This window comes from Aeromonas sp. A04 (genome assembly GCF_047780465.1).
Classification (GTDB): Bacteria; Pseudomonadota; Gammaproteobacteria; order Enterobacterales; family Aeromonadaceae; genus Aeromonas; species Aeromonas bestiarum.
The window spans coordinates 160,605-215,553 of the sequence record NZ_JBLNHP010000007.1 but is presented as its reverse complement, the minus strand read 5'-3'; the positions used below and the strand labels follow the sequence as shown (position 1 = coordinate 215,553).

At 61.6% G+C, this 54,949-nt stretch carries 48 protein-coding genes and 1 tRNA gene (1 of these 49 running past the window's edge); 31 read left to right on the top strand and 18 right to left on the bottom strand.

The genetic code is table 11. The features are described 5' to 3' along the window. Positions 1-4 precede the first annotated feature (4 nt). Together ACM3N8_RS18790 and tcdA are read left to right on the top strand one after the other, a co-directional pair. Positions 5-81: transfer RNA gene (locus ACM3N8_RS18790), tRNA-Asp, on the top strand. Positions 82-250: 169 nt separating this feature from the next. Beyond that, on the top strand, positions 251-1,108 hold the full coding sequence (tcdA, locus tag ACM3N8_RS18785) for a tRNA cyclic N6-threonylcarbamoyladenosine(37) synthase TcdA (protein WP_290018797.1): 858 nt from the start codon (positions 251-253) through the stop codon (positions 1,106-1,108). Here the strand turns inward: tcdA and ACM3N8_RS18780 are convergent. Both ACM3N8_RS18780 and ACM3N8_RS18775 read right to left on the bottom strand, forming a co-directional pair. Further along, on the bottom strand, positions 1,093-1,530 hold the full coding sequence (locus ACM3N8_RS18780; protein WP_290018796.1) for a SufE family protein: 438 nt from the start codon (positions 1,528-1,530) through the stop codon (positions 1,093-1,095). The genes tcdA and ACM3N8_RS18780 overlap by 16 nt on opposite strands. Before the next feature lie 12 nt (positions 1,531-1,542). Further along, positions 1,543-2,763: an aminotransferase class V-fold PLP-dependent enzyme gene (locus ACM3N8_RS18775; RefSeq protein ID WP_416016491.1), complete on the bottom strand. Its 1,221-nt coding sequence runs from the start codon at positions 2,761-2,763 to the stop codon at positions 1,543-1,545. 166 nt (positions 2,764-2,929) lie between these two features. On the opposite strand from ACM3N8_RS18775, the gene rep reads away from it, so the two are divergent. After that, positions 2,930-4,942, top strand: a complete 2,013-nt coding sequence (gene rep / locus ACM3N8_RS18770) for a DNA helicase Rep (RefSeq protein WP_098981367.1) — start codon at positions 2,930-2,932, stop codon at positions 4,940-4,942. A gap of 8 nt (positions 4,943-4,950) precedes the next feature. On the opposite strand, the gene ACM3N8_RS18765 is transcribed toward rep, so the two are convergent. The 5 genes from ACM3N8_RS18765 to ACM3N8_RS18745 form a co-directional block, all read right to left on the bottom strand. Further along, the gene (locus tag ACM3N8_RS18765; protein ID WP_098981370.1) at positions 4,951-7,236 is read right to left on the bottom strand and encodes a putative bifunctional diguanylate cyclase/phosphodiesterase; all 2,286 of its coding nucleotides are present in this window, start codon (positions 7,234-7,236) and stop codon (positions 4,951-4,953) included. An 84-nt stretch (positions 7,237-7,320) separates the two neighbouring features. Then, positions 7,321-7,776, bottom strand: coding sequence for a c-type cytochrome (locus ACM3N8_RS18760; RefSeq protein WP_042870432.1), 456 nt, complete (start codon positions 7,774-7,776; stop codon positions 7,321-7,323). Positions 7,777-7,976: 200 nt separating this feature from the next. Then, the gene (tdh, locus tag ACM3N8_RS18755) at positions 7,977-9,005 is read right to left on the bottom strand and encodes an L-threonine 3-dehydrogenase (RefSeq protein ID WP_043554274.1); all 1,029 of its coding nucleotides are present in this window, start codon (positions 9,003-9,005) and stop codon (positions 7,977-7,979) included. A 56-nt stretch (positions 9,006-9,061) separates the two neighbouring features. After that, positions 9,062-10,252 (bottom strand): glycine C-acetyltransferase, encoded by a 1,191-nt coding sequence (locus ACM3N8_RS18750; RefSeq protein WP_290018793.1) that lies wholly within the window; start codon positions 10,250-10,252, stop codon positions 9,062-9,064. Between the two features lie 115 nt (positions 10,253-10,367). Beyond that, the gene (locus ACM3N8_RS18745) at positions 10,368-11,012 is read right to left on the bottom strand and encodes a TetR/AcrR family transcriptional regulator (RefSeq protein WP_042870427.1); all 645 of its coding nucleotides are present in this window, start codon (positions 11,010-11,012) and stop codon (positions 10,368-10,370) included. 146 nt (positions 11,013-11,158) lie between these two features. On the opposite strand from ACM3N8_RS18745, the gene rfaD reads away from it, so the two are divergent. The 6 genes from rfaD (at position 11,159) to ACM3N8_RS18715 (ending at position 18,156) form a co-directional block, all read left to right on the top strand. Continuing rightward, positions 11,159-12,115, top strand: coding sequence for an ADP-glyceromanno-heptose 6-epimerase (gene rfaD / locus ACM3N8_RS18740; RefSeq protein WP_043142960.1), 957 nt, complete (start codon positions 11,159-11,161; stop codon positions 12,113-12,115). Positions 12,116-12,234: 119 nt separating this feature from the next. Further along, complete coding sequence (locus ACM3N8_RS18735; RefSeq protein ID WP_416016490.1) at positions 12,235-13,998, top strand: polysaccharide deacetylase family protein; 1,764 nt, start codon at positions 12,235-12,237, stop codon at positions 13,996-13,998. Continuing rightward, a complete protein-coding gene (locus tag ACM3N8_RS18730; protein WP_098981382.1) occupies positions 13,999-15,213 on the top strand; it encodes an O-antigen ligase family protein in 1,215 nt (404 codons plus the stop codon). Beyond that, positions 15,210-15,875 (top strand): glycosyltransferase family 25 protein, encoded by a 666-nt coding sequence (locus ACM3N8_RS18725; RefSeq protein WP_098981384.1) that lies wholly within the window; start codon positions 15,210-15,212, stop codon positions 15,873-15,875. The genes ACM3N8_RS18730 and ACM3N8_RS18725 overlap by 4 nt, the downstream gene beginning before the upstream one ends. An 85-nt stretch (positions 15,876-15,960) precedes the next feature. Beyond that, positions 15,961-16,989 (top strand): glycosyltransferase family 9 protein, encoded by a 1,029-nt coding sequence (locus ACM3N8_RS18720; protein WP_172955243.1) that lies wholly within the window; start codon positions 15,961-15,963, stop codon positions 16,987-16,989. Between the two features lie 54 nt (positions 16,990-17,043). Beyond that, positions 17,044-18,156, top strand: a complete 1,113-nt coding sequence (locus tag ACM3N8_RS18715) for a glycosyltransferase family 9 protein (RefSeq protein WP_290018791.1) — start codon at positions 17,044-17,046, stop codon at positions 18,154-18,156. Here ACM3N8_RS18715 and ACM3N8_RS18710 read toward each other — a convergent pair. Together ACM3N8_RS18710 and ACM3N8_RS18705 are read right to left on the bottom strand one after the other, a co-directional pair. After that, positions 18,107-19,159, bottom strand: coding sequence for a glycosyltransferase family 9 protein (locus ACM3N8_RS18710; RefSeq protein WP_290018790.1), 1,053 nt, complete (start codon positions 19,157-19,159; stop codon positions 18,107-18,109). The genes ACM3N8_RS18715 and ACM3N8_RS18710 overlap by 50 nt on opposite strands. Positions 19,160-19,326: 167 nt before the next feature. Next, positions 19,327-20,190, bottom strand: a complete 864-nt coding sequence (locus tag ACM3N8_RS18705; protein ID WP_042870412.1) for a YicC/YloC family endoribonuclease — start codon at positions 20,188-20,190, stop codon at positions 19,327-19,329. A 290-nt stretch (positions 20,191-20,480) separates the two neighbouring features. Here ACM3N8_RS18705 and rph point away from each other — a divergent pair, with 290 nt between their 5' ends. The 9 genes from rph to ACM3N8_RS18660 all read left to right on the top strand — a co-directional run bounded on the left by rph (position 20,481) and on the right by ACM3N8_RS18660 (position 30,517). Next, positions 20,481-21,197 carry a ribonuclease PH gene (gene rph / locus ACM3N8_RS18700; protein ID WP_043142571.1) on the top strand — a complete coding sequence of 239 codons (717 nt, stop codon included), beginning with the start codon at positions 20,481-20,483 and terminating at the stop codon, positions 21,195-21,197. 75 nt (positions 21,198-21,272) lie between these two features. Beyond that, positions 21,273-21,926: an orotate phosphoribosyltransferase gene (pyrE, locus tag ACM3N8_RS18695; protein WP_241326151.1), complete on the top strand. Its 654-nt coding sequence runs from the start codon at positions 21,273-21,275 to the stop codon at positions 21,924-21,926. A 196-nt stretch (positions 21,927-22,122) separates the two neighbouring features. Then, a complete protein-coding gene (locus tag ACM3N8_RS18690) occupies positions 22,123-24,543 on the top strand; it encodes a heavy metal translocating P-type ATPase (RefSeq protein ID WP_290018789.1) in 2,421 nt (806 codons plus the stop codon). A gap of 10 nt (positions 24,544-24,553) precedes the next feature. Then, positions 24,554-24,943: a Cu(I)-responsive transcriptional regulator gene (cueR, locus tag ACM3N8_RS18685; RefSeq protein ID WP_042035872.1), complete on the top strand. Its 390-nt coding sequence runs from the start codon at positions 24,554-24,556 to the stop codon at positions 24,941-24,943. 84 nt (positions 24,944-25,027) lie between these two features. After that, complete coding sequence (locus ACM3N8_RS18680) at positions 25,028-26,182, top strand: diguanylate cyclase (protein ID WP_043142562.1); 1,155 nt, start codon at positions 25,028-25,030, stop codon at positions 26,180-26,182. Positions 26,183-26,213: 31 nt separating this feature from the next. After that, the gene (locus ACM3N8_RS18675; protein WP_042870400.1) at positions 26,214-26,477 is read left to right on the top strand and encodes a YihD family protein; all 264 of its coding nucleotides are present in this window, start codon (positions 26,214-26,216) and stop codon (positions 26,475-26,477) included. Positions 26,478-26,672: 195 nt separating this feature from the next. Further along, the gene (gene ccoG, locus ACM3N8_RS18670; RefSeq protein ID WP_290018788.1) at positions 26,673-28,121 is read left to right on the top strand and encodes a cytochrome c oxidase accessory protein CcoG; all 1,449 of its coding nucleotides are present in this window, start codon (positions 26,673-26,675) and stop codon (positions 28,119-28,121) included. Positions 28,122-28,261: 140 nt separating this feature from the next. Next, positions 28,262-29,251: a serine/threonine protein kinase gene (locus ACM3N8_RS18665; RefSeq protein ID WP_290018786.1), complete on the top strand. Its 990-nt coding sequence runs from the start codon at positions 28,262-28,264 to the stop codon at positions 29,249-29,251. 657 nt (positions 29,252-29,908) lie between these two features. Continuing rightward, positions 29,909-30,517 (top strand): thiol:disulfide interchange protein DsbA/DsbL, encoded by a 609-nt coding sequence (locus ACM3N8_RS18660; RefSeq protein WP_042870394.1) that lies wholly within the window; start codon positions 29,909-29,911, stop codon positions 30,515-30,517. Between the two features lie 76 nt (positions 30,518-30,593). Here the strand turns inward: ACM3N8_RS18660 and pncB are convergent, their stop codons facing one another. Together pncB and ACM3N8_RS18650 are read right to left on the bottom strand one after the other, a co-directional pair. Next, positions 30,594-31,772 (bottom strand): nicotinate phosphoribosyltransferase, encoded by a 1,179-nt coding sequence (gene pncB / locus ACM3N8_RS18655; RefSeq protein WP_290018785.1) that lies wholly within the window; start codon positions 31,770-31,772, stop codon positions 30,594-30,596. Positions 31,773-31,873: 101 nt separating this feature from the next. Continuing rightward, positions 31,874-32,509, bottom strand: a complete 636-nt coding sequence (locus tag ACM3N8_RS18650; protein ID WP_416016489.1) for a nicotinamidase — start codon at positions 32,507-32,509, stop codon at positions 31,874-31,876. 75 nt (positions 32,510-32,584) lie between these two features. On the opposite strand from ACM3N8_RS18650, the gene ACM3N8_RS18645 reads away from it, so the two are divergent. Together ACM3N8_RS18645 and ACM3N8_RS18640 are read left to right on the top strand one after the other, a co-directional pair. After that, positions 32,585-33,235 carry an NUDIX hydrolase gene (locus tag ACM3N8_RS18645; protein ID WP_043142945.1) on the top strand — a complete coding sequence of 217 codons (651 nt, stop codon included), beginning with the start codon at positions 32,585-32,587 and terminating at the stop codon, positions 33,233-33,235. After that, positions 33,232-33,729, top strand: coding sequence for a DUF523 domain-containing protein (locus ACM3N8_RS18640; RefSeq protein WP_416016488.1), 498 nt, complete (start codon positions 33,232-33,234; stop codon positions 33,727-33,729). Before ACM3N8_RS18645 ends, ACM3N8_RS18640 begins: the two co-directional genes overlap by 4 nt. On the opposite strand, the gene ACM3N8_RS18635 is transcribed toward ACM3N8_RS18640, so the two are convergent. The 3 genes from ACM3N8_RS18635 to ACM3N8_RS18625 all read right to left on the bottom strand — a co-directional run bounded on the left by ACM3N8_RS18635 (position 33,660) and on the right by ACM3N8_RS18625 (position 37,178). After that, complete coding sequence (locus ACM3N8_RS18635; RefSeq protein WP_416016487.1) at positions 33,660-34,619, bottom strand: acyltransferase; 960 nt, start codon at positions 34,617-34,619, stop codon at positions 33,660-33,662. The two genes, ACM3N8_RS18640 and ACM3N8_RS18635, sit on opposite strands and share 70 nt — an antisense overlap. 9 nt (positions 34,620-34,628) lie before the next feature. After that, positions 34,629-35,528: an acyltransferase gene (locus tag ACM3N8_RS18630; RefSeq protein WP_098981446.1), complete on the bottom strand. Its 900-nt coding sequence runs from the start codon at positions 35,526-35,528 to the stop codon at positions 34,629-34,631. Between the two features lie 135 nt (positions 35,529-35,663). Further along, on the bottom strand, positions 35,664-37,178 hold the full coding sequence (locus tag ACM3N8_RS18625; RefSeq protein ID WP_416016486.1) for a YifB family Mg chelatase-like AAA ATPase: 1,515 nt from the start codon (positions 37,176-37,178) through the stop codon (positions 35,664-35,666). A 384-nt stretch (positions 37,179-37,562) separates the two neighbouring features. Between ACM3N8_RS18625 and ilvG the strand changes: the two genes are divergently transcribed. From ilvG to ompA, 6 genes are all read left to right on the top strand, one after another. Then, positions 37,563-39,209 carry an acetolactate synthase 2 catalytic subunit gene (gene ilvG, locus ACM3N8_RS18620; RefSeq protein ID WP_241279407.1) on the top strand — a complete coding sequence of 549 codons (1,647 nt, stop codon included), beginning with the start codon at positions 37,563-37,565 and terminating at the stop codon, positions 39,207-39,209. Continuing rightward, positions 39,206-39,496, top strand: a complete 291-nt coding sequence (ilvM, locus tag ACM3N8_RS18615; RefSeq protein ID WP_043142928.1) for an acetolactate synthase 2 small subunit — start codon at positions 39,206-39,208, stop codon at positions 39,494-39,496. Before ilvG ends, ilvM begins: the two co-directional genes overlap by 4 nt. 12 nt (positions 39,497-39,508) lie before the next feature. After that, positions 39,509-40,453 carry a branched-chain amino acid transaminase gene (locus ACM3N8_RS18610; RefSeq protein ID WP_103472324.1) on the top strand — a complete coding sequence of 315 codons (945 nt, stop codon included), beginning with the start codon at positions 39,509-39,511 and terminating at the stop codon, positions 40,451-40,453. Between the two features lie 142 nt (positions 40,454-40,595). Beyond that, positions 40,596-42,437, top strand: coding sequence for a dihydroxy-acid dehydratase (ilvD, locus tag ACM3N8_RS18605; RefSeq protein ID WP_042654432.1), 1,842 nt, complete (start codon positions 40,596-40,598; stop codon positions 42,435-42,437). 88 nt (positions 42,438-42,525) lie between these two features. Then, positions 42,526-44,046: a threonine ammonia-lyase, biosynthetic gene (gene ilvA / locus ACM3N8_RS18600; RefSeq protein WP_241326161.1), complete on the top strand. Its 1,521-nt coding sequence runs from the start codon at positions 42,526-42,528 to the stop codon at positions 44,044-44,046. Positions 44,047-44,338: 292 nt separating this feature from the next. Further along, positions 44,339-45,445: a porin OmpA gene (ompA, locus tag ACM3N8_RS18595; protein WP_098981456.1), complete on the top strand. Its 1,107-nt coding sequence runs from the start codon at positions 44,339-44,341 to the stop codon at positions 45,443-45,445. Between the two features lie 47 nt (positions 45,446-45,492). Here the strand turns inward: ompA and ACM3N8_RS18590 are convergent, their stop codons facing one another. Further along, positions 45,493-45,888 carry an HPP family protein gene (locus ACM3N8_RS18590; RefSeq protein WP_172955423.1) on the bottom strand — a complete coding sequence of 132 codons (396 nt, stop codon included), beginning with the start codon at positions 45,886-45,888 and terminating at the stop codon, positions 45,493-45,495. A 135-nt stretch (positions 45,889-46,023) separates the two neighbouring features. On the opposite strand from ACM3N8_RS18590, the gene ACM3N8_RS18585 reads away from it, so the two are divergent. Both ACM3N8_RS18585 and ACM3N8_RS18580 read left to right on the top strand, forming a co-directional pair. Continuing rightward, positions 46,024-46,578, top strand: a complete 555-nt coding sequence (locus ACM3N8_RS18585) for a TetR/AcrR family transcriptional regulator (RefSeq protein WP_098981460.1) — start codon at positions 46,024-46,026, stop codon at positions 46,576-46,578. A 52-nt stretch (positions 46,579-46,630) separates the two neighbouring features. Continuing rightward, positions 46,631-47,728: a hypothetical protein gene (locus tag ACM3N8_RS18580; protein ID WP_290018776.1), complete on the top strand. Its 1,098-nt coding sequence runs from the start codon at positions 46,631-46,633 to the stop codon at positions 47,726-47,728. Between the two features lie 87 nt (positions 47,729-47,815). On the opposite strand, the gene priA is transcribed toward ACM3N8_RS18580, so the two are convergent. After that, positions 47,816-50,023, bottom strand: coding sequence for a primosomal protein N' (gene priA / locus ACM3N8_RS18575; RefSeq protein WP_098981462.1), 2,208 nt, complete (start codon positions 50,021-50,023; stop codon positions 47,816-47,818). 146 nt (positions 50,024-50,169) lie between these two features. On the opposite strand from priA, the gene rpmE reads away from it, so the two are divergent. The 3 genes from rpmE to ACM3N8_RS18560 all read left to right on the top strand — a co-directional run bounded on the left by rpmE (position 50,170) and on the right by ACM3N8_RS18560 (position 53,373). Then, complete coding sequence (rpmE, locus tag ACM3N8_RS18570; protein ID WP_033129027.1) at positions 50,170-50,385, top strand: 50S ribosomal protein L31; 216 nt, start codon at positions 50,170-50,172, stop codon at positions 50,383-50,385. A gap of 116 nt (positions 50,386-50,501) precedes the next feature. Then, complete coding sequence (locus ACM3N8_RS18565; protein ID WP_098985002.1) at positions 50,502-51,935, top strand: DUF2867 domain-containing protein; 1,434 nt, start codon at positions 50,502-50,504, stop codon at positions 51,933-51,935. Positions 51,936-52,116: 181 nt separating this feature from the next. After that, complete coding sequence (locus ACM3N8_RS18560; protein ID WP_416016485.1) at positions 52,117-53,373, top strand: malic enzyme-like NAD(P)-binding protein; 1,257 nt, start codon at positions 52,117-52,119, stop codon at positions 53,371-53,373. Between the two features lie 76 nt (positions 53,374-53,449). Here ACM3N8_RS18560 and ACM3N8_RS18555 read toward each other — a convergent pair whose 3' ends face one another. Further along, positions 53,450-53,632 carry a hypothetical protein gene (locus ACM3N8_RS18555; RefSeq protein ID WP_021138483.1) on the bottom strand — a complete coding sequence of 61 codons (183 nt, stop codon included), beginning with the start codon at positions 53,630-53,632 and terminating at the stop codon, positions 53,450-53,452. 54 nt (positions 53,633-53,686) lie between these two features. Beyond that, on the bottom strand, positions 53,687-54,949 hold the 3' portion of the coding sequence (gene rstB / locus ACM3N8_RS18550; RefSeq protein WP_416016484.1) for a two-component system sensor histidine kinase RstB. It continues 63 nt past the right edge of the window; only the last 1,263 of its 1,326 coding nucleotides appear in the window; its start codon lies beyond the right edge, outside the window; its stop codon occupies positions 53,687-53,689.

Sequence of the window (54,949 nt, the reverse complement as noted above, 5' to 3'; positions counted from 1 at the left end):
CAGCGGAGCGGTAGTTCAGTCGGTTAGAATACCGGCCTGTCACGCCGGGGGTCGCGGGTTCGAGTCCCGTCCGCTCCGCCACTATTTGAAAAGCCCTGAACGCAAGTTCAGGGCTTTTTTCATTTTAGATATCCAAAAATTCAGCATTCGCTGCCAGTCCTTCCCCTCTTCCAGTATCCATACCACCTCATCCGATGATGTCGCGGGTCCTTGTTGTCGCTATAATGGCCGCCTCAAGCAAGGTGGTGGTATGAAAGCAGAATATCTACAGCGATTCGGGGGCATTGCCCGTCTTTATGGTCAAAGCGCACTTGGCTCCTTCAGTCAGGCCAGGGTCTGCGTGGTGGGCATTGGCGGGGTCGGCTCCTGGGCGGCCGAGGCGTTGGCCCGCGCCGGCATCAATCAGATCACCCTGATCGACATGGATGATATCTGCATCACCAACACCAATCGCCAGATCCACGCCATGCAGGGTACGGTCGGCCGCCTCAAGACCGAAGTGATGGCCGAGCGCATTCGTGCCATCAATCCGGATTGCGAAGTGATCGAGGTGGATGATTTCGTCACTCCTGACAACCTGGCCGAACATATCAAGCGGGAGTTTGACTATGTGGTGGACGCCATCGATTCGGTCAAGGCCAAGGTGGCGCTGATAGCCTTCTGCAAGCGCAACAAGATCCCTGTGATAGTGGCTGGCGGTGCCGGCGGGCAGATGGACCCCACCCAGATCACAGTGGCCGATCTGGCCAAGACCATTCAGGATCCACTGGCGGCAAAGGTGCGATCCGATCTGCGCCGGCTGCACAACTTCAGCAAAAACCCTGCTCGCAAGTTCGGGGTGGAGTGTGTCTTCTCAACCGAGCAGTTGAGTTATCCCGACGGCAATGGCGGCACCTGCCAGGCCAAGGCGGCAAGCGACGGCAACATGAAGATGGATTGTGCCTCCGGCTTCGGGGCCGTGACGCCGGTGACGGCGACCTTTGGGCTGGTCGCCGCTTCCCGGGTGCTGAAGAAGATTGCCGAGCGGGGGGCTAAAGTGGAGTGCCTTGAGGCAGCCGCGAAGGCAGAAGAGATATCGCGGGTGGCCGGAGATCAGACCGACGCCTGATCCCGGATCGCCAGTACTATTGCCCTGAGCCCGTTACCCCGTGACGGGCTCAGGTGTTTTTCCAGCCCCAGTTCGGTGAAGTAGGCCTCCATATCGAAGGCCTGAATCGCCTTTGCGGATTGGTGGTTGAGCGCCGCCAGCACGATAACGATAAGGCCGCGTACTATGCGGGCATCGGAGTCGCAGGCAAAGTGCCAGCATCCATCTTCGCTCTTCTCACCTTTCAGCCAGGCCTGGCTCTCGCAGCCTTTCAGGCGGTTCTCTTCGGTCTGCCACTCGGCGGGCAGCGCGGGCAGCAACTTGCCTAGCTGAATGATCAGTCGGTACTGGTTCTCCCAGCCCTTGGCGGCGACGAACTGCTGGCGAATTGCTTCGGCGTCGGGTTCCAGGCCTATGGCGGTGTAGTGCTCGAGGGTATTCATCTCAGTCATGCCTTAAAAGAAATCTTCCAGTCTGTGCAGGGCTGCCAGCAAGGCATCCACGTCGTCTTGATTGTTGTAACAGGCCAGCGAGGCCCGCATGGTACCGCCGATACCCAGGCTCTCCATCAGCGGCATGGCGCAGTGGTGGCCGACCCGCAGCGCTATGCCCTGCATGTCGAGCAGGGTGGCAGCATCCTGCGAGTGGATATCCTGCAGCAGAAAGGAGACGGCGCCGGCGCGCTGGCCGGGTTCACCGATAAGACGCAGGCCCGGCACCTGCCGCAGCCCTGCCACCAGATAGTCGGTGAGTCTCTGTTCATGCTGTGCCAGCGCGCCTCTGTCTTGTTTCATGACAAAGTCGATGGCGGCAGCCAGGCCTATGGCACCGGCGATGTGCGGGGTGCCTGCCTCGAACTTGAACGGCAGGGCGTTGAAGGTGGTGCCGCTGAAACTGACCCTGTCGATCATCTCGCCGCCCGCCTGCCAGGGGGGCATCCTTTCCATCAGTTCTCCCTTGCCCCACAAGGCGCCGATCCCGGTCGGGCCATAGAGCTTGTGGCCGGAGAAGGCATAGAAGTCGCAGCCTATGGCCTGCACATCCACTTCCAGGTGAGCCACCGCCTGGGCACCATCGATCAGGGTCAGGGCGCCGACCGCCTTGGCCGCTGCCACTATCTGCGCGACCGGATTGACGGTACCGAGGGCGTTGGAGACATGTGCCACGCTCACCAACCGGGTGCTCGGTCCCAGCATGGCTAGATAGGCGGCCATATCGAGATCGCCCCGCTCATCGAGGGGGATGACCCGAATAATGGCACCGGTGCGCTGGGCGACCAGTTGCCACGGGACGATATTGGCGTGGTGCTCCAGGGTGCTGAGTACGATTTCGTCCCCCGCCTTGAGCTCGCTCAGGCCCCAGCTCTGAGCCACCAGGTTGATCGCTTCCGTGGTACCGCGAGTCCAAATGATCTCATGGGAATGAGGTGCGTTGATAAAGCAGGCGACCGTCTCGCGGGCGGTCTCGAAGGCCCGGGTGGCGCGGCTGCTCAGAGCATGGGCTGCGCGGTGCACGTTGGCATTGTCGGCACTGTAGTAGTGATTGATCGAATCCAGCACCGCCTGGGGTTTCTGGGTGGTGGCGGCATTGTCCAGATAGACCAGAGGATGGCCGTTGACCTGCTGCGCCAAGGCTGGAAACTGGCCGCGTAGTCGGGCGTGCTGTTGCTGATTCATGCTCCCCTCGTCATCATCTGGAAAAGTCGGCCATGATCCTGAAAATGGCGCTCGAACACAAGGCGCACGATGCTTGCCGACTGATGGTGTGTGGCGCAGCGATGCGGCTCGCCCGCTGATTTCTGTTACAATGCCGCCCCTCATCATAAGCCAAGAGATCCGGCCCATGAAGCTCAACCCCAATCAGAACGAAGCGGTCAAGTTTGTCTCCGGCCCTTGCCTGGTGCTGGCGGGAGCCGGATCGGGCAAGACGCGCGTCATCACCAACAAGATCGCCTATCTGGTGCAGCAGTGTGGCTATAACGCCCGCAACATAGCGGCCGTCACCTTCACCAACAAGGCGGCGCGGGAGATGAAGGAGCGGGTTGGTCAGACCCTGGGTCGCAAGGAGGCGCGGGGACTCATGGTCTCCACCTTCCACACCCTGGGCCTCGACATCATACGCCGTGAGCACAAGAGTCTGAATCTCAAGGCTAACTTCTCCCTGTTCGACGACACCGACCAGCTGGCGCTGCTCAAGGAGCTGACCGAGGCTGAGCTGGATAACGACAAGGACAAGCTGTCGGCCCTGATCAGCCAGATCTCCAACTGGAAGAACGACCTCATACTGCCAGCGCGGGCCATGCGTATCGCCCAAGGGCCGGAAGAGGTGCTGATGGCCCAGCTCTACGAGCGCTATCACCGCCAGATGGTGGCCTACAACGCGCTCGACTTCGATGACCTTATCGTGATGCCGACCCTGCTGCTCAAGAGCAATGATGAGGTACGCACCCGCTGGCAGAACAAGATCCGCTACCTGCTGGTCGATGAGTATCAGGACACCAATACCAGCCAGTACGAGCTGGTGAAACAGATCGTCGGCGAGCGGGCCCGCTTTACCGTGGTAGGGGACGATGACCAGTCAATCTACTCCTGGCGTGGCGCCAAGCCGCAGAATCTGGTGCTGCTCAACGAAGACTTTCCGAGCCTCAAGCTCATCAAGCTGGAGCAGAACTACCGCTCCAAGGGGCGCATCCTGAAATGCGCCAACATACTGATCGCCAACAACCCTCACGTGTTCGACAAGGCGCTCTTCTCCGAGCTCGATTACGGGGTGCCGGTCAAGGTGTTGTTTGCCAAGAACGAGGAGCACGAGGCGGAGCGGATCGCCGCCGAGCTGATGGGGCACAAGTTCATGAACCGCACCCGGTTCAAGGATTACGCCATCCTCTACCGGGGCAACCATCAGTCGCGCATCTTCGAGAAGGCGCTGATGACCAACCGCATCCCTTATCGCATCTCGGGTGGCACCTCGTTTTTCTCCCGTACCGAGATCAAGGACATCATGGCTTACCTCAAGCTGCTGGTGAATCCGGACGAGGACACCGCCTTCCTGCGGGTGGTCAACCTGCCGCGGCGGGAGATAGGTCCCACCACCCTCGAGAAACTTGGCCAGTATGCCAACCAGCGCGGCAAGAGCCTGTTTGCCGCCAGCTTCGAGCTGGGGCTGGAGCAATCGCTCTCCGGCCGTGGTCTGGTGGCCCTGCAGGCCTTCACCAACTGGCTGGTGCGACTCGGCGATCAGGCCCTGCGCGGCAACCCGGTGGAGGCGGTGCGGGACATGATCAAGGAGATCCACTATGAGGAGTGGCTCTACGAGACGTCCCCCAGCCCGAAGGCGGCCGAGATGCGGATGCAGAACGTCTCCACCCTCTATCGCTGGATCACCGAGATGCTGGAAGGGGATGAGCTGGAGGAGTCGATGACGCTCGCCCAGGTGGTCACCCGCCTTACCCTGCGTGACATGATGGAGCGCAACGAGGGGGAGGATGATGCGGATCAGGTGCAGCTGATGACGCTGCACGCCTCCAAGGGGCTGGAGTTCCCCTACGTCTTCATGGTGGGGATGGAAGAGGGCCTGTTGCCCCACCAGACCAGCATAGATGAAGACAATGTGGAGGAGGAGCGACGTCTCGCCTACGTGGGTATCACCCGCGCCCAGACCGAGCTGACCTTCACCCTCTGCAAGGAGCGGCGCCAGTATGGCGAGTCGGTGCGGCCCGAGCCGAGCCGCTTCCTGCTGGAACTGCCTCAGGACGATCTGGAGTGGGAGAACCAGAAGAAGGTGACGGCCGAGGAGCGCCAGCAGAAGGGGCAAGTCGGGGTTGCCAACCTGAGGGCGCTGTTCAAGAAGGATTGAGTCGGCGGCTAGCCGCGCTCACTCTTGGTCTGGGTGAGAAGGGGTGTGATATCGGCTCCCGGCATGGGGGGGGAGATGTAGCGCCCTTGCCCCATCAGGCAACCCATGTCGATCAGCTTCTGCAACTGCTGCTGGTTCTCGATTCCTTCGACTACCAGGGTGAAGTCCAGATCCTGGCAGATGTCCCGCATGGCGCGGATCAGCGCCAAATCCTTGGGGGATTGCAGCATGCGATGGGTGAAGCTGTCATCCACCTTGATGTAATCCACCGGGAAGTGGAACAGGGCATTGAGGGAGGAGAAGCCGGTGCCAAAATCATCCAGACTGATCTGAATGCCCTTGGCCCTCAGCTCGTGCAGGGAGGTGAGGGCGTCGGAATCCTGCCGCGACAGCTCCCGCTCGTTGAATTCAAAGATCAGATAGCCAGGCGCTATCCCCTCGGTTTCTATGATGTCCATCAGCCGCATGATCTGCTCGTGATTGACCAGATGCTTGCCGGAGAGGTTGATGGCGACCTTGAACTTGCTCTGGCCCGAGATGGGCAACCACTCTTTCAACTGTTGGCAGGTGTGGCGTAGGATCTGGTAATCCAGCTCCTGAATGAGGCCGCACTGCTCCGCCAACGGGATGAAGTCGAAAGCATCCTTGAGCACCCCCTCTTCGGTGATCCAGCGCGCCATCACCTCCAGTCCGGTCAGGCGGCTGTCCTTGAGCCGGATCACCGGCTGGAAATAGGGCAGTATGCGACCCTCGCGCAGGGCCCTGGCCAGCATCTCTTCCGGTGAGGCCCAGGTCTGGGCAGAACACTCTTCCGAATAGCTGACGATGCGGCTGCGCCCATTGCGCTTGGCCTGATACATGGCCAGATCGGCCTGATGGAGCAGCTGGCTGATGTCGGTGGTCTGCTCCGATACGCTGGCCACCCCCAGGCTGACCGTGATGCTCAGCTCGTTGCCTTGCAGCCGGAAGGGATAGGAGAGGCGGCTGATGATGCGATTGAGCACAGGGCTGATATCGTCCTCGTTCTTGCTGTTGTCCAGATAGATGACGAACTCGTCCCCGCCCAGCCTGGCCACCATGTCGTTCTGCCGGATGCAGGTTTGCAGACGGCGGCTCATCTCCTTCAGTAGTTGATCGCCGGCGCCATGACCCAGGGTGTCATTGACCTGCTTGAAATGATCCACATCGATGAAGATCAGCGAGAACCCGGGGGACTTGTAACGGTGGAAGTGGGTCATGGCATGGTTGAGGTGGTTCATCAGCAGGGCCCGGTTCGGCAACTGGGTCAGCGGATCGTGCAGGGCATCGAACTGCAGCCTGCGCTCCAGCTCCTGATGCTGCTTGAGCTGCTTCTGCAATCTCAGATTGGTCTGCCGCAGCTGTTGCAGGCGTTGATTGATGGAGTCTTCCGAATTGATATCGTGCAGCTGTTGCCGGATCCGTCTCAGCTCCAGCAGCAGGGTTAGCTGGCTGCGCAGGAAGTCGAGGAACAGCCGATCGTCCGTCTCAAGCGGCTGCGGGGTGCTGATGATGAAATGGGCGAAATATTGCTGCTGCAGCCGAAGAGGCTGGCTGTACCAGAACAGCTGCTCCCTGTGCTGCTCCATGTTGTTGGTGCTGTGACACATGCCTGCGATGAACTCATCGCCATGTAGCGGCAGTTCGGGATAGATCTTTTCCAACTGGTGGCTGTCGATGCGCACCAGCAGCATGTCCTGGATGCTCAGCATCTGGCGCAGCACGGCTTCCAGCTGGGAGAACAGGGCCTGGCTGGGCAGGGTATTGGCCAGGCGAATGATGCGATTGATGCTCTCGATTTTTTTCTGCCAGTCCGGATCCTTGCGGATGAGCGGAGAAGCCAGTTCCGAGAGTTGCGAGCCGGCCTGGGTTTCATTCAATCGCTTGGCGAGGCACTCCAGCAGCAGGCGCAGGGTGGGCAACTCCTTGGGCTGGCTGCAGGCCAGCAACCACTGCACCTGGCCATGCTCGATGGGAAATACGCACCAGCCCTGGGCTTCATCAAGCTGGGTCAACTGCTCGGTGAGTCGTGATTCCTCCAGCCCCAGCTGCAGTTTGAAACTGTCGGAAATCTGATGTTCGCATACCCAGTGCAGCCCAGCCTCTGACAAGCCCAGCATGCCGAAATGCTGCAGCGGGCAGAGCTGGTCCAATTGCTGGATCAGGGTGTCGTAATCTTTGGGCGTGGCAGAGGAGGGGGCAGGGAAATCCATAATAGCGGACACCAACGCCAGCAAGGGAGTCGAATACTGTGGTGCTATGGGTTGCGCTGACATAGAAACTCCCGGTTTGCCTACCCTACAAAGAGTAGCCGGAAGTGAACAGATTGAAAGGGCCGCAATTGCGGCCCTTTCAATCACTTAGAGCTTGTCGATCATATAGTGAATGGCGTTTTCGATCTCTTCATCGCTACAGGTGGCGCAAGTCCCCCGTGGCGGCATGACGCCGGTCTTGCCAGCGAAGCCTTCGATGGCATGTTTCTTCAATGTATCAATGCCTTGGGCAATACGTGGCTCCCACGCTGCCTTGTCACCGCGTTTCGGTGCACCGGCAATCCCCATGTCATGGCAGGCGAAGCAAGCGCCCTTGAACACGGCCTCGCCATCGCGTGGGCCTGAGGGGGCCGCCGTTGCAGGAGCTGCGCCTGCGGTCGCAATTCCTTCCAGATCCTTGGCGGTATAGACTTGACCGACAGGCTTGATCCGTTCGGCAATCGCTTCCGGTGACATATCATCGGCAGCAAGCACCACGCCGGACAGACTGGCAGCCGTCATCCCGACAACCAGCAAATAGCTCAGTTTTTTCAACACGCTCATGTACTCCCAGCAGGCTTTTATTATCCCTAGAAAACGACTGGATTATAACCGAATAGTTACAGCCATTTAAACGCTTGTGTGTGAAGTGTTAAGCACTCTGCGTGCAAAGTTTCTTCGTCAGATCACAAACTGGCGAGGAGAGGCGCAGAAAAAGAAACCCGGTCTTCACCGGGTTTCATGGGATTGAGCCGCCGGGAGGCTTATTTATCCCAGCTGAGGATCACCTTGCCGGACTGGCCGGAGCGCATGGCATCGAAGCCCTGCTGGAAGTCATCTATATCAAAACGGTGGGTGATGATGGGGGAGAGGTCCAGTCCTGACTGGATCAGGCTGGCCATCTTGTACCAGGTCTCGAACATCTCGCGACCGTAGATCCCTTTGATAAACAGACCCTTGAAGATCACCTTACCCCAGTCGATGGCCATGGTGGCGGGCGGGATGCCGAGCATGGCGATCTTGCCGCCGTGGTTCATCTTGTCGATCATGTCCTGGAAGGCGCTGGGCACACCGGACATCTCCAGCCCCACATCGAACCCTTCGGTCATGCCCAGCTCGCTCATCACGTCGGAGAGTTTCTCCTTGGCCACGTTGACGGCGCGGGTGGCGCCCATCTTGCGGGCCAGCTCCAGCCGGTATTCGTTGACGTCGGTGATCACCACATGGCGGGCGCCCACGTGGCGGCAGACGGCGGCAGCCATGATGCCGATGGGGCCTGCGCCCGTGATCAGCACGTCTTCACCCACCAGGTCGAAGGAGAGGGCTGTGTGCACCGCGTTGCCGAACGGATCGAAGATGGCGGCCAGCTCATCGGGTATGTTGTCCGGCAGCTTGAAGGCGTTGAAGGCCGGGATCACCAGATACTCGGCGAAGGCGCCCGGGCGGTTGACCCCGACGCCTATGGTGTTGCGGCACAGATGGGTGCGGCCGGCGCGGCAGTTGCGGCAATGACCGCAGGTGATATGCCCTTCACCAGAGACGCGATCCCCCACGGCGAAGCCGCGTACTTCCTGGCCGATGGCGACCACTTCCCCGACGTATTCATGGCCGACCACCATGGGCACCGGAATGGTTTTCTGGGACCAGTCGTCCCAGTTGTAGATGTGGATGTCGGTGCCACAGATGGCGGTCTTGCGGATCTTGATCAGCAGGTCGTTGTGGCCGAGCTCGGGGGCCGGTACGTCCGTCATCCAGATGCCGACTTCTTTGTGCAGTTTGGAGAGTGCTTTCATGGTTGTTCCTTCACAATGAATGCAGAAAAAAGGGGCGTTCGGCCCCTTGATTCAAATCAGATAACGCCGAGTTCACGGCCGATGCGGATGAAGGCATCGATGGCTTTGTCCAGCTGCTCGCGGGTGTGGGCGGCAGACATCTGGGTGCGAATGCGCGCCTGGCCCTTGGGCACGACCGGGAAGGAGAAGCCCACCACATAGATGCCGGCAGCCAGCATGCGGCTCGCCATCTCGGAGGCCAGCTTGGCATCCCCCAGCATCACAGGGATGATGGCGTGATCGGCACCCGCCAGGGTGAAGCCGGCGGCGTTCATCCGCTCGCGGAAATACTGGCTGTTCTCTTTGAGGCGAGCGCGCAGCGCGTGGCCGTCGGCCAGCATGTCGATCACCTTGATGGTGGCCGAGACGATGGAGGGGGCCAGGGAGTTGGAGAAGAGATAGGGGCGGGAGCGCTGACGCAGCCAGTCGATCGCCTCTTTCTTGCCGGAGGTGTAGCCGCCGGAGGCGCCGCCGAGCGCCTTGCCCAGGGTGCCAGTGATGATGTCGACCCTGTCCAGCACGCCGCAGTATTCGTGGGTGCCGCGGCCGTTCTCGCCGATGAAGCCGACGGCGTGGGAGTCGTCTACCATCACCAGGGCATCGTATTTGTCGGCCAGATCGCAGATGGATGTGAGGTCGGCGATGACCCCGTCCATGGAGAAGACCCCGTCGGTGGCGATCAGCTTGAAGCGGGCGCCGTCGGCGTCAGCCTGCTTGAGCTGGGCTTCCAGCTCGGCCATGTCGTTGTTGGCGTAGCGATAGCGTTTGGCCTTGCACAGCCGCACGCCGTCTATGATGGAGGCGTGGTTGAGGGCATCGGAGATGATGGCGTCTTCGGCGCCGAACAGGGTCTCGAACAGGCCGCCGTTGGCATCGAAGCAGGAGGAGTAGAGGATGGTGTCCTCGGTGCCGAGGAAGGTGGACAGCTTCTGTTCCAGCACCTTGTGATTGTCCTGGGTGCCGCAGATGAAGCGCACCGAGGCCATGCCGAAGCCGTGGCTATCCAGCCCCTGATGGGCCGCTTCGATAAGGTCCGGGTGGTTGGCCAGCCCCAGATAGTTGTTGGCACAGAAGTTCAGTACCTGCTCGCCACCCACCGCAATCTGGGCCTGCTGGGCCGAGGTGATGATGCGCTCCTGCTTGTACAATCCTTCCGCCTGCACCTGGCTAAGTTGCTCGGTCAGGTGACGATAGAATCCGTTAGACATCCTCGATCCTCATTGGCTATTTCAGCTGATTATCAACAATGGGCAGTATTTTACTGCAATCTGTTGCGGTGAATTCAAATGATTGTGCTGATATTCAACAATTGTGAAACAGATCTCACCCTGCTGGTTGGGCCAGTTGGCGGTAATGCTGCTCCAGCTGGCGGATCTGCCCGGCCACCTGGGGCTGTACATAGGGGCGCAGCAGGAACAGCACCCGCAATACCCCCTGATAGAGCAGCGGCTTGGTGATGCGGGTATTGGGCGCCTGGGCAATCTGGAACGGGATCCAGCAGGTCACCACCATTTTGATGGTCTGGCCAAGGTCGGGCAGGTCTTCGTCGTTGACGTCAATGATGCCCCCCTCACGCAGGCTCCTGAGCAGGGCAACCACGGAGGAGCGCAACTGCTCCTGGGCCTTGAGGTATTTCTGCTGCAGTGGCTCATCGCGACTCAGGATGTCCGGTAGATTTGCGTAGAAGAAACGGAACTGCCACATCAGATAGAAGATGGCATCCAGGTAGCCCATCAGGTTTTCCAGCTTGATCTCGTTGCTGCGCGCCGGGGTGAAGCTCTCGCTCAGGTGACGGGCGTATTGATCAAAAATCGAGTGGATGATGTCTTCTTTATTCCTGAAGTGGTAATAAAGGTTGCCAGGGCTGATGCCAAGATGGGCGGCAATGTGGTTGGTGGTGATGTTGCGCTCACCCTGATCGTTGAACAGCTCTGTGGCGCTGTGAATGATCCTGTCTCTGGTTTTCATCACTGTTCCCTCTGGCGGGCCCGTTGCATCAAGGTCGAATCCCCTTGCGGCCCGTGATAAACTTTTCGGCAATTTCAAATTGGCTCACTATACACAGCTTTAACAAGCAGTCACACGTGACCATCAACGTACGCGAGGCAAACTCCATGATCGTAGTAACTGGCGGTGCTGGCTTTATCGGCAGCAATCTGGTCAAGCAGCTGAACGCTCAAGGACGTACCGATATCGTGGTCATCGATGACCTGACCGACGGCACCAAGTTCGTCAACCTGGTCGATCTGACCATTGCCGATTACATGGATAAGGACGAGTTCCAGGCGCGGATCGTCTCCGGTGACGAGTTTGAAGAGTGGGACGACGGCATCGAGGTGATCTTCCACGAAGGTGCCTGCTCCGCGACCACCGAGTGGAACGGCAAGTTCATTATGGAGGTCAACTACGAGTACTCCAAGGATCTGTTCCACTACTGCATCGAGCGGGAAATTCCGTTCATCTACGCCTCTTCCGCTGCGACCTACGGTGGCCGCAACGACAACTTCATTGAAGATCCCAAGTTCGAGCAGCCACTCAATGTCTATGGTTACTCCAAGCAGCTGTTCGACCAGTACGTGCGCCGCTGGATGCCGGAGATAAACTCCCAGGTCGTGGGTCTGAAGTACTTCAACGTCTACGGTCCACGCGAGCAGCACAAGGGCTCCATGGCTTCCGTCGCCTTCCACCTCAATACCCAGGTGAAGAAGGGTGAGAATCCCAAGCTGTTCGAAGGCTGTGACGGTTTCCCGAACGGTGGCCAGATGCGTGACTTCATCTATGTGGATGACGTCTGCAAGGTGAACCTCTGGTTCTGGCAGAACCCGCAGCACTCCGGCATCTTCAACTGCGGTACCGGTCGTGCCGAGCCGTTCCAGAACGTGGCCGAAGCCGTTATCCAGCATCATCAGAAAGGGGCAATCGAGTACATTCCCTTCCCGGATCACCTCAAGGGTCGCTATCAGAGCTTCACCCAGGCAGACATGACCAGGCTGCGCGGTGTCGGTTATGACGCCGAGTTCAAGACAGTGGCCGAGGGCGTGGCCGACTACATGGCCTGGCTCAACCGCTAACGGGTGAGCACAAGGCGGCAGTGTTGCGCACAAAACCGGAAGCAGGCACTCGCCAGCTTCCGGTTTCTGGCGTCTGTTACGGCTTGCCGTTCCTCTCTTCTCTACCGGGTAACCGCGCGATGAACATATTGATGGCACTCTCCCAGCTCGAAGTGACGGGAGCTGAGGTCTATGCCACCACGGTCGGTAACGAATTGACCCGGCGTGGTCACAACGTTTTTTACGTTTCAGACACGCTGACCAAGCCCACTCTGGGTGCGGTGTTCAAGCTGCGTTTCAACAAGCGCAGCATACTGCGCCGCTTCTGGCATGTGTTTTATCTCATCTACCTCATCAAGAAGCATCACATCCAGTTAGTGCATGCACACTCCCGAGCCTCCGGCTGGAGCAGCTATGTGGCCTGCAAGCTGACCGGTACGCCGATGATCACCACGGTTCATGGCCGTCAGCCGGTGCACGCCTCCCGCAAGGCTTTCCATGCCCTCGGGTTCAGGGCCGTGGCGGTGTGCGAGGATATTGCCCACCAGATCATCGACAATCTGGGGGTGGATCCGGCCATAGTGCAGGTGCTGCGCAACGGCATCGAGACTGACAAGTTTCAGCCAGTGCCGGCCCCGCACAACGCCAGGCCGGTGATCGCCATCATTGGCCGGTTGAGCGGGCCCAAGGGTGAGCTCTGCTATCGCCTGCTGGACGAGGTGCTGGATCTGGATGCCTGTCAGGTTCGGGTGGTGAGCGGCAGCCAGCTGCCCGAGCGTTTCCACCGCTTCCAGAAGCAGGTCGATTTCGTCGGTTATGTGGATGATGTGCCTGCGCTGATGGCGCAATGCGATCTGGTGATCGGTGCAGGCCGGGTGGCGATGGAGGCGTTGCTGTGCGGGCGTCCCGCGTTTGCCATCGGCGAGGCCAAGGCCATCGGACTGGTGGATGAATCCAACTTGGCCGAGGCGCTGGCCAGCAACTTCGGCGACATAGGCCCCCAGGATCTGGCGATCGATTTCACTGCCTTGAAGGCACAGATAGCACCCGCATTGGCCAGCAAGAGTGTGCCTGAGGCCATTCGCCTGCGCATTCAGGCCGAGTATGGCTTGCAAGGGGTGGTCTCCGGGCTGGAATCCATCTATCAGGATGCGGTGGTCGAGACGTTGCGCCGCGAGATGCCTGTCATCATGTACCACCGCTTCATCGAGCATGACAGCGAGAAGGGGGTGCACGGCACCTGGATGCCGATTGCCATGTTCGAGAAGCATCTTCGTTTAATGAAATGGCTGGGTTATGAAACTCTGACCTTCCGCGATCTGGCGGACAAGGGCTTTATTCATCGCCTTGAATACGGCAAGAAGTACCTGATGATCACCGCCGATGACGGCTATCAGGACAACCTGACCCGCATGCTGCCACTGCTGGAAAAATATGGTTACAAAGCAGTGGTATACGTGGTCACGGGAGAAGGTTATAACCGCTGGGACGTGGAGCAGGCGAGCAACCCGGACACCCGGGTTGACCTGATGAATGGCGAGCAGCTCAAGGCGCTGACGGCCTCCGGCCATGTGGAGATCGGCGGTCATACTCTGACCCATCCCAGGCTGAGCAAACTTGCACCCGAGCAGCAAGCTCATGAAATAAGAGAAAATAAACGGCAACTTGAGGCCTTGCTTGGTCACTCTCTGCTGTCGTTCGCCTACCCTTATGGGGATATGGATGAGAGCGCCAAGGAGCAGGCGCAGGCCGCAGGCTACCGTTTTGCCGTGGCGACCAACAGTGGTCCCAGAGCCATGCACCAGGACCCTTTCCGGATCCGCCGTATCGCCATTTTCCCTCGTACCGATGTTTTTGGCCTATGGCGCAAAATCCGGGGTAACTATGTCTTCAGGAAATCTTGATTGATGCTCAGCAGAAGCCTTGCATTGCTCGATAGAACAACCGCAGCCCTGTTTGCGCTGACCATCCTGTTTTCCTTTTGCGGCTTGTTTCTGGCTCCTGCCGGCCAGAGCATTCAATCCAATCTGCTGGCCGTGACCGGCATATTCGGTTTGTTGAATTACTTTGTCGGCAAACAACGGGATGTCGGGCTCAAAGACCGTCGCATTCTCTGGGGACTGCTGGTCTATGCCACCATGATCTTCGCAAACCGGTTGATCCACGGTGATCAATACGGGGTCATGCGCGGGCTGTTTTATGTCGTCGTCTTTGCGCTGATGATGCCGCGCAAGCCGATCCTGTTGATGCTGGGTTATCTGGCCATCGTGCTGGGCGGGATGGGATTAGGCATCCTCAGCATCTGGCAATACCAGCACGGCATTGCCAGGGTGGAAGGCTTTACCAACGCGATTCTCTTCTCGCAGGCGGCGCTGACGCTGGCAATTCTCAACTGGTTTGTCTTTCAGCAGAGACGGCTATCTGGATGGTTTAGGAGGGGGGCTCTGGTTGGTCTGATTGCGGCCCTGTTTGCGCTTTATCTCTCCCAGAGCCGGGGGGTCTGGCTCGCATTCGGAGTGATCCTCGCCTACGTCATCTGTTACAAGGCCTATTTCAAGCCGTGGAAATACGTTGCGGTAGCCATATTGTGTACGGCCACGACGGGTGCCATTTATCATACCAATCAGCTGGTTCAGGTTCGGGTCGCGGAGGCGGTCTCGGATATCAATTCGGCAGAAAAGGGCTCGTACGATTCATCGTGGGGTCTGCGTGTCATTGCCTGGCAGAGTGCCTGGCTGGGTTTTTTGGATTCGCCTGTGGCAGGCGTGGGCACGGATGGCTTCGACGCATTGAAACAAACCCAGGTCAATAATCATCAGATATCTCCCCTGATATTTCATCCGGCGTTGGTCCACTCGCATAATCAATATATGCAGAACCTGGTAGTTCGAGGCAGCATCGGATTTGTTGCACTGGTGATATTTCTTGGCCTGCCGCTCTATTTTGCCGCGAAAAATATAAACAGGATTTCTGCAGGGGTACTGGTGCCTCTGGCGTTTGCGATTAATTCGCTAAGCGATGTTCCGTTTGAACATCAAGGGGTGCTCTATTTGTATACGCTCAGCCTGGTTTTCATCTGGTTTGCCCATGAGTTTGAAAAGGATACCTGTACGTCATGATTCCGGTTTTTGTCATCAGTTTGGCTCGCAGCGTTGAGCGGCGGGCGATGGTTGTACAGCAGATGGCGCATCTTGGCATCAATTTCGAGTTCGTAGATGCGACCGATGGGAAAGCATTGAGCAGCGCGGAACTTGCCAAGGTTGACTTGGAGCTGGCCAAAGAAGTGTGTGGCCATGAGCTGAGTTTTGGTGAGATTGGCTGTGCCATGAGCCATATCCGTGTTTATGAGCGCATAGTCGCCGAGGGAATTGATCGCTGCGTGGTGTTGGAAGATGACATTTACCTGCACATGCACAGCAAGGCGATCATCGAGACGATAGTGCACTCCTGCCATTCGGAGATCGTCTTCCTGCATCATGGCAAAGCCAAGCGCTGGCCAATTCTTTCCTCCTTGCCGGGCGGTTATCGGCTTGCCAGATATCTGACACCGAGTCGCACCTCCAGGAGAGGGATCCTGTCGACCGCAGGGTATGTTCTGACCCTGGCAGGGGCGAAGAAATTATTGCAGTGTGCTTATCCGCTGCGCATGCCTGCCGATTATCTGACTGGTCGCCTGCAGCTTAATGGCCTGGCTGCCTCCGGTGTTGAGCCCTGTTGCCTGGATGTGGATCTCTTTACCACCACGATTGATGATCGGGCTTACGGCCACTATCTGGAATAGGCGGGTTGTCCTGGCCGGGATTGGGGTCAGTAAACACCCCTGCTGTCCTGGTCGGCGAAGTGGGGCCATACATGCTGGATAATCTATGAATTTCAAAAAGTTGCTTACCCATTCCATCGCCAAGTGGGTCATTGGCAGCCAGCCTGCTGCCATCCCGAGCCCCGTCGGAACAGAAGTGGCAAGCGTGCTGCTGGTCGGTTATGACGCCATCGGCGACTTCATTCTGTCATTGCCCGCCATTGCGCAGCTCAGGCGCCTGTATCCAGCCGCCCGATTTGACCTCGTGTGCAGCCAGCGCAACGCGCTGCTGGCGGCATCTGTGCCCGGTATTGATCAATGCCATGTGATCACCCTGAACGACACCCTGTGGCCAGCGGGCATGTGGTGCAAACTGCGCGAGCTCAGGCAACGCCACTATGACGTGGTCATCAACCTGTTCGATGAGCCCGACGATATCGCCATGGCCAAGCTGCTGTTGCTGGCCAATGGTCGATTGCAGTCATTGCCCCTGCGCTTCAAGAGCGAACAGCAGCAGAAGTTGCTGCCGTTGTTCAACGAAAAGGCCACCATAGTGCCGTCACGCCCTATCCGGGATCACTTCGTTTATCGCATGCTCAGCGTGGCGGGGGATCAAACGGACGTGCCGGTCACCATACCATCGCCCTGCAATGAACAGCTGGATACCAGTGGCTATGGGCGTTATCTGCTGGTCAATCTGACCGGCAGTCAGGTGGGCAATTCGATGGCGGATGAGCAAATCAACGGCATTCTGGCTCAATTGCCTGTGTATGCTGGGGTTTCCTATCTGGTCTTCTCCAGGCGCCCTTTGGCATGCCAACGGCAGGACATGACAGCCCTGTTTCCCGACACCATTCTCGATGCGGCAAAGATTATCAAGGATGCGCAGGGTGTCATCTCGACCGACACCTCCATCATCCATATCTCGTCTTCGTTCGGGGTGCCCACCCTGGTGTTGATGAACAACGAGTCCTGGCGCGATGCCTTTATTCCACTCTCTGGCCGCAATATCATCCTGAGATCGACCACGGACAACCTTTCAGCACTTTCGCCTGTCGAGATCAGCCGTCAGGTCGATGCCTTGATGGCGCTCTAGTCGCGTCAGACTGTTATCATACCTTCCCAATTTAACGGCCATCCTGGTGGATTCATGTCATTAATCAACGACCTGCAACTCAAGCGTGACATTCTTCGCCGCAAGATGGGACGGCTCCTGTTTGATCGCAAACGGCCGGACCCCACCAGGGAGAGCGAGGGAAAAGTCGTCCTGCTGCGCTGGGATGCCAAACTGGGCGATGCGATCGTCTCGTCCTGGGTAGCCCGCGAACTAAAGCGGGTCAACCCGGCACGCGAGGTATGGATAGTTACAACGGCAGCCATGGCTCCCCTGTTTCGCGATCATTTCGGCATGGATAGGGTCATCGAGGTGCCTAAGCGCCCCGGTTATTGTCAACTCAGGCGGCTGGCACAGTCACTGGGGGAGGTCGGTTGCCTGGTTCACTTTGGCAAGATGTTGAAGATGAAGGATATCTTTTTCATCAGCCAGGTCAGGGCAGATTGGGTCGCCGGCATGGACGATGCCCTGCAGGCCATCAATCTCAAACTGGGAGCCGCTTCCAGCGGCATGCACTTCTCCGACAAGTTTGCCCTGCTGTTGAATCGACTCGGGGTGGCAGACCCGGATCGGCGCTACATCATCCCCGCTTTGGGTCAGGAAGCGTCGGTTGCGAGCTGGTGGCCAGATGATGTCGTGCTCTGTTTCAACCCTTATGGCAGCGGCAGCTCCCGCCGCCTGAAGCCTGAGCTGATCCGGCAGATGCTGGAGAGGATGCTGGACGCCTGCCCATTTGCCATCTGCCTGCTATATCCACCGGGCATGGAGGCGGAAGTCGCGGGGATCCGGGCCGGACTCTCCCGACCGGAGCGCATGGTATTGTCACCCGATGCGCCCTCGCTGGCGGGCCTGTTTGCCCAGTTGCGTCAGAGTCAGGGCCTCATCTCGGTGGACACGGCGACCATACATATCGCGGCCGGGCTGGAGCAACCCATTCTGGGTCTCTACAACCCGGATATAGGGGGTGGCAACGAGAATTTCCTGGAGTGGCATCCCAACTCCCCGTCAGCGACCGTCCTGTTCTCGGAGAATCTCCGCGAACAGGACATCAACTCTCTCAACCTGACCGAGTTCGACCGGCTATTCAGGCAGTGGCTGCTTACCAATCAGGCAGCGTTGTCAGTCGGGCAATCACCAGCTCGGGTGTGATGGCACGCAACAGGGTCTCATCGATGAAGTCCTTTTCCGCATTTTGCGGCAGCTGGAAGGCCGGTCCCTTGGCATCGAAGATATCGATGGCCTGATAGCGGGGGTGGTTGACCGGATTGGCGATGATCTTGTCGCCGCCGGGGGCCACTATGGTCAGCAGGGGCAGGTCTATGGCCTGGGCCATGTGGCGGGGGCCGGTATCGTTGCCGACAAACAGTTGGCAATGGGCGAACAGCCCCACCAGTTCCCGTACCGAGCGGGTCTTGATCTGATCAAACACGCTGGCCTGCAAGGCGGCAGGCAGCAGCGGCTTGAGACCGCGGTTGTACTCCTCTTCCCCCGGCCCGCAGTAGATCAGGATCTGGGCGTTGTGTTGTTCGATGAGCCATTGGGCAACCTGGGCGAAGCAGTCGATGGGCCAGCGCTTGTAGTGCCCCAGCGAGTTGACGCCCATGGCGATCAAGGGCCGAGCGAGATCGACGCCGGCCGCCTGCAAGGTTTCCCGTCCCTGCTGCTTCTCCTCTTCGCTCAGCCAGAGATGATAATTGCGATCTTCTTTGGCCAGTTTGAGCGGCTTGAGCAGCGAGAAGCGGTCGTCGATCAGGGTACTGTTGCCCTGGAATTCGGTGTCTTTGCGAAAGCGCACTATGCGGTTGTGGCCGAGGCGCCAGGGGAAGGAGTCAAATCCTATCCGCAACCTGGCGCCGGAGAAGAGGCAGGTCAGCAGGCCTATCATCTGGCCCTGGCTGTTGACCACCACGTCATAGTGTTCGCGGCGGATAGCCAGCAGCAGGTCTTTCATGTAGCGCCAGTCGTTGCGCCTGGCTTTCTCTATGATGAGGAGTCGATCGATATTGGGATTGCCCTGCGCCATACCCGCGCAATAATCCATGACCAGATAGTGAACTTCCCCGGTTGGATCGTTCTGCTTGAGGTTGTTGCACAGCGCGGTGGAGATCAGCACATCCCCTATCTGTTTGGTTTGTACTACAAGGTATTTCATAAGGCAGGCCTCAATAGAGGTCGTTGTTGAGCATCAGCGTGACAGCATACCGCACAAGCGAGTCAGATGCTGTCGGTCAGGAATGAAAATCCGATCTGGCTCAAGCCAAGGGTAGTGTGGTGCAGGCCTGGAGTAGAAGCCCGTCGTTGACGGGCTTCTTGCATCCATTACTCGATGTTCTGGATCTGCTCGCGCATCTGCTCGATCAGCACCTTCAGCTCGACCGCGGACTGGGTCACCTCGGCGTTGATGGATTTCGAACCGAGCGTGTTCGACTCGCGGTTGAACTCCTGCATCATGAAGTCGAGGCGACGGCCACAGGCGCCGCCCTTCTTCATGATCTTGATGGTCTCGCTGATGTGCATCTCCAGCCGATCCAGCTCCTCGGCCACGTCGATCTTCTGGGCCAGCAGCACGATTTCCTGCTCGATGCGGGCCGGATCCAGCTCGACCTTGGCCTCGGTCAGGCGGTCGGTGAGCTTCTGGCGCTGCCACTCGATGATCTGCGGCAGGTGTATGCGCACCTTCTTCACTTCTACCTGGATGCCGTCCAGACGCTGCTGGATCAAGTTCTTGAGGTTGGCTCCTTCGCTGGCGCGGGAGGCGATGAAGTCTTCCATGGTCTGGTCGAACCCGCCGAGCAGCTCGGTGGCAACCGCGTCCATGTCCTGCTCGGCGGCAGCCATGACGCCGGGCCAGCGCAGCACATCGACCGGGTTGAGCTGGCCCTGGCCGGCTTCTTTCATCACCCAGTTGGCGCTGTCGATGATGAGCTTGGCCAACTCCTCATTGATGTGCAGCTGGCTGGCGGCAGCCTGGGCCGCCTCGAAACGCAGGTTGCACTCCACCTTGCCGCGTTGCAGCTTGGCACGGAAACGCTCACGCAGCACCGGCTCCAGGCTGCGCAGTTGCTCCGGCAGACGGATATAGGTTTCCAGATAGCGCTGGTTGACCGAACGAATTTCCCAAACGGCTGTGCCCCAGTCGCCCTTGAATTCCTTGCGGGCGTAGGCGGTCATGCTGTGAATCATTGATTGTTCCGGGCTTGATGAAGTGTGCGGCCAGTATACTCAGCCAGACTTGTCCCGTCAGCCATAGCCGTGGCTTTAGAACCCGTTCCAGCTTTTGTGGGACAGTATTGAGCCGGGCCCGGTACTGCCCCGGCTCATAAACGAGGGTGATGGACGCCGGTTTCTGTGCGCTCCCTCGCCCTTGCGATGACTGCTCACGACCGATGATGAACGGCTTCTTAGCGGCTGATATTTGGGGCTGGATCACTTATACTCCTTCGCCAATTTGAGCCAGCCCAGAGGTCCGTTCCATGTCACGTCCAAGCGATCGCAGTGCCGCGCAACTTCGCCCGGTTACCATTACCCGCAATTTCACCAAACATGCAGAAGGCTCAGTGCTGGTGGAGTTCGGTAACACTCGCGTGCTCTGCACCGCCAGCGTCGACACCAGCGTTCCGCGCTTCCTGAAAGGGAAGGGTCAGGGTTGGGTCACCGCCGAATACGGCATGCTGCCGCGCTCCACCCATTCGCGCATGAACCGTGAAGCCGCCGCCGGCAAGCAGAGTGGCCGCACCCTGGAGATCTCCCGTCTGATCGCCCGCTCCCTGCGTGCTGCCGTCGATCTGACCGCGCTGGGCGAGCACTCCATCACGGTGGACTGCGACGTGCTGCAAGCCGATGGTGGCACCCGCACCGCCGCCATTACCGGTGCCTGTGTGGCCCTGGTGGACGCGCTGAACTGGATGGTAGGCAAGGGCATGCTCAAGCAGAGCCCGCTCAAGCAGATGATCGCCGCCGTCTCCGTCGGCATGTATCAGGGCGAAGCCATCTGTGATCTGGAGTACATCGAAGACTCCGCCGCCGAGACCGACATGAACGTGGTGATGACCGAAGATGGTCGCATCATAGAGGTGCAGGGCACCGCGGAGGCGGAACCCTTCACCCATGAGGAGCTGCTGGCGATGCTGGGGCTCGCCAAGGGCGGCATTGAAGAGATCATTGGGCTGCAGAAGCAGTCGCTTTCATAATTTTAAAAACGCGGCATTGACCGCGTTTTTTTATACCCCCACACAAGTAAACGACAAGCCAAGCAAGGAGCCAGAATGAAAGCCTACCAGCGTCAATTTATCGAGTTCGCCCTGGAGAAACAGGTCCTCAAATTCGGTGAATTTACCCTGAAATCCGGTCGTAAAAGCCCCTACTTCTTCAACGCCGGTCTGTTCAACAGCGGTCGCGATCTGGCCCGCCTCGGCCGCTTCTATGCCGCCGCCCTGATGGATGCCGGCATCGAGTTCGATGTGCTGTTTGGCCCGGCCTACAAGGGGATCCCCATCGCCTCCGCCACCGCAGTGCAGCTGGTGGAGCAACACGACGTGGATGTGCCCTGGTGCTTCAACCGCAAGGAGGCCAAGGATCACGGTGAAGGCGGCAATCTGGTGGGCAGCCCGCTCAAGGGGCGCATCATGCTGGTGGATGACGTCATCACCGCCGGCACCGCCATCCGCGAATCCATGGATCTGATCCAGGCCAACGGCGCCTCGCTGGCCGGGGTACTGATCGCGCTGGATCGCCAAGAGAAGGGCAAGGGGGAGCTCTCCGCTATCCAGGAGGTGGAGCGCGACTACGGCGCCCACATCATCGCTATCATCCAGATGGCGGATCTCATCGCTTATCTGGAAGAGCAGCAGGCGGAGCGGCCGGAACTGGCCGAGCAGCTGGTTGCCATGCAGGCTTATCGCGCCCAGTACGGTATCTGATCACCGGCTGCTCTTATAAGGCGTGACGTCAATACGGTGGCGCCCGTCGCCTGTCCGGGGGATCCGGCAGGGGGCGGGCGCCGTTTTTTTCATGTTTAAAAAAGTGCGTGTCGTGGCTTGAGCTTGCCCTTACAGTAAAGGTTAGGGTTTAGCGGTCGGCAGCCAGTTTGGCCGATTGGTTCCGAGGAGGAACAGCATGAGCACCCAACTTCAACCCCCCATTCATCTGCAACTGCCGCTCAGCGGCATGAGCTGCGCAAACTGCGCCAGCCGCATCAGCACAGCCCTCAACCAGCTCGATGGCGTGACGGCCACCGTCAACTTCGCGCTGGAGCAGGCGGCCATCGAGCTAGGTGACCCGGCCCGCTTGCCCGAGGTACTCGACAGCATCACAGGGCAGGGTTACGGCTACGGCCACGAGACCCTCTCCTTCCAGATCAGCGGCATGACCTGTGCCGGTTGCTCCGCACGTCTCAACAAGATGCTGGCGGCGCTGCCGGGCGTGCTCTCGGCCGAGGTCAATTTCTCCATCGAACAGGCCCGCATCGAGCTGGTGCCCGGCATGCAGACCCCGGCCTCGTTGCGCGAGCAGATAGAGGCGCTTGGCTTTGGTGCCCAGCTGGCACAGGGCTCGGCCAGTGCGCGCCGCCAACAGTTGCAGGCGCGTGAAGAGCAGGAGGCCGCCACCGCGCACAAGGCGCTGATCCAGGTTGTTATTTCGGCCCTGCTGACCCTGCCGCTGCTGGTAGGCATGATCGCCATGGCGGGGCTGCTGCCCTGGCATATGCCCGCCTGGCTGGAGCTGGTGCTGGCCACCCCGGTGCAGTTCTGGATTGGGGCCCGTTTCTATCGCGGCGCCTGGCTCGCCCTCAAGAACCGCGCGGCCAATATGGATGTGCTGGTGGCGACCGGCACCAGTGCCGCCTACTTCTACAGCCTCTACCTGCTGCTGACGCTGGGGATGGCCGCCAGCGGCAAGCTCTATTTCGAGGCGAGCGCCATCATCATCACGCTCATTTCGTTGGGCAAACTGCTGGAGGCCCGCGCCCGCCGCAGCACCCAGTCCGCCATTCGCGAACTGATGGCGCTACGGCCGGAAACCGCCACCGTCTGGCGTGGCGAGAGCTGGCAGAGCCTGGCCATCGACGAGGTGCTGCGCGGCGATCGGCTGCGGGTGCTGGTGGGCGAGCGGGTGCCGGTGGATGGCAAGATAGTGAGCGGAGAGAGTGAGCTGGATGAATCCATTCTCACCGGCGAGAGTCTGCCGGTGCCGCGGGGTATCGGGGAGAGCGTGCTGGGCGGCGCCATCAACCGCTCCGGCGTGCTGGAGATCGAAGCCACTACTGTGGGGGAGGATTCCAGCCTCAGCAAGATCATCGCCCTGGTGGAGAGCGCCCAGATGGGCAAGGCGCCGCTGCAACAGCTGGTGGACAAGGTGTCCGCCGTGTTCGTGCCTGTGGTGATGGCCATAGCCCTGTTCACCCTGCTGGTGTGGTACGCCATCGGCAACGACTTCGGTCAGGCGCTGCTGGCCGCCGTGGCCGTGCTGGTGATCGCCTGTCCCTGCGCGCTGGGGCTGGCGACGCCGGCGGCCATCGTCACCGGTACCGGAGTGGCGGCTCGCCACGGCATCCTGATCAAGGATGTGGATACCCTGCAGAAGGCCCACGCCATCAAGGCGCTCATCTTCGACAAGACAGGCACGCTCACTCAGGGGCGGCCCGTGCTGGCGAGCTGGAGCGGCAATGACGAGCAGTTGCGGCTGGCAGCCGCCCTGCAGCAGGCGAGCGAGCATCCGCTGGCACTGGCCATGCGTGAGGCGGTCGGCACAGACGTGGCGCTGCCCCAGCCGGAGGAGGTTGAGGTGCGGGTCGGTGCCGGGATCAAAGGCCTGGTGGCGGGCCATGAGGTGGCCATCGGCAACGCCGCCCTGCTGGCTCAGCTCGGGATTGAGCAGCCGCAGCAGGATGAACAGCCTGCCGACGGTGCGACCCGGGTCTGGGTCGCCATCGACGGTGTAGCCGTCGGCATCGCCGCCCTGGCCGATACCCTGAGGCCGGAGAGCCCGGAAGCCATCGCCACCCTGCGCCAGCGCGGCATCGCCAGCTGGTTGGTGAGCGGCGATGCGCCGGCACCCGTGGCCCATATCGCCGCCAAGCTGGGGCTGGACGGGGCGTTCGACTCCGTGCTGCCGGCCGGCAAGGTAGACAAGGTGGAGGCGCTGCGCGCACAAACCAGCGGGCTGGTGGCCATGGTGGGGGACGGGGTGAACGATGCCCCTGCGCTGGCGGCGGCGGATGTGGGCATCGCCATGGGCTCAGGCTCGGACGTGGCGATGGAGACGGCCTCCATCACCCTCATGCGATCGGATCCGCGGCTGGTGGCCGATGCCATCGACATCTCGGCGGCCACCTGGCGCACCATACAGCAGAACCTGTTCTGGGCCTTCGTGTTCAACATCATCGGCATTCCGCTGGCGGCACTGGGCTATCTCAGCCCCGAGCTGGCAGGCGCGGCCATGGCCCTGAGCAGCATCACGGTATTGAGCAATTCCCTGTTACTGAAACGCTGGCAGCCCAAGGCGGGCACCCATGCCGGCGCTCACCTGGATTCGTAAGGAGTCATCAATGAACATCAGCAAGGTTGCCAAGGCCACGGGGCTGACCGCCAAGACCATACGTTACTACGAGAGCATCGGCCTCATCTCGGCGCCGGTACGCAGCGATAACGGCTATCGCAGTTACACCGAGGGGGCGCTGCGGGAGCTGCGCTTCGTCAAGCGGGCGCGGGAGACAGGCTTCAATCTGGAGGAGTGCCAGGAGCTGCTGGCGCTCTACCGGGACGAGCACAGGACCAGTGCTCAGGTGAAGAAGCTGGCACAGGAGAAGATCGTCGATCTGCGGGCCCGCATCGCCGGCTTGCAGGCCATGCTGGCCTCCCTCGAGGGGCTGGTCTGCTGCTGCCACGGGGATGAAAGCCCCGAGTGCCCCATCCTGGACGAGCTGGAGCGCGGCTGACCAACCGCTTAATAACGGACGTTTTATTGTTGGCCCGGAAGGGGTAGTGGTAGACTGTGCGGCTCTTGTACAGGGAGTACGCAGTTGACTCAGAGTGTGACACGTCAGGTGAAGCAGGCCATCATGGCCCAGCTCTATACTCACGCCTCATTCAGCCTGCCTTGCCTGGGTCTGCTGGCGCTCGGCTGGAGCCTGTTGTTCCACGATTACCTGCCCGCCGGCGAGGCGCTCGGCTGGCTGGCACTGGTCAGCCTGCTGCTGCTGTGTCGCGGCTGGCACCTGCGCTGGCGTCAGCCCAGGCTGGCGCAGATCCCCTTGCCTGTGCTGGAGCGCGAGCTCTTTATCGGGGTCACCATCACCTCCATCATCTGGGCGCTCGGCGTGCTGCTCTACATGGACAAGCTGCCCGACACCTATCGCGCCGCCATGATGATGCTCTCCAGCCTGATCCTCACCGGCAGTGCCATCATGCTGTTTGGCAGCCGCCGCTCCCTCTACGGCGCCGTCTTGCCGCTCGGGCTCGCCATGCTGTTCGAGCTGGGGGCCGGCAACGAGCAGGAGCGGATCGTCTCCTGCATGCTGGCGGGCTATCTGTTTGTCTTCTTGCCGACCCTGCTGCGCCGTCTGCGGCGGGATCAGGTCGCCTCCCTCTATCACCGTTTCTCCAACGCCGATCTGGTGGCCGAGCTGAAGGCGGTCTCAGAGCACCTCAAGCTCACCTCCCGGCTGGATGGCCTGACCGGCATCGCCAATCGCGCCCATCTGGATTACAGCCTGGAGCGGGCCTGGCGCCGCTGTCATCGTGCCAGGGCGCCCCTGTCACTGGTACTGGTGGATGTGGATTACTTCAAGCAATTCAACGATCTCTATGGTCATCAGCTGGGGGATGAGTGCCTGCAGCGGGTGGCGGGCCTGCTGGCCGAGGTGCAGCGCCGCGAGGATGATCTCGCCGCTCGTTACGGCGGGGAGGAGTTTGCCCTGCTGCTGCCCTGTACCAGCATGCAGGGAGCGCTGCAGATCGCCGAAAATGTGCGGGTGGCGCTCAAGGAACTGGGCATTCCCCACCAGAAATCCCTGGTTTCCGGCCGGGTCAGTTGCAGCTTCGGGGTGGCGACCCTGGTGCCGGATCAGAGCGGCTCCATCGCCGAGCTGATCCAAAAAGCGGATGCGGCCCTCTATCAGGCCAAGCATAATGGGCGGGATCGTATCGAAGTAGCCTTGATGGGTAAGGTTGCCTGAGTTTCACATGACAGATTTAAAGAGGTTGTCTATGCAATGTCATCGTATCGAAGAGCTGCTGGAGTTGTTGCAGCCTGCCTGGATCAAGGAACAGGACCTCAGCCTGGTGCAGTTCGTGGCCAAGCTGGCGGCGGAAGCCGGCTATGAGGGTGCCTTGTCCGACCTGACCGACGACATGCTGATCTACCACCTCAAGATGCGGGAGTCCGACAAGCAGGCGATGATCCCCGGCCTGGCCAAGGATCATGTACCCGACTTCAAGGAAGCCCTGCTCAAGGCGCGCGGCATCAAGTAAAGATTGCTCCAGCTGGAGCCTTTGATGGTGTTCAAAGGAATCTCTGAGAAAGGCGTTTCGTCAACTGGCGACACGCCTTTTTTGTTGCTTGAAATTGCGACATCACTCGAACATTAGATACATTTTACCCACACAATTAGCAGGTTGTTTAAGATATAATCCGCCCCATAACAAATAAGGGAGCTGTGTCTTGCAATGGCCGATCATGAAAAAATTGATATCAAGGATGTCACCGGCGATGTAACGGGGACGTACAACCCCAATACCTTCAAAGCCGGCGATGACAGGTTCAATCCCGGCAACCGCATCTACGTGAGGGCGCAACCCGGTTACTGGCAGCGGGTGCGCAAGGCCATGGGCTGGTTCTTCGTGGTGCTCTTCGTCGCCTTGCCCTGGTTGCGTTATGACGGTCGTCAGGCCGTGTTGTTCGATATCGGCCATCAGCAGTTCCACATCTTCGGTGCCACCATCTGGCCGCAGGACCTGACCCTGCTGGCCTGGATCTTCATGATCGCCGCCTTCGCGCTCTTCTTCGTGACCACCTTCCTCGGCCGGGTCTGGTGTGGCTATCTCTGCCCGCAGACGGTGTGGACCTTCATGTTCATCTGGTTTGAAGAGAAGCTGGAAGGGGCGGCCAACAAACGACGCAAGCTGGATGCGGCTCCCTGGAGTGGCGAGAAGCTGGCCCGCAAGGGCGCCAAGCATCTGGCCTGGATCCTGCTGTCGCTGGGCACAGGTCTCACCTTCGTCGCCTACTTCCAGGATGTCTTCCAGCTGGTGCCTGATTTCTTCAGCCTGCAGGCGAGCGGTTGGGTCATCTTCTGGGTGCTGTTCTTCGCCGCCTGTACTTACGGCAACGCCGGCTGGATGCGCGCCATCATGTGTATCCACATGTGCCCCTATGCCCGCTTCCAGTCCGCCATGTTCGACAAGGATACCTTCATCGTCGGCTATGACACCAAGCGTGGCGAGACCCGGGGAGCCCGTGCCCGCAAGGCCGATCCCAAGGCGCTGGGGCTGGGTGACTGCATCGACTGCGATCTCTGCGTGCAGGTCTGCCCGACCGGCATCGACATCCGCGACGGCCTGCAGTACGAGTGCATCAACTGCGGCGCCTGCGTCGATGCCTGTGACCAGACCATGGATCGCATGGGCTATCCGAAGGGGCTGATCAGCTACACCACCGAGCACAAGCTGGCTCACAACAGCACCCATGTGGCGCGGCCCAAGCTGCTCGGCTACGGCCTGGTGATGGTCATCATGCTGGGGGTGTTCGTCTACAACGCCATGTCCATCATGCCGATGGGGCTCGACATACTGCGGGATCGCAACCAGCTGTTCCGCGAGAACAGCGAGGGGCTTATCGAGAACACCTACACCCTCAAGATCCTCAACAAGACCCTGCATGCCCAGACCTATCAGCTGGATGTGGAGGGGCTGCCGGAGCACCAGTGGTTCGGTCCGCGCGAAGTGACCCTGAAGGCGGGCGAGATCTACACCCTGCCGGTGAGCGTGGCCGTCGACCCCTTCAACCTGAAGAAGCCGACTCTGGACATCCAGTTCGTGCTCAAGCGGGATGGAACGGCACCGGATGACAGCAAGGGCACACTGCGCCAGGCCAGCAAGTTTATCAGCCGGCTATGATGCTGGAGAGAGCTGTGGGGGCCGGTCAGTTCAGGCCCCCAGTGACCGCAGTGATGGCAGGAAAGCGTGGCGCAACCGGTTGGGTTGAACGCCATTGAACCGAGTGGTGATAGACTGGGGCGCAACGGCGCCCCTTTCTTATGGTGGATGACATGCGTTTCAACTATTCCGACCTCAATCCCGATCTCATCATGGACGCGCTGGATCTCAGCGGCCTGCGTATCGACTCCGGCCTCATCGAGCTCAACAGCTACGAGAACCGGGTCTACCAGTTTCAGGACGAGGATCGTCGCCGCTACGTGGTGAAGTTTTATCGTCCCGGTCGCTGGAGCCGGGCCCAGATCCTGGAAGAGCACGACTTTGCCGCCCGCCTCAATGAGGCGGAGATCCCGGTCGCCGCCCCCATCGTCTTCGCCGGCGAGACCCTGCTGGAGCATCAGGGCTACCCCTTTGCCATCTGGCAGAGCGTGGGGGGCCGCCAGTTCGAGGTGGACAACCTGGATCAGCTGGAGTGGGTGGGGCGCTATCTCGGCCGCATCCACCAGATAGGCGCCAGCCGCCCCTTCCATCACAGGGTCCGGCTGGATGTGGAGAGCATGCTGCACGAGCCGCGTCAGCTGCTGGCGTCCGGCGAATGGCTGCCGAGCGGGCTGGCCAAATCCTTCTTCGGCGTGCTCGACGAGCTGATCAAGCACGTCTGTGACGCCATGACCCTGGATGTGGCACAGATCTCCCTGCACGGCGACTGCCACCCGGGCAACATCCTCTGGCGCGACGGTCCCATGTTCGTCGATCTCGATGACTGCCGTACCGGCCCCGCCATCCAGGATATCTGGATGCTGTTCAACGGCGAGCGTCACGAGCAGCTGATCCAGCTCGATACCCTGCTGGCGGGCTATGAGGAGTTCATGGAGTTCGACTCGCGTGAGCTGGCGCTGATCGAGCCGCTGCGGGCCATGCGCATAGTCCACTACATGGCCTGGCTGGCCCGACGCTGGGAAGATCCGGCCTTTCCACGCCACTTCCCCTGGTTCAATACCGACCACTACTGGCGCCAGCAGATCGCCATACTGCACGACCAGCTGGAAGCGCTCAAGGCACCGCCTCTGACGCTGACGCCGGGGTGGTGACGCAGCAGATCCCCATATCTGCCGCACGACCAGCTGGAAGCGCTCAAGGCACCGCCTCTGACGCTGACGCCGGGGTGGTGACGCAGCAGATCCCCATATCTGCCTGCACGACCCGCTGGAGGCGCTCAAGGCACCGCCTCTGACGCTGACGTCGGGGTGGTGATGCGGCAGATCACCATATCTGCTGCACGACCCGCTGGAGGCACTCAAGGCACCGCCTCTGACGTTGACGCCGGGGTGGTGACGCAGCAGATCCCCATATCTGCCGCACGACCAGCTGGAGGCGCTCAAGGCACCGCCTCTGACGTTGGCGCCGGGGTGGTGATGCAGCAGATCACCATATCTGCCGCACGACCAGCTGGAAGCGCTCAAGGCGCCACCTCTGACGCTGACGCCGGGGTGGTGACGCGGCAGATCACCATATCTGCCGCACGACCAGCTGGAGGCGCTCAAGGCACCGCCTCTGACGCTGACGCCGGGGTGGTGAGCAGGTTGGCCGTCGGCATATGCCCAGCGATTGTCAGCCGATGGCGCTCCCTGCCGTTGAGCCTGCCGGTGTGGTCCTTTGCCATTGACGCCGACATGGCGACACAATAGGCTTGGCACTGCTTCGGTTCGCCGGGCGTGCCTCACAGTGATCCCTTAACAGGAAACGTCATGAAAAAAGTACTATTTTTCCTCGCTGCCATGCTGATGATCCCCATGGTTCACGCCGCCCCCGAATTCAAGGAAGGCGTTAACTACGACGTGGTCAAACAGACGGGTAGCGCCCAACCTGAAGTGCTGGAGTTCTTCTCCTACTACTGCCCTCATTGCGCCAAGTTCGAGCCGATTGCCGCGGATCTGAAGAAGAATCTGCCGGAAGGCGTGCCGATGAAGAAAAACCCGGTGGCCTTCCTGGGCCGTGAGATGGGTCCGGAGATGCAGCGTGCCTACGCCGTTGCCAGCCTGCTGAATGTTGAAGGCAAGCTGACCCCGGCCATCTTCGACAAGATCCACACCCAGCGTCAGTACCCGCAGAGCCGTACCGACGTGAAGCAGATCTTCGTGGACAACGGCGTGCCGGCCGAAGAGTTCGATGGTGCCGTCGACAGCTTCGCCGTCTCCGGCATGGTCTCCCAGTTTGACCGCAACACCGAGAGCTACAACATCCGCGGTGTGCCGGCCTTCCTGGTCAACGGCAAGTACATGGTGAAGATCGAATCCATTACTTCCCAGGAGCAGTTCAACCAGCTGGTGAAGTTCCTGCTGGCCAAGAAAGACTGATGATTTCCTGACCTCATGAAAAAAGCCCGCCGGTGCAAACCGGCGGGCTTTTTGTTTGGCATCAGATTGGCTGGAGTCAGACTCCGACGTGGAAGGCCTGCTTGAGGTTGCGGATGAAGTCCGCATCCCGGCACAGGGTCTTGCCCGGGCTGTCGGAGATCTTGGCGACCGGACCGCCGTTGCATTCCATCAGCTTGAAGACGATGTTCATCGGGCTGACGCCGGGCAGATCGCAGGTGAGCTTGGTGCCTATGCCGAAGCTGGTGTTGATGCGGCCCCGGAAGTGGCGGAACAACTGCACCGCCTTGTCGAGGTTGAGCCCATCGGAGAAGACCAGCGTCTTGTCGGTGGGATTGATGCCGAGCTGCTGGTAGTGGCTGATGGCCTTCTCGCCCCACACCACGGGATCGCCTGAGTCGTGGCGCAGCCCCTGATAGCGGCTGGCCAGCTCGAAATCGAAGTCGCGCAGGAAGGCGTCCATGGTGATGCAGTCGGTCAGGGCGATGCCGAGGTGGTTGGTGAACTCGTCCAGCCAGCTGGTGAGGGCGGCGCGCTGGCTGTGCTCCAGCGGGAAGCCGAGCTGCTGGTGGGCCTGGAACCACTCGTGGGCCTGGGTGCCCACAGCCGACAACTGATACTTCTGGGCCAGCAGGTAGTTGCTGGTGCCGCGAAACGCCGGCAGGCGCTCCTTGAGGCGGCCCACCACGGCATCCTGCACCGCGTGGGAGAAGCGGCGGCGGGTGCCAAAATCGATGAGGTTGAACTCGCTCATCTCGTCGCTGCTCAGCTCATGTTCCAGCTTGTCGATCTTCTGATCGAGCCGATCCAGCGCCTGGCTGACGCCAAACTGGGGGTAGCGGAAGCGGTTGCGCATCTCGCTGATGATGGCGAGCACAGGGATTTCCCACAGGATCACATCCTGCCAAGGCCCTTCGACTCGCACATTGATGCGGCCATCCTGCTCGAACACCTTGAGCAGGGAGGCATCGAGCGGCTTGCGGCGCAGGTGATCCAGGTAGTCGGCGGTGAAGAAGGGGCGCTCGGCCAGAAAATTGAGCTCGGGTCTGGTCAGCCGCAGGGAGCCGGCGAGGCGCAATTGCTCCTCGATCTGGCCCATCATGGGCAGCAGATCCTCTTCGTTGCGGCTGTGGAACTCGGCCACCACCTCGGCATCCGGATAGCGATGGAACACCGCCTGCTGCATATGCAGCTTGTAGGCGTCGGTGTCGAGCAGGCTGGTGAGGATCGGTGGCATATCAGGCTCCCCGCAGGCTGGGGAGCGCGATGACGTTCCCCTGCCGCATAGGTAAGGTGCAGGCGCCGGTATCGGCTTGGCGGGTGAGGATAGGCGGCATATCAGGCGTCCAGCAGGCGTTGTACATCGATCAGGGTCTGGGCCAGTTCGGCACCCGCCTCGATCATCTGGGTGCAGGCGCAGGCAACCGTCTCGGGAGCTATGCCACGGCAGGCATCGAGATGGACGATCACCCGGAAACCGGCGTGGCGCAGTTGCAGCACGCTGGTCTTGACGCAGTAGTCGGTGGCGAGGCCGCCGACCAGCACGGTATTGACGCCACGGGCATGCAGAAACTCGATGAGCCCGGTGCTGCGCCGTTCGGCCAGATCGTGGAAGCAGGTGCCGTAGGGATGCAGATCCGGCTCGACCCCCTTCCAGACGAAGAAGTCGTAATCTATGGGGGCGGGCAGACCATCGAGCAGCTCGAAGCCCTGGGTGCCCGGCACGCAGTGCACAGGCCAGGTGAGATCGGCATTGGGCAAGTCCAGCGGCAGCAGCATGCCGGCGGGATCGCTGACGGCCCAGGCGGCGTTGGCGGGATGCGAATCCTTGCTGCCGATCCGCAGGCTGGCGAGGGTGGCCTGAGCGTTGAGCGCAGCCACAATATCATCCCCGCCCACGACGGGCAGTTCGTTCGGGCAGAGGGGGGTAAATCCCTTCTGCGCATCAATATCCAGGCTGGCGACGGTTCCCATTGAGTGGCTCCTGCACATACTATTCGTGTGATATTATCTACCAAACATTAATCGAAGGCGAGCAGGGCGATCGGCATGTTGAGAATGAGTCTGGATATGGTGGTGCTGCGGTTGAACGAGGAGCGGCTCGAGCTGCTGCTTGAAACCCGCGATCGCCCCCCCTTTGCCCACTGCTGGCAACTGCCGGCGCTGCGCATCGACGAGACTCGGGATCGGGACTTGGACGCGGCTCGCCACCGTCTGCTGGGGGAGTGGGGGCTGGGCCACTGCTACAGCGAGCAGGTCTGCACCCTCGGCAATCTGGAGCGGGATCCCCGTGGCTGGTCCACCACCCTGGTCTATCTCTGTCTGGTCGAACCGGATGTCGAGGCCATTCACGGCTGCTGGCATCCGCTCTCGGCCCTGCCCGGCCTCAGCCTCGCCTTCGATCACACCCAGCTGATCGCCCGAGGGCTGGAGCGGCTGCGGATCAAGAGCCGCTACAGCACCTTGCCGCTGCAACTGCTGGGGCCCGAGTTCACTCTCTCCGAGGTGCAGCGCGCCTTCGAGATCATCCTGCAAACTCCCATGAACACGGCAGCGTTTCGCAAGCGGATCCATCGCGCCGATATTCTGGTGGATACGGGCCGCAAGCGCACCGGCAAGCAGCGCCCCGCCATCCTCTACCGGATGGAGAGCCCCTGCTGCGTCATGTTCGATCAGGTGATGCATGGAGCTGAAGCATGAGCAAAACGCCGCCCCGGGTGCTGGTGAGTGCCTGCCTGCTGAGTCAGCCAGTGCGTTACGACGGCCAGAGCAAGGGGATCGTCAGCGACTGGCTGACGGCGCTGGGGGCCGAAGGGCGGACGCTGGCCTTCTGCCCCGAGGTGGCGGGCGGCCTGCCGACCCCGCGTCCCCCTGCCGAACGACAGGGCGAGCGGGTGCTGACCGCGAGCGGGCTGGATGTGACGACCGAGTTTGATCGCGGCGCCGAGCTGGCGCTGGCACTCTGTCAGGCGCAGGGCATTCGCTTCGCCCTGCTCAAGGAGGGGAGCCCCTCCTGCGGCAGCGGCCGCATCTACAATGGCCGCTTCGAAGGCGTGTCAGTGACGGGCGAGGGCAAGACCACGGCCCTGCTGCGTCGCCACGGGATCAATGTCTTCTCGGAGGATCAGTTGGCCGAGCTGGCCTCTGCACTCTCTTTGGATCCCTCTTTGGCGGCATCTGGCAGCGGTTCCTGATCCCGCTGCCAGCCGTCCAGCACCTCGTCCTTCTCCTGCCAGCGCTGGTTCAGCCAGCCCTGAAAACCCCGCTTGAACTGCTTGTCATTGAAGTAGTCACCGACCAGCGCCTCGTCCACCGGCAGCTCCTCGATGCGCACCCGAATGCGCTTCATCTGCCCCATCAGGAAGTCCTTGAAAGGGGTCTCTGCGTTGTCCGGATAGCTGATGGTGACGTTGATCAGGCTGTCGAACTGCTCCCCCATGGCCGCCAGGGTGAAGGCCAGCCCGGCTGCCTTGGGCGGCATCAAATGACGGTAGCGGGAGCGGGCCGCATCCCGCTTGGGCTCGGTGAAGCGGGTCCCCTCCACGAAGTTGATGACTGTGGTGGGGATGTGGCGAAACTTCTCGCAGGCGTTGCGGGTGGTCTCTATATCCTTGCCGCGCAGATGCGGATTTCTTAACAGAAACTCTCTCGAATAACGGCGCATAAAGGGCATGTCGAGCCCCCAGCAGGCGAGCCCCAGCAGCGGTATGTAGATCAGCTCGTGCTTCATGAAGAACTTGGGCACCGGCAGCCGATCCCGAAACAGGTGACCCAGCACCACTATGTCGGTCCAGCTCATGTGGTTGCTGACGATGAGATACCAGCCATCCTTGCGCAGTCGGGTGTCATCCTCAATCTGCCAGTCAATGCGGGTGGTGAGGCGGATCACCAGGGCGTTGCAGGCCAGCCAGAGGCGCATGAAACGGTTGTTGAGGCGGCTGCAGGCGCGACCAAAGGCCGGAATGGGCAGCAGCAGCTTGGCCAGCGACACCAGCAGGATCAGGCTGGCGCACAGGGCGGTGAACAAAATGGTCAGGCTGGTGCTGATGAGCAGCACCAGGGGGCCGGGGAGCAGGGTTGGCATGGGCGTCGTTTACTGCGTCTTGTCCGCCAGCAGCTGGTTCAGGGTCTGGTCCTTCTCGCGCCAGATCCCGTTCAGCCACTGTTGAAACTCTTGTTGGAACTCGGGGTCATTGAAGTAATCCCCCACCAGATTGCGTTCGATCGGCAGAAAGCGGACCCGAACCTTGATCTCCTTGACCCGACCGCACATGAAGTCCCAGTAGCTGGGGATGCCGCCCGGATAGGCGATGGTCACATCCACCAGCTTGTGCAGCTGATCGCCCATGGCCGCCAGGGTGAAGGCGATGCCGCCAGCCCTCGGGTGCAGCAGGTGGCGATAGGGCGCGGCCTGTTTGTCGTGCTTGCGGGCGGTGAAGCGGGTGCCCTCCACGAAGTTCATCACGCTCACCGGAATGTGGCGAAACTTGGCACAGGCCTGGCGCGTTGTTTCTATGTCCTTTCCCTTCAGATGCGGCCTTTTTTCCAGAAATTTACGGGAATATCGCCGCATGAAGGGGAAGTCCAGCGCCCACCATGCCAGACCGAGAAAAGGTACCCAAATCAGTTCTTTCTTGAGGAAAAACTTCAGGAAGGGGATTTTTTGATTAAAAATCCGCTGCAGCACCAGTATGTCGACCCAGGATTGATGGTTGGCAATGACCATATACCACTCATTCCGGTTCCCTTTGTCCACTCCGACCACCTCGAAAGGCGTTCTGATGATGGTTTTCTGGATCAGATTGTTGAAACCTATCCAGCAACTGGCACAGCCGTCCAGCAGGGCATTGCAGAGGGTGCGCCAGCCCTTGAGCGGCAGCAGCAGCTTGATCAGACCAAGCAGCAGTATGGGGACAAACCAGAACAGGGTGTTGAGGAAATAGAGCAGGGTCGAGAGGCTGCCGCGCAGCCGCTCTATCAGCTTGTTGTGCATGAGTCGGGTCCGTCTTCTTGTCTGTGGGTGGCAACCAAGTGGTCAGATCTGTGGCCATAATATCAGCCGATGACTCGCTAGACCATGCACAGGGCCATCGGCAGCCCGGGACTCATGTTTTCTGCATGGCGCCAGTCAGCCGCTGCGCAGCCGTGACAGCAGCCGGTCCATGGCGCGATAACCGAGGGCCTCGATCAGGTGCTCCTTCTCGATGGCGGGCCGTCCCGCCAGATCCGCTATGGTGCGCGATACCCTCAGTATGCGGTGCCAGGCCCGGATGCTGAGCCCAAGCCTCTGGATGGCATTCTCCAAAAACTCGGCATCTTGCGGTGATAATCGGCAAATGTCATCTATCTCGCGACTATCCAGCAGGTTGTTGAGCTTGCCATTGCGGCTCAGCATCCGCTCCCGCGCTGCCAGTACCCGATCGCGGATCTGCTGGCTCGACTCCCCCCGTTCCGCCTTGCCGGTGAGGCTGCCCTTGGGCAGCAGCGGCACCTCCACCGTCAGATCGAAGCGATCGAGAAAGGGGCCCGAGAGCTTGCCGAGGTAGCGCAGTATCTGATCCGGACTGGAGCGGGTCTGGCCGTCGCCATAGTGACCGCAGGGGCTGGGGTTCATGGCGCCGACCAGCTGGAAGCGGGCGGGAAAATCCACCTGACGGGCGGCCCGGCTGATGGTGATGTGGCCCGTCTCCAGCGGCTCGCGCAGGGAGTCGAGCACCTTGCGTTCGAACTCCGGCAGCTCGTCGAGAAACAGCACACCGTTGTGGGCCAGCGAGATCTCGCCGGGCCGCGGGTGGCTGCCACCGCCCACCAAAGCCACGGCGGAGGCGCTGTGATGGGGTGTGCGATAGGGCCTGTGGTGCCAGTGGCCGGCACGCGGGGTCAGGCCGCCGATGGAGTGGATGGCGGCGGTCTGCTGCGCCTCCTGCTCGCTCAGCGGTGGCAGAATGCCGGGCAAACGGCTCGCCAGCATGCTCTTGCCGGTGCCGGGCGGGCCTATGAACAGCAGGTTGTGGCTGCCGGCGGCGGCAATCTCCAGCGCCCGCTTGGCCTGGGACTGGCCGATCACATCCTGCAAATCCGGCACATCGGGCAGGGCATCCGTGGTCTGGGGATCCGGCAGCGGCAGCTCATACTGACCCGCCAGCCAGGCGGTGACGGCCAGCAGCTGATGGGCGGTGCGCACCTCGGCATCCTGGATGAGGGAGGCCTCCGGGCCGTTCTCTCGCGGCACCAGCAGGGTGCGGCCCGCATCGCGGCAGGCGAGCACGGCAGGCAGCACTCCGAGCACGGGCCGGATCTCGCCGGTCAGGGCCAATTCCCCTAAAAATTCATGATCGAGCAGGTATTTTGCGGGTATCTGCTTGGAAGCGGCGAGAATGCCGATGGCGATGGCCAGATCGAAGCGGCCTCCCTCCTTGGGCAGGTCGGCGGGGGCCAGATTGACCGTGATGTGTTTACTCGGGAACTCGAAGTTGCCGTTGAGCAGGGCGCTGCGCACCCGATCCCGCGACTCCTTCACCGAGGTTTCCGGCAGGCCCACCATGTTGAAAGCGGGCAGGCCGTTGGAGAGGTGAACTTCCACCGTGACTTGCGGTGCAGCTATCCCCAGGCTGGCACGGCTATAAACCACAGCTAATGACATAAATCCCGTCCTTGGTTTGATGTATGTGCTGGTTAACCGTTTTTTATTAGTTTTTTATGCCAGCTATCCCGATGCGGCTCAGTCAAAATCAGAGTCTTGTCAGGTAAAAAAGGCTTGCCCAATAAAAATCACCGTGCTAGTTCTAATAGCCATTCGCGGTGCAAACCGCCCCAATTTCACAGGATTTCCGGTTGTAACTATGAACATGGCCTCCCGTTTCGTCAGCATTATTGTGGTCCTAGTGGTGATTATTATCTCACCGCTCGGGGCTCGTTTAGCTGCACGGAACAAGGGATAGACCCACCACCGGACAGAACGAAACAAGCGACCCCCGAGCCTCACAGCTCGGGGGTTTTTTTTCGACTACAGGACAGGATTTTCCACATGAACGGCGCGCAGTTTTTGGTACAGGCTCTCAAGAAACAGGGTGTGACCCAGGTGTTTGGTTACCCGGGCGGAGCCATCATGCCGGTCTACGACGCCCTGTATGACGGGGGTCTTGCCCATCAGCTCTGCCGCCACGAACAGGGTGCCGCCATGGCGGCGGTGGGCTACGCCCGTGCCTCCGGCCAGGTGGGGGTCTGCATCGCCACCTCGGGTCCCGGCGCCACCAATCTGGTGACCGGGCTGGCGGAGGCGCTGCTCGATTCCGTGCCCCTGGTGGCCATCAGTGGTCAGGTGCCCTGTTCCGCCATAGGTACGGATGCGTTTCAGGAGGTCGACGTGCTCGGCATGTCCCTCTCCTGCACCAAGCACTCCTTCATGGTGACGGATGCCGCCGATCTGGGACGGGTACTGGCGGAAGCCTTCGCCATCGCCACCGAAGGGCGCCCGGGTCCGGTACTCATCGACTTTCCCAAGGATGTGCAGCTGGCCGCCGTGCCTACCCAGAGCCCGCTGTTTGCGGTGGAAGAGCTGGAGGCGCTCAACCCGTCAGAGTTGACGGCTGCCCGCACCCTGCTGGCCGGTGCCGAGCGTCCCGTGCTCTACGTCGGTGGCGGTGTGGGCATGGCCAATGCCGAGCAGCAACTGCGCGAGTTTGCCGCCGCCACCGGCATGCCGGCCGTCACCACCCTCAAGGGGATAGGGGCGCTGGATCCCGACAGCCCCGTCTATCTGGGCATGCTCGGCATGCACGGCACCAAGGCCGCCAACTACGCGGTGCAGCAGAGCGATCTGCTGCTGGTGGTGGGTGCCCGTTTCGATGACAGGGTGACCGGCAAGCTGGAGGAGTTTGCCCCCGAGGCCAAGGTGATCCATCTGGACGTGGACGCCGCCGAGTTCGGCAAGCGCCGTGCCGCCGAGGTGGGCATCACCACTGATCTCAAGCGGGTGTTGCCCGCCCTGGCCATGGCGCTGGCCATAGATCCCTGGCGTGAGCACTGCGCGAACATGGCCCGCGACTATGCGTTTCGCTACGACCATCCCGGCCAGCCCATCTATGCCCCGGCCCTGCTCAAGCAGCTGTCGGCCCGTCTGCCAGACACCAGCGTGGTGGCCTGCGACGTCGGCCAGCACCAGATGTGGGTGGCACAGCACATGCGCTTTACCAGCCCGCGCAACCACCTCTCCAGCGCCGGCCTTGGCACCATGGGGTTCGGCCTGCCCGCCGCTATCGGCGCCAAGATGTCGCGCCCCGATGACGAGGTGGTGCTGGTGAGCGGTGACGGCTCCTTCATGATGAACGTGCAGGAGCTCGGCACCATACGTCGGGCCCAGCTCAAGGTGAAGATGGTGCTGATCGACAACCAGCGTCTCGGCATGGTGCGCCAGTGGCAGGAGCTGTTCTTCGATGGCCGCTACAGCGAAACCATACTCTCCGACAACCCGGATTTTGTCGCCCTGGCCGCCGCGTTCGGCATTCCGGGCGAGACCATCACATGCAAGGAGCAGATAGCCGGTGCCCTCGAGCGCCTGTTGGCAAGCGAGAGCGCCTATCTGCTGCATGTCGCCATTTCAGAGGAAGAAAACGTCTGGCCCCTGGTTCCGCCGGGAGTCGCCAACCACAAGATGATGGAGCAACGCCCATGAACCCGCACACCTTTGCACAGCCAGCAGCTGCACAGCACACCCTGCATATTCACGCCCAGCCCAGACCCGAAGTGATGGAGCGGGTGCTGCGGGTGGTTCGTCACCGCGGCTTCGCGCTCTGCGCTCTCACTATGGAAACGAGAGCGGAGCAGGATTGCCAACAGCTGCGGATCACGGTTACTGTCGAGTCGGAGCGTCCCATCCAGCAGTTATGGAGCCAGCTGGTCAAGCTGGTGGACGTCTCCCGGGTCGATGCACTGGAACAGCAACCCCGGATCAGAGCTTAAGGAGCAACTGCAATGTCACAGCCTTCCCAATCCCCCACTCAGCCCAAGTACATCTGGTTCAACGGCGCCCTGGTGCCCTGGCAAGATGCCCAGGTGCACGTCATGAGCCACGCCCTGCATTACGGCTCCTCCGTGTTCGAGGGTGTGCGCGCCTACGATACCCCCAAGGGCACCTGCATCTTCCGGCTGCAGGAGCACACCCGCCGCCTGTTCGACTCCGCCAAGATCTACTGGATGGACGTCCCCTACAGCGAGGCCGAGGTGAATGAAGCCTGCCGTACAGTGGTGCGCGAGAACGGCCTGAAGAGCGGCTATCTGCGCCCGCTGGCCTTTGTCGGCAACGTGGGGCTGGGGCTGCATCCGCCGCTGGATGCCAAGGCAGATCTCATGGTGGCGGCCCTGCCGTGGGGCGCCTATCTGGGGGAGGAGGGGCTGAAAAACGGGGTGGATGTGTGCGTCACCTCCTGGAACCGGCTCGCCCCCAACACCATTCCCACCGGCGCCAAGGCGGGCGGCAACTATTTGTCGTCCCAGCTGATCAGCAGGGAAGCCAAGCGCAACGGCTACGCCGAAGGGCTGGCACTGGATGTGAACGGCTACCTGAGCGAAGGGGCGGGGGAGAACCTGTTCCTGGTGAAAAACGGCGTGCTGTTCACCCCGCCCGCCACCGCCGCCATCCTGCCCGGCATCACCCGCGACACCATAATGACGCTGGCCCGCGATCTCGGCTATGAGGTGCGCGAGCAGGCGCTGCCCCGTGAGGCGCTCTACGTCGCAGACGAGATCTTCATGACGGGCACGGCCGCCGAGGTGACACCTGTGCGTTCGGTGGATCGGATGAAGGTAGGCGCCGGCTGTCGTGGCCCCGTGACCGAGCAGTTGCAGAACGCCTTCTTCGGCCTGTTCAACGGCCAGACCGAGGACAAGTGGGGCTGGCTGACGCCGGTCAACGACTGATGAGAGAGGGGAGGCGTGACGCCTCCCCGAGTCGCTTCCGGTCAGGGCATCAGCGTCATGCCCTGACCAGGATCGATTCCCGATCCGCGAGTCACACATTCAAGAAATCATGCGCCCCATGGGCATTCAGGGAGTAGAGACAATGCCGAAGTTGAGATCCGCCACCACCACCCACGGACGTAACATGGCCGGGGCCCGCGCCCTCTGGCGTGCCACCGGCATGACAGATCAGGATTTTGGCAAGCCCATCATAGCCGTGGTCAACTCCTTCACCCAGTTCGTGCCCGGCCACGTTCACCTCAAGGATTTGGGCCAGCTGGTGGCCCGCGAGATCGAAGCCGCGGGTGGTGTCGCCAAGGAGTTCAACACAATCGCCGTGGATGACGGCATCGCCATGGGCCACGGCGGCATGCTCTATTCGCTGCCGTCCCGGGAGCTCATCGCCGATTCCGTGGAGTACATGGTCAACGCCCACTGCGCCGACGCCATGGTCTGCATCTCCAACTGCGACAAGATCACCCCGGGGATGCTGATGGCCGCCCTGCGCATCAACATACCCGTGATCTTCGTCTCCGGCGGCCCCATGGAAGCGGGCAAGACCAAGCTTTCCGATCAGATCATCAAGCTGGATCTGGTGGATGCCATGATCCAGGGAGCCGATCCCAAGGTCTCCGATGCCCAGAGCGATCAGATTGAGCGCAGTGCCTGCCCCACCTGCGGCTCCTGCTCCGGTATGTTCACCGCCAACTCCATGAACTGCCTGACCGAGGCGCTGGGCCTCTCCCAGCCGGGCAATGGCTCCATGCTGGCGACCCACGCCGATCGCGAGCAGCTGTTCAAGCTGGCGGGCCAGCGCATCGTCACCCTGGCCAAGCGCTGGTATGAGCAGGATGACGAGACAGCCCTGCCGCGCAACATCGCCACCAAGGCGGCGTTCGAGAACGCCATGGCGCTGGACATCGCCATGGGTGGCTCCACCAATACCGTGTTGCACCTGCTGGCGGCGGCGCAGGAGGCGGGTGTCGACTTCACCATGGCCGATATCGACCGCATGTCCCGCAAGGTGCCCCAGCTCTGCAAGGTGGCGCCCTCTACCCAGAAGTACCACATGGAAGACGTGCACCGCGCCGGTGGCGTGGTCGCCATCCTGGGCCAGCTGGAGAAGGCGGGTCTGGTGCACGGCGATACCCGCACCGTACTGGGCGGCTCCCTGGCCGAACTGCTCAACGAATATGACGTCAGCCGCCAGCCGAGCCAGGAGGTGGTGGACTTCTACCGCGCCGGTCCGGCCGGGATCCGCACCACCAAGGCGTTCAGCCAGGATTGCCGCTGGCCCGAGCTGGATGTGGACAGAGCCGAGGGCTGCATCCGCTCGCTGGACAATGCCTACAGCCTGGAAGGCGGCCTGGCCGTGCTCTCCGGCAATCTGGCCCTTGATGGCGCCATCGTCAAAACGGCCGGCGTGGATGACGAGAACCTCTGCTTCCGTGGCCCGGCCCGGGTATTCGAGAGCCAGGACACGGCGGTTGCCGGCATCCTGGACGGTACAGTCAAGGCCGGTGAGGTGGTGGTGATCCGCTACGAAGGGCCCAAGGGAGGCCCCGGCATGCAGGAGATGCTCTATCCCACCACCTATCTCAAGTCCATGGGATTGGGCAAGCAGTGCGCCCTGATCACCGATGGCCGCTTCTCCGGCGGTACCTCGGGTCTCTCCATCGGCCACGTCTCGCCCGAGGCGGCCTCCGGCGGCACCATAGGGCTGGTGGAGGATGGCGACATCATCAACATCAATATTCCGGCTCGCAGCATGGTGCTGGAGGTGGCCGACAGTGTGCTGGCTGCCCGCCGCGTTGCCGCCTCTGCCCGTGGCTGGAAGCCGCTGGACCGTCAGCGTCAGGTCTCCTTTGCCCTGCGCGCCTACGCCATGCTCGCTACCAGTGCCGACAAGGGCGCGGTACGAGATCGCAGCAAGCTGGAGGAGTGATGATGACACTCAAGGCAAATTACCCGTATTCCGTCTGTGCCGTGCCGAGCATGGTGCGCGTTCATCCCGGCAAGGCGGAGGAGTAACCATGGTCTCTGCGGCAGATTATCTACGCAAGGTGTTGCTCTCCCCCGTCTATGAGGCGGCGCGGGTGACCCCCTTGCAGACCCTTAAAAAATTATCCGAACGGCTCGGCAACCAGGTCTCCCTCAAGCGGGAAGACTTGCAGCCGGTGCACTCCTTCAAGCTGCGCGGCGCCTACCACAAGATCGCCACCCTGACTCAGGAGCAGAAGGATCATGGCGTCATCGCCGCCTCTGCTGGCAACCACGCCCAGGGGGTCGCCCTGTCGGCGGCCAAGCTCGGCATCAAGGCCATCATAGTGATGCCCAAGACCACGCCGGACATCAAGATAGATGCGGTGCGCCGGCTGGGTGGCAATGTCATGCTGTTCGGCAACAGCTTCGACGAGGCTTATGCCGAGAGTCGCCGCCTCTCCGAACTGGAGGGCTACACCCTGATACCGCCGTTTGACGACGTCGAGGTGATCGCGGGCCAGGGCACCATAGGCAAGGAGTTGCTGGAGCAGGATACCCACCTCACCCACGTCTTCGTGCCTGTGGGGGGCGGCGGCCTGGCCGCCGGTGTGGCCGTCTACATCAAGCAGTTGCTGCCGGACGTCAAGGTGATCGGGGTGGAGGCGGAAGGCTCCGCCTGCCTCAAGGCCGCCATGGAGGCCGGTGAGCCGGTCAATCTGGATCGGGTCTCGCTGTTTGCCGACGGAGTGGCGGTCAAGCGCATCGGCACAGAGACGTTTCGACTGTGCAACCAGTATCTGGACGAGGTGGTGACCGTCTCCAACGACCAGATCTGCGCCGCGCTCAAAGACATCTTCGATGACTGCCGCGCCATCGCCGAACCCTCTGGCGCCCTGTCGCTGGCGGGGCTCAAGGCCTACAGCGAGCGCGAGCAGGTCAAGGGCGGGCGGATGGCGGCCATCTTGTCCGGCGCCAACGTCAACTTCCACAGCCTGCGCTACGTGTCGGAGCGCTGCGAGATAGGCGAGAAGCGCGAGGGCATGCTGGCGGTGACCATACCCGAGCGCAAGGGGGCCTTCCTCGACTTCTGTCGCCAGCTCGGCCCGCGCATGGTGACCGAGTTCAACTACCGCTACGCGGATGCGGCCCAGGCATCGCTGTTCGTCTCGGTGCGCCTCACCGGCGGCGACGAGGAGCTGACCCAGATCCAGCACCAGCTGGAGGGAAATGGCTACCCTGTGGTCAACATGACAGAGAGCGAGCTGGCCAAGAACCACGTGCGCTACATGATTGGCGGCCGCCCGGCCCGGCCCCTGGGTGAACGTCTCTACAGCTTCAAGTTTCCGGAGCAGCCGGGTGCCCTGATGCGCTTTTTGGAGACCCTCGGCTGTCGCTGGAACATCAGCCTGTTCCACTACCGCAACCACGGCGCCGACTATGGCCGCGTGCTCTGCGCCTTCGAGCTGCCGGACGAGGACGTGGCCGCCTTCCACGACTACCTGCGCGAGATTGGCTACGGCTGGAAAGAGGTCAGCGATGACCCCGCCTACCGGCTGTTTCTGGCCAGCTGATGACCCGCAGTACACAAGCAGGGAGGCCGCAAGCCTCCCTCTTTTTTTGCGGTCGTGGCGGCTGACAAGCAGGGGCAACCGGCTGGGCCCGGTTGCTGCCCGGACCTTTATTGCGATCCTGCATCTGCGCCGTTTTTCCAGTCGGGAATGTCGTCAGCTTCACACTCTTGAGTCCCAAGTCATTTGAGGCCGGCGAGAGATGGGATAACCTGATGAACGGGGCCGGGTTCGCCCCATCAGGGAAGATAAGCGCATAGCGCGCCCATAACGACTCATTGCAGAGGCTTTCACCATGAACAAATCGATACTTGCCGTGCTGGTCAGCGGCCTGCTTACGACGGGGGCCGTGCAGGCTGCCGCCCAGGACAACACCTGGTATGCCGGCGGCAAGGCCGGTTGGTCCAACTACTTCGATGTCGACCAGAAGCAGGTGGTCTCGGATACCCTGGGCGCGCTGCAAAACACCAGCACCAGCAAGGATGCACTCGGGCTGGGTGCGTTCGCCGGTTATCAGCTCAACCCCAACCTGGGTTTCGAGTTCGGCTATGACTGGTTCGGCAAGTACACCTCGTCCGGTGATCTGAGCGGGGTCAGGGTGGAGGGGGAAGCCAAGAGCCAGATGATCCAGGCCACCATGAAGATAGGTTTCCCGGTCAACGAGGCTCTGGATCTCTATGGCCGGATCGGCGGCGGCTACGCCTGGACCAACAGCGAGCTGTCGGCCCAGACCTCGACCGATTTCATCAAGGAGACAGGCAACAAGCATGGGGCCGCGTTTGTCGGGGCGCTGGGGGCCGAATACGCCATTGATCGTGACTGGGCCGCCCGTATCGAATATCAGTACACAACGCCGCTGGGGGACGCCTCCCTCGATCGCTCCGGCATAGAGATGGATAACGGCCTGCTCTCCGTCGGCATGCTCTACCGCTTCGGTCAGCAGGGGGGCGATGTGGTGGCCCCGGCACCTGCGCCGGCCGCAGCGCCCGTTCCCGCCGCAGTGGTCGTCACCCAGCAGTTCAGCCTGAGCTCGGATGTGCTGTTCGAGTTCAACAAGGCCACCCTGAAGCCGGCCGCCAGTCAGGCGCTCGATACTCTGTTCAGCCAGATAGTGGCGGCCAATCCCAAGGATGGTGTGGCGACCGTGATCGGACATACCGACCGTATAGGCTCCGATGCCTACAACCAGTCCCTGTCGGAACAGCGTGCCCGCAGCGTGGCCGACTACCTGATCGCCAAGGGGCTGTTTGCCGACAAGGTACGGGTCGAGGGGCGTGGCAAGTCCTCCCCCGTGACTGGCAACAACTGCAGCAGCGGTGCCAAGCCTGCGCTGATCGCCTGTCTGGCACCGGATCGCCGGGTGGAAGTGCGGCTGGAAGGTGTCTCCCAGGCCGCCAAGTAAGGGTATTGGCATGAATCACAACAAGGGAGGCTTGCCTCCCTTGTTGTTTATATGGCCTTGGGCCGCCGCAGCCGCACCCGCTGAAAGCCGTGGCCCAGCAGGATCAGCAGCAAGGCACCGGGCAGCACTGTGTGCCACAGGAAGGGCCACGTCTGTCCTGTCATCAACACCAGCAAGGGGTTGGCGCCGGCGGGCGGGTGTATGAGGTTCAGGCCCTGCATCAGCGCTATGGCCAGCCCCACTCCCAATGCCAGCTGCAGTTCCAGCGGCAAGGGGAGCGACTGTACCAGCAAGCCGACCGTGGCCGTCAGCAGGTGACCCCCGAGCAGATTGTACGGGCGGGCCAGCGGGCTGGCCGGCAGTGAAAACAGCAGCACGCAGCTTGCCCCGAAGGGCGCCATGATCAGGGCCGTGTGCCAGCTGACGTTCAGCCAGCCCAACACCCCGATCGCCAGTGCCGCGCCCACGCCTGCCCATAACGGGCCATACCATTTTGTCATCACGTTTCCCTCTTGGTTTGTCTGACGTGATTAGGCACATTAGGTAGACAGATCGGTGTACTTCAAGGGGAAAATGACGTGAGTGAAAAACGGCAGCAGCTGATGGAAACCGCCTATCGGCTGTTCAATCGTCATGGCTTTCACGCAACCGGCATAGATCGCATCTGGGCGGAGGCTGGGAGCACCAAGCGTACCCTCTACCGTCACTTTCCCACCAAGGATGCGCTGATCGAAGAGGTGCTGCTGTCCCGTGAGCGGGAGTTTTTTGCCCTGCTTGAGGCACGGCTCGCGGGTCGGGAGGGCAGGGAGGGTCGGTTGCACGCTTTGTTCGACGGATTCGGGGAGTGGTTTGGCCGCAGCGACTTCTATGGCTGCAACTTCATCAATGCCAGCGCCGAGTTTGCCGACCCGCGTCATCCGGTTCGCAAGCTGGTGGTAGCACACAAGCAGGCGCTGCTGAACTGGGTCAGGGCGCAGCTCGGGTGCAGCCTCTTGCACGCCACCGGGCTCTGCCTGCTGCTGGAGGGGGCAGTGGTGATGGCCCACAGCTATCAGCAGCCGTTGGCGCTGGAGCAGGCCAGATCACTGGCCCTGGCCTTGTTATGTGCCGATGGCGAGGCTGCCACGCTCTGATATAGCCAATCGGTGTTAAGCCTGATGCGACATCCGGTCGATAACTGACCAGATGTATGGCGCCGAGGATCAACGTATGCGCATCGATCACTACGATCTCCAGGGAGAAGTTCAGCACCAGTATCAACAGCTGCAAGCTCGCAAGGTACGCAACCTAGGGCCCGTCGCCCCTGCCGTGCCCGGGAGCCCTGCCGGGAATGAGGCCACGCCCACGACGGATCGGGTGGTGGCCGAGCTGATGCGCACCGTCAGCGCGAGCGTCATGCAGGGGAGCGTGAGCCAGCCAGGCGGCGCCAGTGCCGAGAGCGTGCCCTCTCTGGTCAAGCCGGAAGAGGAAGAGGCCAATCCCGACGACGGGCTGGATAATCGGCTGCGGCTCATCAAGCTGATGATAGAGGCCATGCTCGGCCACGAGATAGAGCTGCCGACGCCCATCAAGCCGGCCGAACAGAACGCGGAGGGGGTGCCGACTCCGCAAGGGGAGGCAACTCAGGCCGCCCCCGAGCCGGATCAGGCGGTGGAGGTAACCGATACCCTGTTGCAGCGGGAGCAGCTCAACGTGGTGGCAGCGGCCAGCGTGGAGACCAAGGATGGCCAGACCTTGCAGCTCGATCTCGGCTTTGTGCTCGACTGGCGCCAGCTCGATATCAGCCAGCGCCGCACCACCCTCAATGCCCTCAAGGATCCGCTGGTACTCAGTCTGGATGGCAAGATTGCCGATCTGACCGAGGCGCGGGTCAACTTCGACATAGATCAGGATGGCAAGGACGACAGCCTGCCGGGTCTGAGCGAGGGCAGCGGTTTCGTGGCGCTGGATCGCAACGGCAACGGCACCATAGACGATGGCGGCGAACTGTTCGGAGCCCGCTCGGGCAACGGCTTCGGCGAGCTGGCGGCACTGGATGAGGATGGCAACGGCGTGCTGGATGAAGGCGACAAATCCTTCTCGGCCCTGCAGTTCTGGCGCCCGGACAATGCCCCCGTTGCGCTGGTGGAGCTGGGGATAGGCGCCATACTGCTGCACCCTCTGGATACCCCCTTCAATCACCTGGGCGAGGGCGGCAATCAGGGGGTCTTGCGCCAGTCCGGTCTCTATCTCACCGAGCAGGGCAAGGGCGGCTGGGTGCAACAGATAGACCTGAGGGTCTGATCCCGGGCCCAGGCTGGCGCATAGCGGGATCGCGAGTCACCACTGCTGGCGAGTCGCCGCCAGCGCCTGAGTGGCAGATGAACTGGCTCAGTTCAACTCAGTGGGGTCTATGTCCAGACTCCAGCGCACCTTCTTGGTCTCGGGCCAGCCATCCAGCTCCTTGACCGCCCAATCCAGCAGTTGTGCCAGGGTTGCCCGGTTCGGCCCCTGCACCAGCAGCTGCATGCGGAATTTGCCCGCCTTGCGTTCCATGAAGCCGCTGATGGGCCCCAGCACCTGCACGTGGGGGTAACGGGCGCTGCGCAGTGTCTCGGCGAGGCGGGTGAGGAACAGCTGCACCTCGTCACGGCCAGTGGCCTCGGCCCGGAACAGCCCCTGATAGCTGAACGGCGGCAGCCCCAGCAGGCGGCGCTCCTTGAGCGCGGTATCCGCAAAATGGCCATAACCGTTCTGGGTCAGATCCTGCAGCAGGGCATGTTCCGGGTGGTGGCTCTGCAACACCACCAGCCCGGGCTTGCTGGCGCGCCCGGCGCGCCCCGCCACCTGGGTGTAGAGCTGGGCCAGCTTCTCGGCGGCGCGAAAATCGGCGCTGAACAGGGCGCCATCCACATCCAGCAGGCCCACTAGCGTCACATCCGGAAAGTGGTGACCCTTGGCCAGCATCTGGGTGCCGATCAGGATCTTGTACTTGCCCGCCTTGATGTCGCCGAGATGGGTCTCCAGCTCCCCCTTGCGGCGGGTGTTGTCTCTGTCGATGCGCACCACAGGGTATTGGGGGAAAACCGTGGTGAGCAGCTGTTCCAGCTGCTCGGTGCCGACTCCCGAGCCGATCAGTTCCTTGCTGCCGCACTCGGGGCAGCTGTGGGGCAGGGGGCGCACGCTGTCGCAGTGGTGGCAGTGCAGGCGACGCCCTGCCTGATGCCAGGTGTACCAGGCGTCGCAGCGCTCGCAGGCGGCGCTCCAGCCACACTGGTGGCAGATCAGCGAGGGGGCATAGCCGCGGCGGTTGAGAAACAGCATCACCTGGTTGCCGGCCACCAGGTGCTCCGCCATCAGCTGCTCCAGCTGGGGGGAGAGCCCGGCCTGCAGCCGCACGCTCTTGATGTCCAGGATCACCTGGCGGGCGGTCTGGGCGTTGCCGGCGCGCCGCGTCAGGCTGAGGTGGTGATACTTGCCGGTTCTGGCGTTGTGCAGCGTCTCCAGCGAGGGGGTGGCCGAGCCGAGCAGGATGGGAATGCCGGCGCGATGGGCCCGCATCACCGCCAGATCCCGGGCGTGGTAGCGAAAACCGTCCTGTTGCTTGAGGGAGCCGTCGTGCTCCTCATCTATGATGATGATGCCGAGGTTCTTGAACGGGGTGAACACCGCAGAGCGGGTGCCGATCAGGATGGCGGCGCCGCCGTCGCGGCAGGCGAGCCAGGCATCCAGCCGTTCCCGATCGTTCATGGCCGAGTTCATCGCCACCACGGGTACCTTGAAGCGGCGACGGAAGCGGTTGATGGTCTGGGGAGTGAGGCCGATTTCGGGCACCATCACCAGCGCCTGCTTGCCCGCCTTGAGCAGGGGCTCGAGTATGCTCAGGTACACCTCTGTCTTGCCTGACCCCGTGATGCCGTCCAGCAGGAAGGCGCCGAACTGGTTGCTCTGACTGGTGACGGCGGATACCGCCAGCGCCTGCTCGCCGTTGAGGCGCAGCCCCTCTCCCGCGTCAAAGTGCGTCGCCCAGTCGCCGTCGTGGCTCGGCTCCAGGATGCGCTTCTCCAGCAGCCCCTTCTTCTCCAGCGCCGTGAGTGCCGCGCTCTGGATCTCCTCCTGCTTGAGGGCGGACGGTGTCTGCGGCCCCTTGCGCAGCAGGGCGAGGGCCTGTTGCTGCTTGGCGGCCCGCTTGAGCTCGTTGAGATCGATCGCCATGCCCGCTTGCGTGGCAAACCAGAACTCCAGCTCCCGGTAGGCGGCGGGCTCCCCCTTGCGCACCAGCACCGGCAGGGCGTGAGGCAGCACCTCTCCCAGCGGATGCTGGTAGTAGCTGGCGCTCCAGGCCATCAGCGCCAGTATGTCCGGCCCCAGCACGGGGGCGCTGTCAAGCACTCGCTTGATGGGCTTGAGCTTGTTGCGGGGCACCTGGCTCTCGGTCGGATGCTCCACCACCAGCCCGACCAGGGTCTGGGGGCCGAAGGGGATCTCGACCCGACAGCCGGGCTCAGGCAGGGGCAAGGGAGAGAGATAGTCGAAGTGACGGCGTAACGGCACCGGCACAGCCACACGAACCAGATCCAGCGTTTGGGAAGAATTCACCAGGGATTGCCTATTTTTTCTGCGAAGCCACTTGCCTGATCTCAGGCATTTCCTATATTATTCGCAGCCTTTGAAACTGTGTTCAACAATCGTGTGGTGTCCGACAAGAGATCGGATGGCGACACGGCCTATTATCGAGGTTGTCCATGAAAGCTAATATCCATCCCGAGTACGTCGCCATCACCTGCAAATGCTCTTGCGGTAACGTCATCAATACCTTCTCTACCCTGGGTAAAGATCTGAACCTGGACGTGTGCTCTGCATGCCACCCGTTCTATACCGGCAAGCAGAAAGAAGTTTCTAGCGGCGGCCGCGTAGACAAGTTCAACAAGCGTTTCGGTGGTCTGACTGCCAAGAAGTAATTCTACTTCTGAAGAATTCTGAAAAAGGCGCCCATCGGGCGCCTTTTTTATTGCGCGGCGTTCTGTATTGAAGCGGTTTGCCCTATGGTGTTGGCTCACTCATGGGAGAAAAACAGATGCGCACATGTCTGGTGATGGGAGCGGCAGGATATATAGGGTCTTACCTGGTGCCCCACCTGCAAGGGCTGGGTTATCGGGTGATCGCCGGGGCTCGTCGTCCCTGCCGTCTGCCGCCGGGCGTGGAGTTTCGTCTCGCCGACAGCCTCAAGCCCATTACCCTGCTACCTGCGCTGGCGGGCATAGACACCGTCTTCTATCTGGTGCACGCCATGGGGGCCGGCGCCGATTTTCACCGGCTGGAGCAGCAGGGGGTGAAGAACTTCGCCGCCGCCGCCCGCGCCGCCGGGGTGCGTCGCATCATCTATCTGGGGGCCATCCAGCCCGAGCGCTGCAATAGCCGTCATCTCAACTCCCGCCGCCATTGTGGCGAGCTGTTTCGCGAGGCGGGTGTGCCGACGGTGGAGCTGCGCTCCGGCATCATCATAGGGCCGGGCTCGGCCGCCTTCGAGGTGATGCGGGATCTGGTGTTCAACCTGCCCATGATGGTCACGCCCAAGTGGGTGCGCTCCCGCACGCCACCCATAGCGCTCTCCAACCTGCTGCACTACCTCGGCGGGCTGGTAGAGGTCGAGGGGGTGGATGGCCGGGTGCTCAACGCCGTCGGCCCCGAGCTGCTCAGCTATCAGCAGCAGTTGCAGAAGTTCGCCGCCCATATAGGCAAGCGCTGTCCCATCATCCCCATCCCGTTTCTGAGCCCCCGTCTCTCCGCCTGGTGGCTGCAATTCGTCACGTCTGTGCCGCAACCCGTGGCCAAGGCGCTGGTGGGCGGCCTCAAGCACGACATCCCGGCCGATGACGGCCCGCTGCGGGCCCTGCTGCCGCAAACCCTGCTCAGCTTCGACGAGGCGCTCGGGGAGAGTCTGGCGCTGGAGCAGAAGCTGGGGGCCGAGCAGCAGGGGCAGGAGACGCCGCTGGGGCTGCGCTGGCGCCATCCCGAGTACGGCTTCTATGACCGCACCGCCAGCGGGGAGGCCATCTGTCTCGCCGCGCCCGAGGTGGTGTGGCAGGTGTTGCAGCAGCTGGGGGGCGAGCAGCGCTACTTCTATATGAACGAGCTGTGGGTGGTGCGCGAATGGATGGATCACCTGATCGGCGGCCCGGCCCGCACCCGAGGCCGCACCAACCCGGATCGCTTCGTGAAGGGGGACATGCTGGACTCCTGGCAGATCCTCGGGGTCGACGAGGGGCGCAGGCTGGATCTGCTGTTCAACATGAAGGCCCCCGGAGTGGGACGGCTGGAGTTCAACATACTGCCGGAGGAGTCCGGCCTGACCCGCATCAAGGTGACGGCCCACTGGCATCCTCAGGGTGCCTGGGGACTGGCCTACTGGCTCGCCATGCTGCCGTTTCATCTCTTCATCTTCCAGGGGATGACGGAGGCCATCGCCAGGCAGGCGGAGGCGAAAGCGGGCATCCCTGTGATGGGGTGAAACCATATCTATAACTAAATAGGTATTGGTGGTTGGCATGACATGCTAATTACTGGCTTGTCAGTGGCGGCGAGGCGATACTTTCCTCTGTGAAAGCCCGATGGTTTTCTTTATGATCCCCAGCCCTCGCCCGCTGGCGAGCCAATGCACCACTCCATTCACTTCCGTATCGGGGTCCCCCATGTCCGATCTGCGTCACGATCTTCGTCAACAAGCACTCGATTACCATGCCCAGCCCATACCGGGCAAAATTACCATCGCCCTCACCAAGCCCGCCGAGACAGCCCACGATCTGGCGCTGGCCTACAGCCCGGGTGTGGCCGAGCCGGTGCGCGAGATCGCCGCCAATCCCGATGATGCCTACCGCTACACCGGCAAGGGCAACTTGGTGGCCGTCATCTCCAACGGTACCGCCATCCTGGGGCTGGGTAATCTGGGCCCGCTGGCGTCCAAGCCGGTGATGGAGGGCAAGGCCCTGCTGTTCAAGTGCTTCGCCGGCATAGACGCCATCGACATAGAGGTGAAGCACGAGACCAGCCAGCAGTTCATCGACACAGTGGCGGCCATCGCCGACACCTTCGGTGGCATCAACCTGGAAGACATCAAGGCGCCCGAGTGCTTCGAGATAGAGCAGGCGCTGATCGCCCGCTGCGACATCCCGGTATTCCACGATGACCAGCACGGTACCGCCATCGTCACCGCCGCCGGTCTGCTCAATGCGCTGGAAGTGCAGGGCAAGCGCATCGAACAGAGCCGCATCGTCTGCATGGGGGCCGGGGCTGCCGCCACCGCCTGCATGGACCTGCTGATAAAGTGCGGCGCCGCGCCACACAACATCTTCATGCTCGATCGCCAGGGGGTGATCCACACAGGCCGCACCGATCTCAACCAGTACAAGCAGCGCTTCGCCAACGACACGCCGCTGCGCACCCTGATGGATGCCATTGAAGGGGCGGATGTGTTTGTCGGCGTCTCCGGTCCGGACGTGTTGCCTCCGGAGGCTGTGGCCCTGATGGCTCCGCGCCCGGTGATCTTTGCCTGCTCCAACCCGGACCCCGAGATCAAGCCGGCGCTGGCCCACGCGGTGCGGGGCGATCTCATCATGGGCACGGGCCGCTCGGATTATCCGAACCAGATCAACAACGTGCTCTGTTTCCCCTTCATCTTCCGCGGCGCGCTGGACGCCCGCGCCAGCCGCATCAACGATGCCATGAAGATAGCCGCGGTGGAGGCGATCCGTGGTCTGGTGAAGGAGCCGGTGCCGGCCGAGGTGCTGACCGCCGCCGGGGTGAGCGCGCTTTCCTTCGGCAAGGATTACGTCATTCCCAAGCCGATGGATGCCCGCCTGCTGCCACGGGTGGCCCGCGCCGTGGCGCTGGCGGCGGTAGCTTCCGGCGTGGCGCGCATCGCGCTGCCGGCAGATTACATGCTGGAATAAACTGGCGGTGCCATACCGACCACGACAGAAGGGGCCCCTGGGGGCCCCTTTTCATTACGGGAAGCTTGATACGTCTTTATTTGGTCTTGGGAGCGACCTTGACGGCCGGTGCCTTGGCATGAGTCGCCTTGTGGTGCTTTTTCACCACCTTGGTCTGGGTCGCCTGGGGAGCGGCGGCCTTGGTGGGGGTGGCTGCCATGGTGAAGCCGGAGGTCAGGGCGAAGACAGCGGCCAGGCTTAGGGGGATCAGCTTGTTCATATTCCAGTTCCTCATTCGGGTTGATGACATGGAGCGTTTCTCCATGACTTCATCCTAGGGCCGTTCCGCTGGCGGTTCAGTGAGTGGCTGGTGACGGTTTGTATCCAAATGTACGGGCAGCTTCAGGCAGAAGCGGGCGCCGCTGCTGCTCGGCAGCAACTGCACCTCGCCACCGTGGTGGCGGGCTATGCTGCGCACTATGGCGAGGCCGAGGCCGGCGCCGCCGGTACGGCGATCCCGGCTCTGATCCAGCCGCACGAAGGGCTCGAAGATCTGGGGCGCCAGCGCCGGATCTATGCCGGGGCCGTCGTCGGCCACCTCCAGCAGATAGTGATCCCGCTGCTGGCTCATGGCGAGGGTCACCCGGCTGGTGGCGTGGCGCAGGGCATTGCCGATGAGGTTCTCCAGCGCCCGGTCCAGCAATCGGGTATCGCCGCGCCAGGGCAGGGGATTGGCGGGGTGACTGAATTCGAGCCGGGTTTGTGGCCGCAGCGCCTGCCAGTCCGGGAGACGGCTGCCGGCCCAGCCGGCCAGCTCCAGCTCGCTGCATTGCAGCGGCAGCTCGGGACGATCCAGTCTGGCGTAGGTGAGCATCTCCTCGATGAGGGCGTCCAGTGCCCCCAGATCGCGATCCAGCCCCTGTTGTTCCTCTGCCGATGGCTGCGGGTCCAGCATGGCGAGCCGGTAGCGCAACCGCACCAGGGGGGTGCGCAGCTCGTGGGCGATGGCATCGGTCAGCTGCTTGCGACTGGCCAGCATGGCTTGCAATTGCTCCGTCATCTGATCGAAGGTGCGTCCCACCCGGCCCAGGCTGCTGCCGGCGGGCAGGCCAGTGCGGCTGGAGAGATCCCCGTCGCCGACCCGGCGGGCCGTCTGTTCGAGCCGCTGCAGGCCGCGCCAGTGCGGGCGCAGCCAGAGCAGGATCGGCAGACCCAGCGAGAGACCTATGGCCAGCAACAGCCCCACATCGACCCAGTGCAGCTCGTGCAGGTAGGAGAGGTAGGGGACGGGGCCGACGATCAGCACCTGATCCGTCTCCGGGATGCGCTGCAGGAAGGTGTCATCCTCCTCGACTATGACTATGTTGCCCGCCTCGAGAAAGGCCTGATCCTCCTTGGCCAGCGGCTGGTTGGCGAGGGCGCCTATCTGCAGCGGCAGGGTAAGCTGGCGGCTCTGCTCCGCCATGCGTGCGGGCCAGTGTTCCGGCGGCAGGCGGGCCAGTTCGCCGGTGAGCAGGCCGAGGGAGCCTTGCATCATCCGCTCCAGATAGCGGTCACCCGCCCGCTCGGCACTGACCTGATAGACGATGCCGACCAG

Coding starts and splice junctions, on each gene's coding strand:
- pyrE (WP_241326151.1), top strand. CDS start 21,273: ATGAAAGCCTACCAGCGTCAATTTATCGAGTTCGCCCTGGAGAAACAG.
- ilvA (WP_241326161.1), top strand. CDS start 42,526: ATGGTCTCTGCGGCAGATTATCTACGCAAGGTGTTGCTCTCCCCCGTC.
- ilvM (WP_043142928.1), top strand. CDS start 39,206: ATGAACCCGCACACCTTTGCACAGCCAGCAGCTGCACAGCACACCCTG.
- ilvD (WP_042654432.1), top strand. CDS start 40,596: ATGCCGAAGTTGAGATCCGCCACCACCACCCACGGACGTAACATGGCC.
- ACM3N8_RS18640 (WP_416016488.1), top strand. CDS start 33,232: ATGAGCAAAACGCCGCCCCGGGTGCTGGTGAGTGCCTGCCTGCTGAGT.
- ACM3N8_RS18665 (WP_290018786.1), top strand. CDS start 28,262: ATGGTGGATGACATGCGTTTCAACTATTCCGACCTCAATCCCGATCTC.
- ACM3N8_RS18565 (WP_098985002.1), top strand. CDS start 50,502: ATGCGCACATGTCTGGTGATGGGAGCGGCAGGATATATAGGGTCTTAC.
- rep (WP_098981367.1), top strand. CDS start 2,930: ATGAAGCTCAACCCCAATCAGAACGAAGCGGTCAAGTTTGTCTCCGGC.
- rpmE (WP_033129027.1), top strand. CDS start 50,170: ATGAAAGCTAATATCCATCCCGAGTACGTCGCCATCACCTGCAAATGC.
- ACM3N8_RS18735 (WP_416016490.1), top strand. CDS start 12,235: ATGAACATATTGATGGCACTCTCCCAGCTCGAAGTGACGGGAGCTGAG.
- ACM3N8_RS18560 (WP_416016485.1), top strand. CDS start 52,117: ATGTCCGATCTGCGTCACGATCTTCGTCAACAAGCACTCGATTACCAT.
- ACM3N8_RS18760 (WP_042870432.1), bottom strand. CDS start 7,776: ATGAGCGTGTTGAAAAAACTGAGCTATTTGCTGGTTGTCGGGATGACG.
- ACM3N8_RS18690 (WP_290018789.1), top strand. CDS start 22,123: ATGAGCACCCAACTTCAACCCCCCATTCATCTGCAACTGCCGCTCAGC.
- ACM3N8_RS18650 (WP_416016489.1), bottom strand. CDS start 32,509: ATGGGAACCGTCGCCAGCCTGGATATTGATGCGCAGAAGGGATTTACC.
- tcdA (WP_290018797.1), top strand. CDS start 251: ATGAAAGCAGAATATCTACAGCGATTCGGGGGCATTGCCCGTCTTTAT.
- ACM3N8_RS18715 (WP_290018791.1), top strand. CDS start 17,044: ATGTCATTAATCAACGACCTGCAACTCAAGCGTGACATTCTTCGCCGC.
- ACM3N8_RS18765 (WP_098981370.1), bottom strand. CDS start 7,236: ATGTCAGCGCAACCCATAGCACCACAGTATTCGACTCCCTTGCTGGCG.
- ACM3N8_RS18675 (WP_042870400.1), top strand. CDS start 26,214: ATGCAATGTCATCGTATCGAAGAGCTGCTGGAGTTGTTGCAGCCTGCC.
- ACM3N8_RS18580 (WP_290018776.1), top strand. CDS start 46,631: ATGTATGGCGCCGAGGATCAACGTATGCGCATCGATCACTACGATCTC.
- ompA (WP_098981456.1), top strand. CDS start 44,339: ATGAACAAATCGATACTTGCCGTGCTGGTCAGCGGCCTGCTTACGACG.
- ilvG (WP_241279407.1), top strand. CDS start 37,563: ATGAACGGCGCGCAGTTTTTGGTACAGGCTCTCAAGAAACAGGGTGTG.
- cueR (WP_042035872.1), top strand. CDS start 24,554: ATGAACATCAGCAAGGTTGCCAAGGCCACGGGGCTGACCGCCAAGACC.
- rfaD (WP_043142960.1), top strand. CDS start 11,159: ATGATCGTAGTAACTGGCGGTGCTGGCTTTATCGGCAGCAATCTGGTC.
- ACM3N8_RS18630 (WP_098981446.1), bottom strand. CDS start 35,528: ATGCACAACAAGCTGATAGAGCGGCTGCGCGGCAGCCTCTCGACCCTG.
- ACM3N8_RS18635 (WP_416016487.1), bottom strand. CDS start 34,619: ATGCCAACCCTGCTCCCCGGCCCCCTGGTGCTGCTCATCAGCACCAGC.
- ACM3N8_RS18720 (WP_172955243.1), top strand. CDS start 15,961: ATGAATTTCAAAAAGTTGCTTACCCATTCCATCGCCAAGTGGGTCATT.
- ACM3N8_RS18705 (WP_042870412.1), bottom strand. CDS start 20,190: ATGATTCACAGCATGACCGCCTACGCCCGCAAGGAATTCAAGGGCGAC.
- ACM3N8_RS18610 (WP_103472324.1), top strand. CDS start 39,509: ATGTCACAGCCTTCCCAATCCCCCACTCAGCCCAAGTACATCTGGTTC.
- ACM3N8_RS18780 (WP_290018796.1), bottom strand. CDS start 1,530: ATGAATACCCTCGAGCACTACACCGCCATAGGCCTGGAACCCGACGCC.
- pncB (WP_290018785.1), bottom strand. CDS start 31,772: ATGCCACCGATCCTCACCAGCCTGCTCGACACCGACGCCTACAAGCTG.
- ACM3N8_RS18725 (WP_098981384.1), top strand. CDS start 15,210: ATGATTCCGGTTTTTGTCATCAGTTTGGCTCGCAGCGTTGAGCGGCGG.
- ACM3N8_RS18555 (WP_021138483.1), bottom strand. CDS start 53,632: ATGAACAAGCTGATCCCCCTAAGCCTGGCCGCTGTCTTCGCCCTGACC.
- rph (WP_043142571.1), top strand. CDS start 20,481: ATGTCACGTCCAAGCGATCGCAGTGCCGCGCAACTTCGCCCGGTTACC.
- ACM3N8_RS18745 (WP_042870427.1), bottom strand. CDS start 11,012: ATGAAAACCAGAGACAGGATCATTCACAGCGCCACAGAGCTGTTCAAC.
- ACM3N8_RS18710 (WP_290018790.1), bottom strand. CDS start 19,159: ATGAAATACCTTGTAGTACAAACCAAACAGATAGGGGATGTGCTGATC.
- ACM3N8_RS18660 (WP_042870394.1), top strand. CDS start 29,909: ATGAAAAAAGTACTATTTTTCCTCGCTGCCATGCTGATGATCCCCATG.
- ACM3N8_RS18645 (WP_043142945.1), top strand. CDS start 32,585: ATGTTGAGAATGAGTCTGGATATGGTGGTGCTGCGGTTGAACGAGGAG.
- ACM3N8_RS18625 (WP_416016486.1), bottom strand. CDS start 37,178: ATGTCATTAGCTGTGGTTTATAGCCGTGCCAGCCTGGGGATAGCTGCA.
- tdh (WP_043554274.1), bottom strand. CDS start 9,005: ATGAAAGCACTCTCCAAACTGCACAAAGAAGTCGGCATCTGGATGACG.
- ccoG (WP_290018788.1), top strand. CDS start 26,673: ATGGCCGATCATGAAAAAATTGATATCAAGGATGTCACCGGCGATGTA.
- ACM3N8_RS18750 (WP_290018793.1), bottom strand. CDS start 10,252: ATGTCTAACGGATTCTATCGTCACCTGACCGAGCAACTTAGCCAGGTG.
- ACM3N8_RS18775 (WP_416016491.1), bottom strand. CDS start 2,763: ATGAATCAGCAACAGCACGCCCGACTACGCGGCCAGTTTCCAGCCTTG.